Genomic DNA, 57,498 nt, shown 5'->3' with positions numbered 1-57,498 from the left:
GCCTGCCGCTGATGGCTCAGCAGAACGGCACCCGCCACCAGACCGCCTTCACCGTCTCCATCGAGGCGCGCGAGGGCGTGACGACGGGCATTTCGGCCGCCGACCGCGCACGCACCATCCAGGTCGCCATCGACCCGAAGACCAGCCCGGACGACATCGTCACGCCGGGCCACGTCTTCCCGCTGCTGGCCCGCGACGGCGGCGTTCTGGTCCGCGCCGGCCACACCGAGGCGTCGGTGGACATCGCCCGCATGGCCGGCAAGACCCCGGCCGGCGTGATCTGCGAGATCATGAACGACGACGGCACCATGGCCCGCCTGCCGGATCTGGTGAAGTTCGCGCAGTTCCACGGGCTGAAGGTGGGCACCATCGCCGACCTGATCGCCTACCGCCGCCGCACCGAGACCATCGTCGAGCAGAAGCTGGCCGCCTCGCTGGACAGCCGCTTCGGTGGGCGCTTCCAGATGTACGTGTACGTCAACAAGGTGGCGTACGCCGAGCACATCGCTCTGGTGCGCGGCGACATCTCCGGCGACGAGCCGGTGCTGGTGCGCATGCACGCGCTGTCGGTGCTCGACGACGTGCTGGGCGACAAGGGGGCTGCGCGCGAAGGCGAACTGCAGGCCTCCATGGAACTGATCGCCAAGGAAGGGCGTGGCGTCGTCGTCCTGCTGCGCGAACCGCAGGCGACCGGCCTCTCTGCGACGCTGACGGCGCGGCTGGAGGGCAAGGGCAGTTCGGTCCCGGCTCTACGTGATTACGGTGTCGGCGCGCAAATCCTGCTGGACCTTGGCGTGCGGAACATGGTTCTGCTGTCGAACCGCGTGAAGAACATCATCGGGTTGGAAGGCTACGGTCTGACCGTGGTCGGCCATCGCCCGATTCCGCTTCCCGACGCGCAGTAAGCCCAACGCGCCACGTCAATGAGCGACGCCACATGACCGACAAGCCTCACATCATGATCGTGGAAGCGCGCTTCTACGAGGACATTGCCGAGGAACTGGTCCGTGGCGCCATCGCCGAGATCGAGAAGGACGGCGCCACCTACCATCGCGTGGCGGTGCCGGGCTGTCTGGAAATCCCGGCGGCGATCCTGTACGCCCTGCGTTCCATGGACTTCTTCACGGCGCGCAAGCGCTTTGACGGCTATGTGGCGCTGGGCTGCGTGATCCGTGGCGAGACGACGCATTATGACATCGTCTGCAACGAGAGCGCGCGCGGTCTTCAGGACCTCGCGCTCCGTTACGCGCTGGCCGTGGGCAACGGCATCCTGACCGTGGAAAACCGCGAGCAGGCCTGGGCCCGCGCCTCGACCGGCGCCAGGAACAAGGGTGGGTTCGCGGCGCGCGCCTGCCTTGACATGATTGAACTCAAGCGCCAATTCCGCCTCTATCCGCGGTGATCCCGCGAGCTTTCCCGGACAGTATGAGCAACATGAGCAACGACGACGCGGCTGGCCGCGCGAAACCCAAGCGCGGTTCCCGGAACAAGACCGGTGGTGGTTCGGCCAAGGCCCGGCGCAAGGCGGCACGGCTTGCCGCCGTCCAGGCCCTGTACCAGATCGACCTGACCGGTACCGGTGTCGAGACCGTGGTCGGCGAATTCGTCAAGCATCGCCTGGGCGAGGAAATCGACGGCGCCAAGTTCGTCGCCGCCGACCCGCAGCTGTTTTCCGACATCGTGCGCGGTGCGGCCCATCGGCGCGAGGAGGTGGACGGCATGCTGTCTGCCGCGCTGGAGCCGCGCTTCTCCGTGGACCGGCTGGAGCTTCTGCTGCGCGCCATTCTTCGCGCCGGCGCCTATGAGATGTTCGTCCACAACGACGTTCACCCGCGCATCCTCATCAGCGAGTATGTGGACGTGGCCCATGCCTTCTTCGCCGGGCGCGAGCCGGGCATGGTGAACGGCGTGCTGGACCATGTCGCGCGTGCCCTGCGGCCGGACGAGCTGTCGCAGCCGGACCCGTCGCGTGACCAGCCCCAGGGATAACAAGCCCCTCGGCGAATTCGGCCGCATCGACCGCTATTTCAAACCGCTGGCGGCCGGCTTTCCCGGCGCCCGTGGCTTGGCGGACGACGCGGCCGTGTTCGGCGTTCCGGCGGATAAGGAGTTGGTCGTCACCACCGACGCCATGGTGGCCGGCGTCCATTTCTTCCCCGACGATCCCCCCGGCGACATCGCCGCCAAGCTTCTGCGCGTGAATCTCTCCGACCTCGCCGCCATGGGGGCGGAGCCGCACGCCTACACGCTGGTCACCTCCCTGCCCAAGGACGTGGGGGAGGACTGGCTGGCCGCCTTCGCGGCTGGATTGGGCTCGGATCAGGAACGGTTCGGTTTCGGGCTGGCGGGGGGCGACTCGGTGTCCACCACCGGGCCGATCACGCTGTCCGTAACCGCCTTCGGACTGGTGCCGAAGGGCAGGGCGCTGCCGCGCTGGGGCGGGCAGGTCGGTGACCGCCTGTTCGTGACCGGCAGCGTCGGCGACGCCGCGCTGGGCCTTCAGGTGGCCTTCGGGCGGTTGGAGGTCGCGGATCCGGCTGTTCGCACCGTTCTGCTGGGTCGCCTGCGCCGCCCGGATCCGCGCACGGGCGTGGGGCCTCGGCTGGTCGGGCTGGCGACGGGATGCCTGGATGTGTCGGACGGGCTGGTCGCCGATCTCGGTCATCTGTGCGAGGAATCAGGCTGCGCGGCCATGTTCGAAGCCACAAGAGTGCCCCTGTCCGACGCCGCGCGCGCGGTGGTCGGGAACGACCCTGCGCGACTCGCTTTGGTGCTGACCGGTGGCGACGATTACGAACTACTGTTCAGCGCGCCGGAAGAGGCGCGACCGGCGTTGCGCGCCCTCTCCGAGGATACGGGCGTGCCGATTACCGAAATCGGCCGGCTGGTCGAAGGGAAGGCGGGGGTCGTAAAGGTGCTCGACTCGGACGGCCAGTCAATGGCCCTCCCGGCGCGCGGCTGGGAACACTTCTGAGTCGCGTTCCATTTAACGCAATCGAAAGCAGCACGGGCGCAGGGTCGTCGCGCTGTCACTCTGGGGACGTGGGCGCGTGGTCAAGGCCATCATAGTGCTCGTGCTCGGCATCGCGTTGCTGGGCGGTGCCGGCTACGGCGGGTGGATGCTCTACAACATCTACTTGGTGCCGCACGAGGGCGAGGAACCGAAAAAGGAAGAACCGCCGCCGAAGGTGCCGACCTCCTTCGTGCGCATGCACCCGCTCGTCATTCCGATGATCGGACCCAGGAAGGTCGAGCAGTTCGTCTCCATCGTTGTGACGCTGGAAGTGGTCGCCGAAAAGGCGCCCATGGTGCAAGCGCACCAGCCGAAGATGGTCGATGCCTTCTTTACCACCCTGTACGGCGCTGTTGACGACAAGTCGGTCATGACCGGTAACTTGGTCAATATCCCTGCCGTAAAAGAAAAGCTGGGAGAAGCGGCCGCCAAGGTCGTTGGTGCCGGAGTGGTGCAAAACGTTCTTATTCAAGTGGTTACGCAACGCAATCTGTAACCCTTCTGGAATCTGGACTATCCGAAAGTCAGATCTATGACCGGCCAATTCGCCGCGCCTTCTTGGACGTGGCGGCTGTTGCATTGCGCCTGCCGCTTCGGCATGCTTTTTCCCGAATAATTGGTTCGTCTACCCCCTTCGACTGTACGAGCGGCGGCAAAGGCGGGCTGAGGACATAAGGTTGGGGGAACAGATGGCAGCAGCGTTCATCGTCATCATTGCCAGCGGCCTTCTTGCCCTGGCGTATGGGTACTACGCCGGCAGACAGGTCATGGCCGCCTCGGCCGGCTCCGACCGCATGCAGGAGATCGCCGCGGCCGTGCAGGAAGGCGCGCGCGCCTACCTGAACCGCCAGTACACGACCATCGCCATTGCCGGCGTGGTGCTTCTGATCATCCTCGGAGGGTTTCTCGGTCTACATGTGGCCTTTGGCTTCCTGATCGGCTCGATCCTTTCGGGCGTGGCCGGCTATGTGGGGATGAACGTCTCGGTCCGCGCCAACGTGCGCACCGCGCAGGCGGCGACCCAAGGGCTGGCGCCGGCGCTGGACATCGCCTTCAAGGCGGGCGCCATCACCGGCATGCTGGTGGTCGGGCTGGGGCTGCTGGGTGTGGGGGGCTACTACGCCATCCTGACCATGGTCTACAAGGTGACCGACCCGGTGCAGGTCCGCTGGGTGCTGGAGGCGTTGGTCGCGCTGAGCTTCGGCGCGTCGCTGATCTCCATCTTCGCGCGCCTGGGCGGCGGCATCTTCACCAAGGGTGCCGACGTCGGCGCCGACCTCGTCGGCAAGGTGGAGGCCGGCATCCCGGAGGACGACCCGCGCAACCCCGCCGTGATCGCCGACAATGTGGGCGACAACGTCGGCGACTGCGCCGGCATGGCCGCCGACCTGTTCGAGACCTACGCCGTCACCATCGTCGCGACCATGCTGTTGGCGGCGATTTTCTTTTCGGGCGAAATCGTTCGCCTTCTGCTGGTCTATCCGCTGGTGATCGGCGCGGTGTGCATCGCGGCCTCGGTCGCTGGCACCTTCTTCGTGAAGCTCGGATCCAACAACAACATCATGAACGCCCTCTACAAGGGGTTGGGCGCCACCGCCGGCATTTCGCTGGTGCTGATTCTGATCGTCACCGCCATCATGTTCGGCTTCACGCGGGCCATCCCGATGAATGACGGTGGCTACGTGACGGGCCTGAACCTGTTTGTGTCGTCGTTGGTCGGGCTCGGCGTGACCGGCCTGCTGGTGTGGATCACCGAGTACTACACTTCGACCGTCTTCCGCCCGGTGCGCAGCGTCGCCCGCGCCTCGGAAACCGGCCACGGCACCAACGTCATCCAGGGCCTCGCCGTGTCGATGGAATCGACGGCCTTGCCGGTTCTGGTGATCTGCGTCGGCATCATCATCGCTTATGGGCAGGCGGGCGTGTTCGGCATCGGCATCGCCGCGACGACCATGCTGGCGCTGGCCGGCATGGTGGTGGCGCTGGACGCCTACGGTCCGGTGACCGACAACGCCGGCGGCATCGCCGAAATGTCGGAGATGCCCAAGGACATCCGCGTCACGACCGACGCGCTGGACGCCGTCGGCAACACCACCAAGGCGGTGACCAAGGGCTACGCCATCGGCTCGGCCGGCCTGGCCGCGCTGGTGCTGTTCGCCGCCTACGTCCAGGACCTGAAGCACTACTTCCCGAACGTGAACGTCGAGTTCAAGCTGGACGACCCCTATGTGGTGGTCGGCCTGCTGATCGGCGGTCTGCTGCCCTACCTGTTCGGCGCCATGGGCATGACCGCGGTCGGTCGCGCCGCCGGCTCGGTGGTGGTCGAGGTGCGGCGCCAGTTCCGCGAGATCCAGGGCATCATGGAAGGCACCGCCAAGCCGGACTATGGCCGCGCGGTGGACATGCTGACCCGCGCCGCGATCAAGGAGATGGTGATCCCGTCGCTGCTGCCGGTGCTGGCGCCGGTGGTGCTGTACGTCATCATCGCCGCCATCGCCGGTCAGGCCCAGGCCTTCGCCGCGCTGGGGGCGATGCTGCTGGGTACCATCGTGACCGGCATTTTCGTCGCCATTTCCATGACCTCGGGCGGCGGGGCCTGGGACAACGCCAAGAAGTACATCGAGGAAGGCAACCACGGCGGCAAGGGCTCTGACGCGCACAAGGCGGCGGTGACCGGAGACACCGTTGGCGACCCGTACAAGGACACCGCCGGCCCGGCGGTGAACCCGATGATCAAGATCACCAACATCGTGGCAATCCTGCTGCTGGCGATCCTGGCCCAGCTGAGCTGACGGGAAAAGCCCGCCAAAACGAGAAAGCCCCGCGCGAGCGGGGCTTTTTCTTTGGGAAGCGACGGCGATTACCGTCCGGGACCGCTGCCCTTGGTGTCCTTGGCGGAGAAGCGGCCGACGTTGCCGAGCATCTGTTCGATGAAGCCCAATTCGCGGCCGGCGGTCGGGGTGGTGCGGTCCACCATCTCGATGTCCTGGCCGTTGCTCTCGTCGAGCTGCTTGATCTCCTTCACCACGCCGGCTTCGTCGAAATGGACGATGACCACGCGGCGCTCCACCACGTCCGGCTGGAAGAAGGCGACCTTTTCCGTCTTCTGGCCGATGTAGTACCAGACGTTCGGGTCGAAGGTGCCGGCGGAGGTCGGCGTGCCGAGGATCGCGGCCACGTCCTCGCGCCGGGTCTGGCCGGCCTTCACCTCGGCGAGACGGTCGGGATCCGCCAAATTGCCGCGCGTCGCCACGACGGGCGAGCAGGCGGACACCGCAAGACCCAGAAAGGCGATGGCGCACAGCGTCGAAGGAATCGATCTCGTCATGGTGCTCAGGCTATGATGGCATGGACGGGCAGCGGCAGTGTTGTGTTGCCGCGCTGAGCCCACAATGCCGGGACAATCGCACCCTGCGGTTTGTCCTGTCAACGAAACTCCGAGCGAGAGAGAAACCGTGCTCGACCGCCTGTTCCGGCGCCGCCGCGAAGCGCGCGCCGCCGCCGAATTCTTCGCAAAGATCGTGGATCAGGCCCGCCAGCCGGGCTTCTACCGTGACCTTGGCGTTCCCGACACGTTGGATGGCCGCTTCGACATGGTGGCGCTGCACGTCTTTCTGGTGATGCGACGCCTGAAGGGGCAGGGGGCAGCGGCGGCCGAGCGTTCCCGCGCGCTCTATGAAACGATGATCGACAATTTCGAGAAGTCGCTGATGGAAATGGGTGTTGGCGACACCGGGATCAGCCGCCGCATCAAAACCATCGCGCGCGCCATGGCCGGCCGCATCCAGGTCTACGACGCGGCCCTGGCGGACGACGACGACCGGCCGCTGGAGGTGGCGCTGGACAACAACGTCTACGGCACGGTGACGGAGGTCGATCCGGCCTGGCTCGCCGCCATGGTCGCCTACGTCCGGCGCGAGGCCGCCGCGCTGGAGGCGCAGCCGCTGGAGTCGCTGCTGGCCGGCGAGGTCCACTTCGGTGAGCCGCCTGCAGCGCACGCGGAGTAGCTCTTGCGCGTCGGGACTTGCCTTTCGGCCCAGCCGGTTTCATGTGTCATGCAGGACGCGCCCGCACAAGAACGGGCGCTTTGATAAGGGATTGCCAGACATGCACCACACCGCGGAACCCGCACCGGAGTTCTCGCGCATCGTCCGCGCCGACGCCGTTCATCGCGCCGACGTGGTCGAGACCATCGAGGCGACGGAGGCCGAGCGCAAGGCCCTGGCCGAGCGATTCGAGCTGGAAGCCATCGACCGGCTGGTCGCCACGGTTCGCCTGCGCTCCGTGCGCGGCGGTCAGATGGTCCGCGTCGCCGGGGAACTGGAGGCCGACGTGGTGCAGACCTGCGTCGTGACGCTCGACCCGGTGCCCGCCCACGTGACGGAAAGCTTCGGCGCGCTGTTCGCCCCGGAGTCGATGATTCCCAAGGAGGAGGATGAGATCGAAATCGATCCGAACATCTCCGAGGAGGACATTCCGGAGCCCATGACCAATGGGCGCGTCGACATCGGCGAATTGACCGCCCAGCATTTGTCGCTGGCGCTCGACCCCTATCCGCATGCAGAAGGCGTGGAGTTCGCCGGCTACGGCGACGCCGGCGAGGATGAGGACGACGGCGGCGTGGTCGAGCCGGAGAAGCCGAACCCTTTCGCCGCGCTGGAACGTTTGAAGCGTCCGAATTAGCGCCTGAACGGGCTTGCTCTTCGAGGGCAATTGCCTTAATGAATGCCGCTCGCGTCAGGCGGCCCCCCTTCGGGCCGCCTTTTACAATGAAGAGAGTTCACGGCTATGGCTGTTCCGAAGAAGAAGACCTCCAAGTCGCGTCGCAACATGCGTCGTTCGCACCACGCTCTGCCGACCTCGGCGTTCAACGAGTGCCCGAGCTGCGGCGAGCTGAAGCGCCCGCACCACGTCTGCGGTTCTTGCGGTCAGTACGACCAGCGCGAAGTGGTTCAGAGCGCTCCGGCAGCCTGATGGCGGTCCGGCCGGCCGCCACCCGTTCTAGCCAGGGAGCCTATCCGCGGTGAGCCAGCGCCTGACCATTGCCCTTGATGCCATGGGCGGCGACCATGCACCCGACATGGTGGTAGCCGGGGCGGACATCGCCCGCGAGCGCCACCCCGGTGTGCATTACCTTCTGTATGGGGACGCCGCCCGCATCGAGCCGCTGCTGGCCCAACGGCCGGCCTTGAAGGCGGTGGCCGAGGTGCGTCACACCCCGGACGCGGTGGCCGGCGATGCCAAGCCGTCCGTCGCCCTGCGCGCGGGGCGCCAGTCGAGCATGCGGCTCGCCATCGACGCGGTCGCCGACGGACAGGCCGCGTGCGTGGTGTCCGCCGGCAACACCGGCGCGCTGATGGCCATGGCGAAGTTCGTGCTGAAAACGCTGCCGGGCATTGACCGGCCGGCGATCGCATCGTTCTTCCCGACCCTGCGCGGGGAGAGCGTCATGCTCGACCTCGGCGCGAACACGGAATGTCAGCCCGAGAATCTCGTGCAGTTCGCCGTCATGGGCGCGATCTTCGCGCGCACTGTGCTGGGCCTGCCCGAGCCGACCATCGGCGTGCTGAACATCGGTTCGGAAGAGGTGAAGGGCAATGAGGTGGTGCGCAACGCCGCCGCGCGCCTGCGCGAGATGCCGCTGCCCGGCCGTTTCCACGGCTTCGTCGAGGGCAACGACATCGCCGGCGGCACGGTGGACGTGATTGTTACCGACGGTTTCACCGGCAATGTCGCGCTGAAGACCGCCGAGGGCACGGCCAAGCTCTACACCGAGTTCCTGCGCCGCACCTTCGAGTCGTCCTGGACGGCGCGGCTCGGCTACCTGCTGGCGCGCGGGGCGTTCAAGCGGTTGAAGCAGCGCACCGATCCGCGCCGCTACAACGGCGCGATGTTCCTGGGTTTGCGCGGCGTCTGCGTGAAGAGCCACGGCGGCACCGACGCGGTCGGTTTCGCCAACGCCATCGGCGTGGCCTTCAATCTGGCGGCGAACGGTTTCAACGACCGGATCAAGGAAGAGGTCCAGCGCCTCGGCGACTCCAAACCCCTTCCCGATACCAAGGCGGCGGCGGTCTGATTATGGCGAAGCGTTCCCGGATCCTCGGCTGCGGTTCCTACCTGCCGGCCAACGTCGTGACCAACCGCGACCTGGAACAGCGGGTGGACACCAGCGACGAGTGGATCGTCCAGCGCACAGGCATCAAGTCGCGCCACATCGCGGCCGAGGGGGAAATGACTTCCGACCTCGCCGTCGCGGCGGCGGTCCGCGCGCTGGAGCATGCCGGGGTGGATGCCGGGAGCATCGACTGCATCGTCCTCGCCACCACGACTCCGGACAACACCTTCCCGGCCACCGCCACGAAGGTTCAGGCGGCGCTGGGCACCAAGGGCTTCGCGCTCGACATCCAGGCGGTCTGCGCCGGCTTCGTCTACGCGCTGTCCATTGCCGACAACTTCATCCGCGCCGGGCAGGCGACCCGCGCCCTGGTGATCGGCGCCGAGACCTTCTCGCGCCTGCTGGACTGGAACGACCGCACCACCTGCGTGCTGTTCGGCGACGGGGCCGGCGCGGTGGTTCTGGACGGTTATGAGGGGGCGGGTACCTCCAACGATCGGGGCCTGCTGTCTACGCACCTGCATTCGGACGGCGCCCATTACGATCTGCTCTATGTGGATGGCGGCCCGTCAAGCACCGGCATGACCGGGCATGTGCGGATGCATGGCCAGGACATCTTCCGTCACGCCGTCAGCAAGCTGTCGGCCGTGGTGGAAGAGGCGCTGACCGCCAACGGGTTGGAGCCCTCGGCGGTCGATTGGCTGGTCCCGCACCAGGCCAACCAGCGAATCATCGACGGCATCGCCCGCAAGCTGAAACTGTCGAGCGACAAGGTGGTGCTGACGGTGGACCGTCACGGCAACACTTCGGCCGCCTCGATCCCGCTGGCGCTGTGCGAAGCGGTGCATGACGGGCGAATCAAGCGCGGTGACCTGATCCTGATGGAGGCCATCGGCGGCGGGCTGTCTTGGGGTTCCGCCCTGGTTCGCTGGTGACGGAGCACGGTAGCGGGCAAGTTCTCTGTTAAGCTGCGTTTGTCACGGCCGTCTCAACGACGCGTTCCAAGCTTTTGAATTGACGGGGTTCTTCGGCCGGATTACGGTTTTTCCCCTGTGGTTGCGGGGGAGGCGAACCATGTCCCAGAACACCGTCACGCGTGCACAGCTCAGCGAAGCCGTCTACCAAGAAGTCGGCCTGTCACGCAACGAATCCGCCGATCTGGTCGAAAGCGTGTTGGATGAGATCTCCGACGCGCTGGCGCGCGGCGAGATGGTCAAGATTTCATCCTTCGGCAGTTTTCAGGTCCGCCAGAAGGGCCAGCGCGTCGGCCGCAACCCCAAGACAGGCGAAGAGGTTCCGATTCTGCCGCGCCGGGTCCTGGTGTTCCGCGCCAGCCACGTCCTGAAGAACCGAATCAACGAGGTTCTCAGCGCCGCTGAAACGGCCCGCGTCAAGGCGGTGTCCTGATTTCCGCCCTTAATTTCCGCAAGGCATAAGGTTTCCCAGGTATGAGAACGCACGGCTCCGTGAAATCGGCGACGGCGTTCCGCACCATCAGCGAGGTTTCGACCGAACTGGACGTTCCGCAGCATGTGTTGCGGTTCTGGGAAACCAAGTTCCCGCAGATCCGCCCGCTGAAACGCGGCGGCGGGCGGCGCTATTACCGCCCGGAGGATGTCGAGCTTCTGCGGCGAATCCAAAGCCTGCTCCATCGCGAAGGCTACACCATCAAGGGCGTCCAGCGTCTCCTGAAGGAAGGGCGGGCAGATGCCCCCGATGCCGATGGAAGCCTGGATACCGCCGGGGAGGCGATGGAAGTCGCCGAGCCGGACCCGGACGACGAGTCCCACATGGAGAATGCGATCGCTGAGCCCTCGGTCCTTCCGGAGGCGCTCCGCCGCGAGGTTGTCTTGGTGCTGGACGAACTGAAGGCGTTGCGTCGGCTGCTTGGTGGACCGGGCGGAACCGCGGGAAACCGGGGAAATCCGCCAATTTGATTTTGTTGAAAAAATTCGAACGGGAGCTGTTGCGTCGGCCGCAGGTCGCGGCTATAGTCCCGCTCCCTTCCGGAACAAGGGCGGTCCGCTTGACGGAGCGTAGCGCAGCCTGGTAGCGCATCAGACTGGGGGTCTGGGGGTCGCAGGTTCGAATCCTGTCGCTCCGACCAGTTCCGGAAACGGAAGAGAAGCCTGGAAGTCCTTGGACTTTCAGGCTTTTTTCGTTCCGGGCGAGGCGCGTTCCGGTGGCTCGCCCGGCGCCGCCGGGGATCGGCCCGGAGGCTCAGCAATCACCCAGCAATCAGCCGGCGAGGGAATGATGGGCGGCTCCGGCACGGTGTGCCGGACCGGGCTCTACGGGCCAGAGGCCCGCCGAGCCGCGCCTTCGCGCGTCTCGGCCCTGCGGGTGACGATCCCTGCCGCGGAAAGCGGCGGGCCTGCGGCCCCGGTCGTCCGGAGCGGCGGCGGGCCGGGCGCCCGCGCCGCTCCCTAAATCGGGGAAGAGAGGGCGTTGCCGCTCTCTCCCCCGCGAGGGCCGCCTGTTGCCGGGCAGGGCCGCCGGTTCAGGGCACGGCTCGTGCCCCTCACCCGGACAGCCCGGCCCGGCGCGCCGGCCCTCGCCCCCCACTCACCCACCGCTCGCGCGGCCCCGGGAAGCAGCAGCGGCCTTCGCTGCTGCTTCGCAGCTTCACGAGAGAGGGAGTGACCCATGAGCAACCAGCTTGTTCCCCTGTCCCAGCTTCTCCCGCCCACGGCCAATCCGCGCAAGCGCATCGACCCCGCCGGCATCGAGGGGCTGGCCCGCTCCATCCGGACCGACGGCGTGCTGCAAAACCTCGTCGTCACCTGCCTCAAGGGCGACCGCTTCCGCGTCGTCACCGGCGAGCGCCGCTACCAAGCCTTGAAGCTGCTGGAGAACCGGGGCGACATCGGCGCCGATTACCGCGTGCCCGTCGAGGTGCGCCATGGGCTGAAGCCCGCCGACGCCCGGCGCATCGCCCTGGTGGAGAACGTGCAGCGCGAGGCGTTGGACGCCATCGACGAGGCGGACGGTTTCGCCGCCCTGCTTCAGAAGGGCGCCACGCTGGAGGACGTGGCGGCGCAGACGGGTTTGAGCACCGCCACGGTCAAGCGCCGGCTGGCGCTGGCCGGGCTGTGCGATGAGGCCAAGCAGGCGGTGCGCGACGGCGTTGTCGGGCTCGGCATCGCCGAGGCGCTGACGCTCGGCACCCACGAGCAGCAGCGGGGCATCGTCGCCGGGATCGCGGCGGGCGGCTGGTGCGACGCCGAGGACGTCCGCGCCATGCTGGTCGAGGAAAAGCCCTCCGTCGCCATGGCGGTGTTCCCGCTGGAGCGCTACACGGGCACCGTCACCGCCGACCTGCTCGCCGAGGCCGAGGCGACCTACTTCGACGACGCCGAACAGTTCCAGGCGTTGCAGCGGCAGGCCGTCGAGGCGATGGCGGCGGAACGGGCGCGGACGGCGGCGTTCGTGGACGTGTTCGACACCCACGGCGCGCCCTGGTGGCACTACCGCCCGGCCCCGGAGGGCGGGAGCGGCGGCACGGTGATCCACCTGACCCCGGCAGGCCGGGTCGAGGTGCGCGACGGGCTGGTGCGCCACGAGGTGCGGCCAGCGGTCGCCGCCGAGACGCGGGACAGCCCCATGGCGGCGCGGCGGGAGCGGGCGGAATACCCGGCGTGGCTGGTCCGCCACATGGCGGCGCACAAGACGCTGGCCGTGCAGACGCTGCTGATCGCCGCCCGGCGCAAGGCCAGGGAGGTTGCGGTGGTGACGCTGCTGCGCCGGGCCGACGGCCACCATGGCCGGGTGCCGGTCGAGGCGCACCCCGCCCTGGCGCTGGCTTCGGGGATGGACCGCCGCCCGCGCGGCTATGACGCGGTGGAAGCGGCAGCGGCGTACTTCGAGCGGTTGCTGGGGCAGGAGCCGGTTGAGGACAGCCGGGGGGCGTGGGAGCGGCTGACCGCCGCGCCGAAGGACGGGGCCGATCTCTACGAGCGGGTCAAGCGGCTCGGCGACGAGGACCTGGACGGGCTGCACCTGCTGCTGAACATCCTCGCCTTCGGCCAGGGCGACCTGGAGGTGATCGACGGCGGCGACAGCCTGTTCAACCGGGTGGCCCGCGACCTCGGGGCCGACATGCGCGACTGGTGGCGGCCCGACGAAACCTTCCTGGGCGGGCGCACCCGCGACCAGCTGTGCGCCATCGCCGCCGCGAGCGGGGCCACGGTGACCATGGCGCGGCTGGCGGATTACCGGAAGTCCGGTTTGGTGGAGGCGCTGGTGAGGCACTTCGAGCGCACCGCCAAGGCTCCGGACGACGCGCCGGACTGGCAGATCAAGGGCTGCGACTGGCTGCCCGAGGCCATGCGGTTCGGGGCCGAACCGGAAGACGACGCCGGTGCTGGCGTTTCCATGGCCGCCGAGTGACGGGATCGCCGCCCTCCTTCGGGAGGGCGGCTCTCCAAGGGGCGCGCCTGTGGCGGCGGTGCCGGGTCGTCGAAGGGCCACGGCAGGGGATTGGTCCACAGGCCGCGTCGCAGCCGGACGGCGGTGGCTTGCTGGGACTGGTAATGGCCGCCGCTGCTGGCCGGATGGTCGAGGGCGAGGCCGGACAGAACCTGGAGATCGGCGACGTCGATGGACCCGGACAGGCATTGCGCCACCAAGACGCCTTCCGTCCGGGCGGAGGAGACCTGGCACTCCACGGTGCGGCCACGGGCCCGCCGGTCCAGCGCCAGGGCCGCCAGCCGGCCACAGGGATAAGGGCGGCCATCAGCGTCGGCGCAGCTTTGCTCCAACCCCAGGGCGCGGATGCCCCACAGGCGGATGCGGGTGCCGGCGACGATCACGGTGCCGCCGTCCGGCACCGCCTCCACGGTGCCCCGGATCACATCCCGCGCGGCGGCGGGGGCGGCCAGCGCCAGCAGGAGAATGCAAAGTCCGATCCCCCGCATCAGCCGACATCCTGAATGGCGGCGCGCAGCACGGGCGAAAGCTCCCTCTCCGGAGGCGGGGTGGCGCAGCGGAAATAGGTGACGACGAACACCCGCACGGACGCGGTCAGCCGGGCGGAGCCGCGCCGCTGGTCGATGGCCGTGCACAGCTCGTTCAGGGTCATGCCCTCGCGGGCGCAGATGTCCCGCAGGCCGTCCCAGTAGCCCGGCTCCAGGGCCATGCTGGTGCGCCGGCCGGAGACCGTGAGGTTGCGGCACACCGGGCGGTGCGACGCCCAGCCGGCGGCGTGCTGCGCTCGCAGCAGCGCACACCCCGGTAGGGCCGGCACCGCCCGGCGTTCGCCATGCGCCCGGCGCATACCGCGAATTGTGCACCGTTGTGCAGATTTGGCCGGTTCTCAAATCTGCACAATGGCGAGAAGCCGCCTTTTTCCGTGTCCGTTCAACCCGTTTCGCGGGACCGTTTGTGTGCCGCCGTTGTGTACGGACTGCACAACGATTTGAACACGAACAAAACCGCCCGCCATGCGCATGACGCAGAGCGTGCAACATTGTGCGACATATTTTCCGATATGTCGCATGGGGCGCGGACGCGGTTCGGCTGGTGACGGTCGAAGGATAGGCCGGCGGCTCGAACGAAGCAAGAACGTGAGGGCTGGTTGTCCTTGAAAGCGTGCCGCATTCCTTGATGCCGAGGTGTTCACGCCTTACCATCATCATGGACGCGGACTGGGAGTGACCATGGGCAGCATCACCATCCGGAATCTGGACGAACCGTTGGTGCAACGGCTGTCGGTTCGGGCGGCCCATCATGGCCATTCCGTGGAGGAGGAGGCGCATCGGATCCTGAGCGCCGCCCTGACCGAACAGCCCGAGCCGGCCGGAAATCTGGCCGACGCGATCCGGCGCCGTTTCCAGCCGTTCGGCGGTGTCGAGGTGCCGGACGTGGCGCGCGAGCCGTTGCGCGATCCACCGGGTTTTGAGTGACCGGCGTCCCGGTCATGGTCATCCTGGACACCAACGTGCTGTCGGAGCTGATGCGGCCCGCCCCCTCCGCCGAGGTTCTGCGTTGGGTCGCGGGTCGACCCGCGACGGGCCTGTTCACCACGACGATCACCCAGGCCGAAATCCTGTTCGGCCTCGCCCTCCTGCCCGAGGGGCGGCGGCGCGGCGATCTGTTGGCCGTTGCGGGTCAGATGTTCGCCGAGGATTTCGCCGGACGAATCCTGCCGTTCGACGGCGCGGCGGCGGAAGCCTTCGCGCCCATCGCGGCGGGCCGCCGCCGCGCGGGCCGTCCGACAGGGACCTTCGACGCCCAGATCGCGGCCATCGCCCGGGTGCATGGGGCCACGCTGGCGACCCGAAACGTGGTGGACTTCCTGGATTGCGGGGTGACGGTTGTCAACCCGTGGCAGGTGTGAGCATGCGAATTTTAGCAGTTCGCTTCCGGTCGGTTCATTTCTCCGGCTTCTGCAAATAGCCCTGTTCGATCAGCCAGTTTCTCAGGACACGTTCGACCAGCGACGACACCGAACGATCATCGTCCTTGGCCGCCTTGGTAAGGGCTTCCTTCACGTCCGGCGCCAGCGTGACGCTGGTTGGCTGCGCCTTGACCATCACTATACTCCACTAGGAACTAGTTGACCGAATTGTTCGGTGGAGTATAGTGGTTGTCACTAGCTTTGAATAGCAACCGAACCGGGAGTTCGCACCTCCCGGCCCGGCCTGACCACAACCCGAGCTTATGGGAGCTACGGATCATGGCTGATTCCGAGATTACCACAGCTGTGCCCGAAGAAGGGGACGCGGAACTTCTGCGCCTCGGCAAGCGGCACCTGAACCTGCTGCGCCGGTACGAGGCGCGCGACTTTGGCGAGGACACCCGGGCGAACGACCGTTTCATGGGGCGGCTGATGAAACTGGAAAACCAGATCGCGGCGATCCCCGCGACCACGCTCGCCGGCCTGACCGTGCGCCTGTGGGTGCTGTGGAACTGGGAAGCCACCGAACCCGGCGTCCTGTTCACCGGCCCCACCCCGGAGGCCTCCGAAAAGGAACACCTCGCCTGGGGCCTCATCCAGGACGCAGAGCGCGTCGCCGCGCGAACCTGACGAACGGAGGACCGCCCGGCTCTTCGCCCGAGGCGAGGGGCCGGGCGGGTCGTATGGTGAGGCCCCGGCATTTCGCCGGGGAAGACCCAATCCTCGCGAAGAAGTTCACCGTCGCGTACGGCGCTTCAATGAGGCCCCGGCGTTTCACCGGGGAAGGCTTTAAGTTCAAGCAGCACAACGAAAACCCGCAGCAAGTGCTTCAATGAGGCCCCAGCATTTCACCGGGGAAGACGGCGAACTGTTCGGTGACATGCAGGTCATGGACTTCCTGCTTCAATGAGGCCCAAAGCGTTTCCGCTCGGGAAGACGCCGAAGGCCAAGTTGGACGAGGGCCTGCGCCAGTAGCTTCAATGAGGCCCCGGCATTCACCGGGGAAGATGCCCACCACCCAGCAGGAGGGCGCGCGCCATGGCTGACAAGCTTCAATGAGGCCCCGGCATTTCACCGGGGAAGACGCCGTCCGCGAAAGCGTTCACGCCTACCTGATGAGCCTGCTTCAATGAGGCCCGAGCATTTCTGCCCAGGAAAACCAAGTTCATCGACGTCTACATGGGCTTCGCCCAGATGCTTCAATAAGGCCCCAGCATTTCACCGGGGAAGACGCGAGCCCTCTGGAAACGATCCCGCCGAATGATGAACATGCTTCAATGAGGCCCGAGCGTTTCCACTCGGGAAGACTTTCATCGACCAAGAATTCCCGGAAGACACGTTCGTTCAGCTTCAATGAGGCCCGAGCATTTCGGCTCGGGAAGACGCCCCGTCTGGACCGCCTCCTGCCCTTGCCAACCTTTGCTTCAATGAGGCCCGAGCGTTTCCACTCGGGAAGACGTCTGCTCGAGTACCACCAAGGCGTGCTGTTCCTTACCACGCTTCAATGAGGCCCCGGCATTTCACCGGGGAAGATCTGGACTCGGCGGGGCGGGCAGCCTTCACCCGCGAGGCGCTTCAATGAGGCCCGAGCATCTCGGCTCGGGAAGACGCTGTACTGCTCGTTCTGTGGCAAGTCACAGCACGAAGTGCTTCAATGAAGCCCGAGCGTTTCGGCTCGGGAAGACCATCGTTGCCGAGCAGGTGCAGTACCCAAAAGCCTAGTTTCAATGAGGCCCGAGCGTTTCCACTCGGGAAGACACTTCGGAGAAAACCAGTAGTATCGATCAATCTGCTCAACTTCAATGAGGCCCGAGCGTTTCAGCCCGGGAAGACAACCGACCACACGTTCAAACTCTGGATCGGCTGCACGTTTCAATAAAGCCCGGGCACTTCCGTCCGGGAAGACCTGGAACAAGTTCGTCGCCTGGCTGAAGGCCAAGTGGTTTCAATAAAGCCCGGGCGTTTCCGCCCGGGAAACTGCAAGTCATCAGCGCACAAACGGAAATATTCGCGTGGCGCTTCAATAAAGCCCGAGCGTTTCCACTCGGGAAGATGCCGCGCCTACCTGAACAGCCGTGAGATCCCGTTCGTCACGCTTCAATGAGGCCCGAGCGTTTCCACTCGGGAAGACCTAGTGCTGGGCGCTGCTGTTCAACGACCTCGGCAAGCTGCTTCAATGAGGCCCCGGCATTTCGCCGGGGAAGACAGGGTGAGTTGCACCCCGTTGAACGACAACGACAAACGGCCACGGATTCGAGCGGTCCGTGATTCGGATCGGGTGTGGCGCCTGGCCGATCCGGTTTCGTTCTTCACGCTGTCCAAGAACCCTGGAAAATCAACGGCCTTCGCTGTGCGAGCGGGTCCGGGGTTTTGGCGGGCACCGGACCGCTCGCGCGGCAGCGGCGGCGGGGGAGAGGATAGCATTGGGCGCGCGGGTGGTCATCACGGGATTGCGTCGGGGGCGGGGCCTTCGCATCGGGCGGTTGGCGCGGGTGCCGTGTGGAAAGAACCGTCCGTTGGCGTTCCCGTGACGGCTCCCGGTGGATTCGGTCCGCTTGATGCCGTCAGTGCTGGTCTTTCCGGTGTGAGGGGCGGGACTTCAGGGCGAACAGGTGCTTGGGTGGGGATCCAGAAACTCCCCACACAAGTGCTTGTATGGCCTGGATTCCCGCCTTCGCGGGAATGACGATGGAGGGGTGGTTGGAAACTTGGGTGTGTCCTAAGGGGCCTTGAGTCAGCGCCTATGAGCCTTCGCGGGGATGACGTTTGGGGAAGGCGGTTGCCTCCCGGACATGCCTGGATCTGCTTAAGTCAGCACCTGTGCGCCTTCGCGGGGGATGCTTGGGGACTGTGGTTGGCGGCTCAAGAAACCTTCTGGTCGGGGGCGGGCTGGCGGAGGGGGATCAGGGGAGATCGGGGACGAAGAGGCCGCCGCCGGCGTGGGCGTCGCGGCCGAGAAGGATCGGGCCGCGCACCGCCACCGCGAAGGTCAGGCGCGCCTCCACCGCGAGGCCGCCGCCGGGCGCGGTCAGGAAACGGGTCACCTCGGCCTCCGGGTCGGGCAGGCCCCGGCGGCGGCATTCCAGGCGCAGGTCCTCGGCGATGGCGGACGCGGCGGCGTCCTTGCGCTTGGGGTGGCGGGTCGGGCGGTAGGGCGTGCGGCTGACCCAGACGCGCGCCGCCGGATCGGCCTCGTCTTCGGCGCCGGGGGCGGCGGGCAGGGGCGTGAGGCGCAGCACTCCGGCGGACCCGGCGCGCAGCACCGACAGGGCGCCGGTCACGCGGGCGAAGTCCCGCCGCTCCGCCGCCGTGGGCGTCCAGGAACGGTCCACCCGCCAGGGTGCCCAGGCGGTCAGCCGGTCCAGCCGGCCGTCGCCGTCGCGGTCCTCCGCCAGCAGGAACAGATGGCGGTGCCGCCCCGAACGGGCCGGGCCGGAATCCGTCTCGTGGCCGGAGAACAGGGTCGGAACCGCTCCGCCCCCGGTGTCGCGGGCGAGGCTCATCAGCGCGCGGCGCAGCGCCTCCACCACCACGCCGGCCTGCGCGGCGGCGGGGCGGGTGTCCGGGGCGACGGCGTAGTCCACGCGGTCCGGCGGCTGCTCCGCCACCGGGGCGAACAGGCCGAGGCCCTGGTAACGCCCGTCGCCCACCGCCAGCGGCCCGGCGACGGGAACGGCGAAGCGGATCTCGGCGTGCCACAGGCGGGCGGCGGCGAAGCGCGTGCCCTCGGCGAAGGAGCCGGCGCGCTCGCCATGACGGCTCCAGGGATCGCGCCGGACGCGCAGGGCGCTCACCGGCGCCGCGATGCCGGCGTGGCGCAGGGCCTGGCGCAGCGCCGACGCGGCCTGCGCCTCGGCGGCGGCGCGGGCCGTGCCGGAAATGGGGCCGGCGATGGGGCCGGAGGGGCGGGGGGACGGCAGGGCCACGGGGGTGACCGTGCGCCACAGGCGCGAACCGGTTTCCGACACCAGTCCCGACACCGTAACGCCGTAATGGCGCAGCATGGAGCGGTCGTCGGCGGGGACGAGGTGCGCGGCCACCACGCCATCCCCGTCGATGACCAGGGGCAGGCCGGTGAAGGCCCAGGCGAGGTCGCGCGCATCGAGCGGGCAGCCCGGCGGCGCCTCGACCAGCAGACGGCGGATCGCCGGGTCGGTGTGGGCGTGGCCGAGCGAGGGCAGGGGCAGGATGCGCGGGCGCTGGGCCTTGTCCGCCTCCCCGGCGCCGTGGCCGACCAGAAGGCGCTCGACGCGCGCGGACTCGGCGGGCAGGGCGCGGGTCAGGCGGGCGGCCGCGGCGTCGCGCGCCGTGGCGGTCAGAGCGGCAGCGCGGGCCAGCGGCCAGGGGGCGAAGGCGGCGCTCTCCGCGTCGCGCAGGTCGAACAGCAGGCGCTGCGGCGGGGCGGCGTAGGCCACCGGCGCGCAGTCGGGCTTGGCCGGGCGGCGGAACTCCACGACGCGGTTGCGGCCCCGGCCCTGCGCCTGGAACTGACAGGACCGCGCGGCGTGGCGGGCGTGCAGGCTGTCCAGCGAGCCGGGCACCGGGCACAGCGGGTCGCCGTCACCGCCAAGCTGGCCGGAGGGGCGGAAGACCGCGCCGCCATGGGCGGCAAGGCGGGCCTCGGCGGCGGGCCAGCCGGTCAGCTCGGCCCGCGCGCTGGCGGCGTCGATGCCGTGGCCCAGCGTGTGCAGCCGCTCCGCCAGCGCGGCGATGCGGGCGGCGTGGGGCGAGGGCTCCGCGACGGGCCAGAGGTAGAGGATGGGGTGGTCGTCCTCCAGAATGGAGGGCTGGCGGCGCTTGGGCGCGCGGATCTCCGACGTGCGGCGGGGGTCGCCGGCCTTGGCGTCCAGGTCGTTGTTCGGCACGTAATGCACCACCGCCCGGCCCGGCCGGCGCGCGGGTGCCGCGATCAGCGGCGGCGGCAGGCTCTCCAGCCAGCGGAAGGCGGCGTCCTTGTCGGCCCGGTCCTTGTCCGTGCGGTCCTCGCCGGCCCAGCGGCCGCCGTAGGCCCCGGCCACCAGCGCCTGGAACAGGCGGAAGGGGGACGGCGGCCAGTCCCCGGACCCGTGATAGCGCCCGGTCAGCAGGCGGACCTCGATCAGCAGGGCGCCGGTGGGCATGGCGGGGGGCTCCGTCACGCCTTGGCCTTCAGGTCGGCCTCGGCGCGGTCCTTGGCGAAGACGGCGCGGCGGTCGGGGCCGACGCCGAAGCGCCGCGCGGCGTCGCGGGCGTAGTCCAGCGCCGCCTCGAAGGTCAGGGCGACGAGGGTGCGCTGGCCGTTGCGCTGGACCACGGTCCAGGTGGCGGGCGCGCCGGGGTCGGGGGTCAGCAGGCAGCCCTGGCGCAGGAAGCCGTCCTGGTCCGCCGTCGCCGCCACCAGCGCGAGGCCCAGCGCGTAACGGCGCAACGCCGCCCCGTTCTCGCCGCCGAGCTGGCGCAGCGCCACGAGGTTCACCGTCACGTCGCGGAACACGCCGCCGCGCGCCACCACGCCGCCCGGCGCGCCGGTGGAGGGGACGGGGACGAAGCCGCGCTGGGCCAGCGGGGACTTGTTGTTGTTCTCCGCCTTCCTCTTCTCGTCCTCGCTGAACAGGTCGAGTGCGGCGTAGTCCACCGGCGGGCTGTACTGGGCCGAGCGGGTCAGCACGTTCACGTCCCAGGCCCGGATCACCGACTGCACCACGCGCGGCAGCTTGGCCTGCGTGTCGCGGCTGTCCCAGGCGCCGAAGATCAGCGAGGTCGGGGCGAGCCGGGCGATGGGGCCGGCGTCGCCGTCGTCGTGGTAGATGCGGAAGGCCTTGTGCGCCTCCTCCGCGAGGTCGGAGCTGCGCACCAGCGCGTCGCCCAGCCTGTGGCCGGCGTCCAGGATCGACACGGTGCGCTCGTTGCCGATGGATATCTCCACCTGCGGGACGAGGGACGCCAAGGGGTTTTCCGGCTGGCCGGATGGTGCGCGCTTGAACAGCGGCTCCATGCGGTTGGCCTGCGAGCCGACGCTGTCGATCTGCGCCACCCTGGTGCCGTCGGACAGCGTGTCGATGCAGTAGGGATGCTTGTCGTCGGCGTAGGTCGGCGGGAAGATCACCGCGCCCTCGCCCTCCACCGGGAGAAGCCGCTGCTTGAGGTGCAGCGCCACCGGCCCGCGCAGCAGGTCGTCGGCCCAGCCGTCGAGGAGGTCGGGGGTCGGGGTGATGGCGGCGGCGTCGGTCATGGGGATGACTCCTCCTGGGCGTCGAGAATGCAGCGGGCCTGCCCCTCCTGGCCGGGCCAGCCGAGGCGCATGGAAAAGAGGCGGGCGGGAAAGCCCATGGTTTGGCCGCCCAGCACCGCCCGCGCCAGCAGCGTCGGCAGCCGGGCGGAGGACACGGCGTAGCGGTAGTGCAGCTTCTCCAGGCGCTGCGGGCGGGCGTGTTGCAGGCCGATGGCGGCCAGCAGCTCGACCAGCGGGTAGCCGACCATGCGGATGGCGCCGTGCTCGTTGGGCGAGAAGCCGACGTCGAGCGCGGTGTAGTCGCGCCGCCAGTCGAAGCGGAAGCTGCTGCTCTGCGGGGCGGACAGGGCGAAGGGATCGCGCGCGGCGTCGGCCAGCGCGTTGCCGCCGAGCCGGACGAGGTCCAGCGCGTCGCGCGTCAGCGCCGCCCCGGAATAGCCGCCGGCCCCGGCCCAGAACTTCAGGTTGTCGCGCCCCGAGGCCGGAACGTCCGCCCAGTGGCCGAGCGGGATCGCGGCGCCGTCCGCGTCCACCAGCAGGGCGGGCAGCGCGCTGGGCGTGTCGGGGCGCGGGCAGGGGAAGACGCCGCCCTCCACGGGCAGGGTCGCCACGCCCGGCTCCTTGGCGGCGAGGCCGGACCCGGCGGGGGCGAGCGCCCGCACCTCGGCGCGGGAGAGGAAACGCAGGGCCGCCAGCACGGGGTCGTCCGGGCCGTCCACCGACAGGCGGAAACGGGCGCGCGTCTCCCGCCCGGTCCAGACGCAGCCGCCCTCGGCGGGGCCGCACAGGATCTCCGCCGCTTCCATCAGGCCCAGGCAGGCGAAGACCTGTCCGGGGTTGCGCAGGTCCACGGGGATGGTCGCTTCGGCCATCAGGCGTCCCCCTCGTCCAGGCGGCGGGAGGCGCGCTGGTCGGCGGCGCGCAGCAGCGCCTCCCACCCGGCCAGCGCCCAGGGGCCGAGCCGCCGTTGCAGCCGGGCGAAGCGCAGGGCGGCCTCCGCCGCCAGCGCCGCGTTGGCCGTGGGCGAGCGGTCGGGGTGGGGGTCGATCGGCGGGATCGCCGGGCGGGCGTGGCCGTGGTGCGCGGCGATCAGGTGCAGCACCAGATCGCGCTCGTCCGCCGGCAGGTCGAGCAGCACCGCCGCGTCGCCCAGCGAGCCGAACTCGTGCCGGTAGCCGGCGAGCAGGCGCGGGTTGCCGCCGCCCTCGGTCTTGGCGAAGGGGCGGCCCGCGCGCGGTGCCGCCATGGCGGTCTGCCACAGCGCGCGGTCCTTGCCCAGGTCGTGCAGGCGGGCCGCCGTGGTCAGGATGCGGGTCCAGCGCTCCCGGTTCGCGGGGGCGGCGGTGCTCCACAGGGCGTCGGCGATGCGTTGGGCCTCCACCTCGGTCCAGCCGTGGTGCTCCTTGAGGCTCTGCGCCCGGCGCGCGATGGCCGGGTCGCCCCGGCGGGAGCCGCCGCCCGGACGGCGCAGGGTCCACACGGACAGGGCCGGCGCGTCCGCCTCGTCCTCGTCGGGGTCGCGGCGCAGGGCGAAGCGGTGGGCGGGCTTCCAGTCCCCACCGGGGTCGGCCTCGCCGGGGCCGGTGACGCGGTAGCCGATGTCGGCCAGCACGTCCTCGTCCCAGCCTTCATCCAGCGTGCCGGGCAGGGCGTCGGCGTCCGCCTTCTCGTCCAGATGGCCGGAGGCGGACAGGCCGCCCAGCGCGGCGGAGGCGACGATCAGGTCGCCCTCGGCCATCCGGCCCTTCTTGCGGTCGAGTTCGGCGGCCAGATCGCGCGCGGTGAAGACGCCCTTGACCGCGCGGGCGGCGGACAGCAGCACCAGGGCCAACGACTCGTCCGGCAGGCGGGCGGCCTTCAGCCGGGCGGCGAGCAGGCGGCGGATGCGGTCCAGCGGCGCCTCCACCCCCTCGCGCAGGTGGGGCGGGGCGGCGGCGAAGAAGGCCTCCATCTCCGCCTCGGCGGGCGGCGCGCCGTCGCGCCAGGGCAGGTGCCGGCGCCAGAGCAGGGTCGCCGTGGGCTCCTCCCCCTCCACCCAGCCGCGCAGCCAGGGCGCGGGGGCGGGGCGGCCGGGATGCTCCTCCAGCGCGGTCATCGCCCAGGCCTCCACCGTCGCGCGGTCGAGCGGCGGGTGCAGCGGGGCCGGCGCGGTGGCGGCGCGGACCAAGCCGGGATGCGCGGCGCGCAGGGCCAGCAGGGCGCGCGGGCTGGCGTCCAGGCTGCCGCCCCGATCATCGTCGTCCAGCACGGGCAGGGCGCGCAGGGGCGCCTCCAGCCGGGCGCGGGTGTCGGCGTCCAGGTCGGGCGGGACCAGCACGGTGACGCGGGCGACCCGCCCGTCGCCGCCGGCCCGGTTCACGCGGCCCAGGCGCTGGATCATCCGTTCCACGGTGACCAGATCGCAGACCATGTGGTCGGCGTCCAGGTCGATCCCGACCTCGCCCGCCGCCGTCGCCACCAGCACGGCGGGGCTGGCGGGGGGCTCCGCGTCCTCGCCCTTCAGGAAGCCCAGCGCGGTCAGGGAGGCGGTCAGCGCGTCGCGCTCGAAGACGCGGCGCTCGCCGGTCAGCGTCTCGACGGGCGGCCCGTTCTTGCCGGTCAGCCCGTTTTTTCCGGTCAGATCGTCGGCGATCTTCAGGGCGTCGGCGCGGCTGTGGGCGAAGACCAGCAGGCGCGCGGCGGGGTCCGTGGCGTGGAGACCGCGCGCCGCCTGGGCCAGCGCCGGGGCCAGCACCGGGGCGAGCGCCTTGCCCCCGGGCGCGCCGCCGGCCCCGGCGATGGTCAGCCGCTTGCCGGCGTCCAGCCGCCGGGCGGTCCAGCCGTCGCGGTCGGCCTCCTCCAGCCGGAACACCCGCCCGCCCTCGTTGCGGCCCGTCGCCGACAGGGAGAGGACGCGCACGGGCGGCAGCGCCGCGCCGTCGCCGCTGGCCCCGTCTGCGGCGATGGCCCGCGCGGTCTCGCGCGCGACGGCGGACAGCAGGGCCTCGAAGGGCGGGCAGAGGTGCGCCTCGTCCAGCACGAACAGGCTGTCGGCGCCCAGCAGCCCGGCGTGGAAGGGCCGCATCCCGCGCGACACGCCGTAGCCCTCGAACAGCAGGCGCGAGCCGATCATGTCGATGGTGCCGACGACGATGGCCGGGGCGGCCGGGTCCTCCAGCCAGCGGCGGTTGTCGGCGTGCCGCCCGCGCAGGGTGGAGACGGCGAGCGGGGGCAGGCCGGGGAGGGCGTCCGCCGCGCGTCCGGCCAGCCGGTCGGCGAGCCGGTTCGCGAGCGCCGTCGCCTGATCGACCACGGCGCGGCGGTCCACCACATAGACCAGCCGCCGGGGCAGGGCCGCGCCGTTGGATGTCCGGTTCGCAAGGGCGATCAGCCACAACGCCATGACCGAGGTCTTGCCGAGCCCGGTCGGCAGGTCGAGCGCGTCCGGCACGTCGCCCCGCGCCAGCCAGCCCTCGAACAGCCGCCGCTGCCAGCGGTTGGGCCGATGGCCGGTCAGGGCCTCGAAGGCGGAGTCGAAATCGATCATGCGCAAGCCCTGGCCGTGACGCAGCCGGTGCGCGGGGCGCGTGTCCGTTCACCGGGGGATGAACGGTATGGGCGAGCGCGCGGTTCTGTAAAGCGCCCTTTGGTCGCGGTTAAACAATAGCCTTCCTGCGCAGCCGCACGCCGGGGCCGAGGTCGCCCTCGTCATCGTCGATGAAGAAGACGCCCGCGTCTTCGAGGGCCTTGCGGATGGCGTCCGTGGTCGAATCGCGCGGCTCGCCCTCCGCCGCTTCATAACGTGCGATGGTCCTCACCGTGGCGCCGGATGCGGCGGCCAATTTGGGGCGGCTCCAGTCGAGCAATGCGCGTGCGGCACGAAGTTGCGCGGGATGAATTGCCTTTTTCATGCCATTTCTCTTTATCAATGGCCCGAAACATGCCATTGTGTGTGCGCGCAAGCAAGGCGGCCGAGCGGGAGGGTTAGGAGCCTCCCACCCGGCCTGACCACAACCCAAGCTGCTACGGAGCTACGGATCATGGCTGATTCCGAGACTATCACACCTATGCCTGAAGAAGGGGACGCGGAACTTCTGCGCCTCGGCAAACGGCACCTGAACCTGCTGCGCCGGTACGAGGCGCGCGACTTTGGCGAGGACACCCGGGCGAACGACCGTTTCATGGGGCGGCTGATGAAACTGGAAAACCAGATCGCGGCGATCCCCGCGACCACGCTCGCCGGCCTGACCGTGCGCCTGTGGATGCTGTGGAGTTGGGAAGCCACCGAACCCGGCGTCCTGTTCACCGGCCCCACCCCGGAGGCCTCCGAAAAGGCACACCTCGCCTGGGGCCTCATCAAGGACGCCGAACGCGTCGCCGCGCGCGCCTGACCGACAAAGACCGCCCGGCTCTTCGCCCAAGGCGAGGGGCCGGGCGGGTCGTATGGTGAGGCCCCGGCATCTCACCGGGGCTGTCGCATTGGCCGATAAAGCGGTTTCTCCTTCGAAAACCACCGTCCACCGTCATTCCCGCGAAGGCGGAAATCCAGGGCATACCAGTGCTACCGTGCGGAGTTTTTTGGTTCCCCGCCTTCGCGGGGATGACGTATCGCAAGGTGTGTGCCGGCCAAAGCCCAAGCGTTTCGGCTCGGAAAGACCTCACGATCTTATCAACCGTGCGATCTGGCTCGCGATGCTTCAATGAGGCCCGAGCATTTCGGCTCGGGAAGACGGTCTGCTCAGCATGTTCGAGCACGATTTCACCCATTTCGGACTTCAATGAGGCCCCGGCATTTCGCCGGGGAAGACGACGGCGAAGCGGAGTCCCTGATCGCCCGCCAGTTTGCGCTTCAATTAGGCCCGAGCGTTTCCGCCCGGGAAGACTGAGATCGCCCAGAAGGAGTCGATCCGCATCGCCATCAAGTTTCAATAAAGCCCGAGCGCTTCCGCTCGGGAGGACCCAATACGCCCTCTCCGCCCAGGTGGACGCGCTGACGCTTCAATGAGGCCCCGGCATTCACCGGGGAAGATCTGATCTGGAGCTTCAGCCGCGCTACCCGCTGATCGTGCTTCAATGAGGCCCCAGCGTTTCACCGGGGAAGACGCGCTCAAACTCCGCCATGGCCGCCAGCATGTGGAAGACGCTTCAATGAGGCCCCGGCATTTCACCGGGGAAGGCGGAAGCGGAAGCTGAGCAGTCATGCCCTGAATGTGCTGCTTCAATAAGGCCCGAGCATTTCGGCTCGGGAAGACAAGCCATCAAGTTCACGATTAACAACAACCTACGGGAGCTTCAATGAGGCCCGGGCGTTTCTGCCCGGGAAGAATCGACCATCGACATCTCGACCGAGATCGAGAAGGTGTTTCAATAAAGCCCTGGTGTTTCGGCTGGAGAAGACAAGGTTACTACATTCTTGTGCTTCCCATCCAGCACCGCGAGTTTCAATAAAGCCCGAGCGTTTCCACTTGGGAAGACACCGACGTGAGGGCCGCAGCATGACGACCGACTACGCTTCAATGAGGCCCTAGTATTTCACCGGGGATGACGGCCTACGAGAGCAACGCCGACACCAACGCCTTCACGCTTCAATGAGGCCCCGGCATTTCACCGGGGAAGACCGAGGCCATCATAGAGGCCGCGATGGGGCGGCCGGAGCTTCAATGAGGCCCCGGCATTTCACCGGGGAAGACGGGGCGCCAGTGGTTCGGATCGAGCGCGATCAGATCCGCACTTCAATGAGGCCCGAGCATTTCGGCTCGGGAAGACCGCGAACGACGTTCGCCTCGTCCCTCCGGAGATGACGTTGCTTCAATGAGGCCCGAGCATTTCGGCTCAGGAAGACCGTTCACGCCGCTCGCGTCGCCACTCTTCCGGCAACTGGCTTCAATGAGGCCCGAGCATTTCGGCTCGGGAAGACGCCTGACCATGCCGCTGAACCTCCTGCAAATCTGCGCTTCAATGAGGCCCGAGTGTTTCCACTCGGGAAGACCCCGACCAGATCAGGACCGACATGATGTCGGGCAGCACCACGCTTCAATGAGGCCCGAGCGTTTCCACTCGGGAAGGCGACGACGCCTACACCCTCCTGTTCGTCCAGGTCGGGCTTCAATAAGGCCCGAGCATTTCGGCTCGGGAAGACGTCAAGCTGTCCGACCCCGACCTGCTGAACGCCGCGACGCTTCAATGAGGCCCGAGCATTTTTGCCCGGGAGGAACTGCCGGTCATCCGCCGCGTGATGCCAACGGTGATCGCGCTTCAATGAGGCCCGAGTATTTCGGCTCGGGAAGACCCGACATGATGCAGCTGGTCGGTCGCTACGCCTACGCGCTTCAATGAGGCCCCGGCATTTCACCGGGGAAGACTGCGTGACGCCGCGCGACGCTCTGGTGCAGCTGCGCTTCATGCTTCAATGAGGCCCCGGCATTTCACCGGGGAAGACGGTCGGGACACCGGAGGGCGAGGTGCTGACGCCCCTCCAGGCTTCAATGAGGCCCCGGCATTTCACCGGGGAAGACAGGGTGGGTTGCACCCCGTTGAACGACAACGACAAACGGCCACGGATTCGAGCGGTCCGTGATTCGGATCGGGTGTGGCGCTTGGCCGATCCGGTTTCGTTCTTCACGCTGTCCAAGAACCCTGGAAAATCAACGGCCTTCGCTGTGCGAGCGGGTCCGGGGTTTTGGCGGGTACCGGACCGCTCGCGCGGCAGCGGCGGCGGGGGAGAGGATAGCACCGGGCGCGCGGGTGGTCATCACGGGATTGCGCGGGGCGGATTCCGGATGAGGTCCTCTGGGGGGCGCGGTGTCCGTATCCCCCGGACCAGGGCCGTCCGCGAGCCTTGCGGACGCGCGCCGCGACGGGTCCTCCGCGGGTGGGGCGGGGCGCGCCGCCGGGTGAATGGCCGGCCGCCCGGCGCTGTTCCGGATCGGGCGGGCCGGGACGCGGGCCGTCGCCGGGCCGGCGGGCGCAGCAGGGCGCCGTGGCCGGTGCGGCCCGCCGGGGCCGGCGTCCGCGATGCGATCCGCGAGGGACGGGCGGCGGGCGGTTCTACGTCGTGAAGACGCGGACCTGAAAGGGGGCGAGGGACAGCCCGGCCCAGCCGTCGTGGGAACGGACGCGGATCGGCGCGCCGTTGGCGGGGCCGCCGCGCTCCCGGACGCGCCCGGCGTCCGGCCAGGGCCAGGGCAGGTCGTACACCGGAAAATCCTGCGCGCCCGCGTTGGCGATGACGACGACCTGCCCGTCGTGCCCCAGGGGGCGGCCCGCCGTGCGGGCATAGGCGAACACGCGGGGGCCGTCGTCCTCGTCGAGCCGGGGGTGGGCGTGAAAGAACGCGGTCTCGTTGCGCCGCAGGGCCTCGTGCCCGGTGCGCAGCCGGATCAGGTCGCGCACCGCCGCACGGAAGGCCGCGTGGGCCGGCAGGCGGGCGCGGTTCCAGTCAACGGGATCGGACATCTTGAGCCGCCAGTCCCCGTGCTCCAGATCGTGGACGTCGGCGAACTCCTCGCCGGCCAGAAGCATCGGGATGCCCACCGAGGTCATGAGCAGGGCGAAGCCGCCGCGCGCCCGGTCGAACGCCTCGGCGACGGCGGCCCGCACCTCCGGCGAGGGCTGCGGATCGGCCAGCACCCGGCGCACGTGGGCCACCGAGCCGGGGGCGACCGAGCCGTCGCCGAGGCCGCGGATGCGCAGCAGGCCGCCCAGCGCCTCGTTCATGAAGCGCTGTTCGCCCTCGTTCTCCACGTCGTGCGAGGTGATGTAGTTCACCGCCTGCGCCAGATCGGAAAAGCCGTCGCGGAAGGCGCGCCCGAGGTCGTCCCACAGGGCGTCGCCGCGCACCATCGCCTCGATGCGCCGCCGCCGCGACGGCTCGCCCCAGCGGGTGCCGATGCCGCCGCGCAGCAGCCGCCGCGCCTCGTCGCGCCACGCGAAGTTCCAGATGGCGTCGGTCACGCCGTCGTGCACGGCCTTGGCCCGGCGCCAGGAATCCTCGGCGATGACGATGAAGGGCCGGTCCGGGAACGCCGCGCGGAACGACGCCCAGGCCCGGTTGCGGAAGTCGCGGATGAAGTCCCAGTTGTCGATGCCCTTGAACTCGTCGATGCGGAAGCCGTCGATGCGGTACTCGCGGATCCAGAAGTCCGCCATGCGGTAATGGAACTCGCGCGCGGCGAAGCTGCCGTCGGGTGCCGGCGTCCGGTAGCGGAAGCAGCGCCCGCCCCAGTCGTGCTCTCGCCCCGGCTCGTCCTGCGGCCGGTTCAGGAAGTACCAGTCGAAGGCCAGCCGCTCCAGCGGGCAGCCGGTCGCGTGGTTCATCACCACGTCGAGAATGACGCGGATGCCCCGCTGGTGGCAGCGCTTGACGAACAGCTTCAGGTCAACGGGGCCGCCCATGTCGATGTCGGGGGCGAAGAAGAAGCGCGTGCCGTACCCCCAATTGAGCGTGTCGGGCGAATCCTGCACCGGCAGCAGCTCGATGGCGTTGACGCCGAGGTCGGCCAGCTCGTCCAGCCGTTCGAAGATGGCCCGCTCGAAGGTGCCCAGCCCGATCTGCCGGACGTCGTCCGCCGACGCCATCCAGCGCATCGGCATCTCGTAGATCACGATCCGGTTGTTGCCGGGCAGGCGCAGGCCGTCCGGCAGTTCATCGTCCCACGAGAACGGAACGCTCCAGCGCCGCCCGCCGCGGATGCGGAACAGGCCGCGATACCCGCCGAAGCGCACGATCTCCTCGGCGAAGGGATCGGGCACCGGATGATCGGCGTCGCCGTCGAGCACGAATTCATACTCGTACTCGCCATCGGCGAGGCCGAGCGCGCCGATGTCGATCTCCCACCATCCGGGTCGCGCCGCGGCCTTGTGGAACGGCGCTCTCGGCCAGGAGGCGGGGGCGAAGCGGTCCCGGTGGAGCAGCGGCGCGTAGCGAAGCTCGACCGAAGCGGCGTCCGGCGCGGGTATCAGCATGCTGTCCCTCCTGTGTTCCGAGAGCGGGGGCTTTCGATCCGTCGAAGAAGAACCGGCCCGCCTCCATTCTTCTTTTCTGGAAGCTTCGTCAGCGATCTTATCCTTGCTCCTTTGGGTATTTAACCGGTCAAATCGGTGTATGAGCATCGGCGTGTCGTCCTGGATCGCATACTTGTGCATTCGGTGTCATTCTTTTTGTACGCCAATGGCCTTGCCTTTCCCTTGAATGAAGATTGCTGCGTGAGGATGGTTGGGGCCGCAACCCATTCGCGGGGCCATGGGTGCCGCAACCCGTTCAAAGACCAAACTCCGCACAGCGCGCGGTGATTGCGCTCGCCGACTCTTGCGTTTTCCGGCGACTGACACGAGCATGCTTGGCCCCCACTGGATTTTCCCTTCCATGCCCGACCTTGCCGCCACCCTTGAGCCGCTGCAGGACTTCCTGACCAACCTCGGAGCAACCGGAGAGACGGGTTTTGAGGGATTGCTGCGCGACGCCGTCGCGAAGCTCGTCCGTCGGCGCCTCAGCCTGGTGAAGCCGGGGCCGCAGGGTGGAATCGACATGGGAACCGGTCCATCCGATGCCGGGCCTTCCATCGCCGTGGAAGCGAAACGGTACGGCGCGAAGACCGCGTTGAGCGTCGATCAGCTGAAGGCGAAGCTGGTGGATGAAGGCGAAGCTGGTGGACGCCGTGGACCAGCGGCCGGACCTCGACCTGATCGTCTTCGGGGCGACGCGGGAGATCAGCCTCGACGACGAAAGGGAACTGGTTCGGCTTGGAGTGGAGCAGGGGATTGGCGTCGTGGTCATCGACTGGCCGAAGTCGGCGACCATGCTGCCGCCGCTGGCCGTGTTGTGCGCGCTGGCGCCGGAGGCCGTGCTCACGCGCATCGATGCGGAGAAGGCAGCCGCCGTAAAGTCCTGCCTGGATTGGCTGGGGGAACACCCCGGGTTTCCGGCGGCCGCGAAGGACCTGCTCGACCGTCTGACCGCGCCCGACATGGGATGGGGCTCCGCGCGGCGGTGCATGGCCGACTGGCTGCGCGAGACCTTCAGCCGCCGGAACTATGCGCTCTCCCGCCTGCATGGGCTGGTCAACCTTCTCGATGACGAGGCACGCCGGGGCGCCCGACCGCGCCTCATGGAGGTTCTGGACCGATGGTGGGCGTCACATGCATCGCCGCTTGCGCTTCTCGGTGACGAGGGCGTCGGGAAGTCCTGGGCGCCGCTGGGGTGGTGGCACGAGCGCGCCGGTCCGGACGGGAGCAACCTGCCGCTGTGTCTGGTGATTCCGGCGCGCGATGTGACCAATACCGACGTGGAAGGTCTGGTGGCGCGCCTGCTCGCACGGCGGACCAGATTGCGCGACGAGGAATTCTGGCGCCGGCGGGTGCGGCTCTGGCTGAAGACTCCGGCGGCGGAGCCCCGCTTCCTGCTGGTGTTCGACGGTCTGAACGAGCACTGGACCTTTCGGGACTGGGGCAACATCCTGGCCCAACTGGCGGAAGACCCTTGGCGCGGCAGAGCCGCCGTGATCATGACCTGCCGCCCCGATCACTGGCGTCGCGGGTTGAATAGGTTGGCCAGCGTCAAGCCGGCGCCGCTCATCCAGGCTGTCGATCCCTTCGACGACGCGGAACTCGACTCCGTCCTTCAGCAGCACGGTCTGTCGCGCGCCGACTTCGTGCCGGGGCTGCTGCCCTTGCTGAAGGTGCCGCGCCTTTGCAACCTCGCCATCCGCCACCGTGCGGCGCTGTCCGAGAGCGGCGACATCACGCGCGAGCGGCTCGCCTACGAGGACTGGAAGGACCGGCTGAGCCAGCGTGAGGGACACCTGAGGGTGAACGACGCGGCCTTTCACGAGTTCATCGCCGCCCTGGGACGGCGCCTGCACGGCCGGCTTGGCGACACGGCCGAAATCACCCTGCCTTTGACCCGCCGGGAGCTGACCGAGGAGTTGGGGGCGAGCAGTGGTGATGGACCGGAGGCGCTGTACAGCACGGTCAGCGAGATCGTCGATGGCCGCTGGATGGTGCCGGTAGAAGGTCGCGCCGACCGCTTTCGCCTGAACACGGCTCTGGCGCCCTACGCTCTTGGCATGGCCTTGGTCGAACGGCTGAGAGAGATGCCGGAAGGGGGCATCGCCGACGAACTCGCCGCATTCCTCGACCCGTTGCGCGAACAGGATTTGGCGGTCGATCTGCTGCGCGCCGCCGTCACCATCGCGCTCATCGACGGCGAAAGCTCGGCAGCACTCGGCGCCACGCTTCTCCGCGCGTGGCTGGACCGGCAGAACTTCCGTGGGGTCGACTTCGATGCTTTCTGGCGGCTGATCCCTCAGGACCTTGCCCTGTTTACCGCCTTGGCCGAGGAAACGTGGCTGCACCGGCACACGGGGCACCATACGGACGAGGTCCTGATCAAGGGATTCGCGAACGCGGCCGATCGTTGGCCCGACAACATCGGAGCCCGAATCCTGGCGTGGTGCGCCGTGTGGCTCGGCACCCACTGGGGCGACCCGGTCGAGGGAATGGTCATCAATTACGACCCCGAGATGGAGGGGGCCGCGGAACGGATCGTCCGGACGCGGGAGCGGCGCGCCTCTTGGGACAGCGTTGCCGGGGCGCTCAATCCCGAGATCCCTATCCGCGCGGAGATCGGCGGGGACACCCCCTGGCTTGCCTGCCGTGTGCTCGGCATCCTGTCCTACATGCCGCGAGCGCGGGTTGTGCCGGCACTGACAGCCTGGGCCGTGAGCCGGGCGATCATGGGCGGGGATGTTCAGGGAGAGCAGGTTGCCTGGATATTGCGCTATCCGCATCGCGACGAGAACGAACCGGAGGACGGCCGGGCACTGCAAGAGTGTGTTCGACAACAGGCGGAGCGGCTGCTTGCCTTGTCCAACAACGTAGCGGACGACGCTGCCCGCCGGTTGCTAGCGGCGTTCGCCGCACCAGACGCCGCCCGCCAAGCGGAATCCCTGGCGCGGGAGAGGGTTCGAACATGGAGGGGCGCTGAACCGGCTGTCGTGAGGGGTGCCGACGGTTTGCTGACTTGGACCCGGCCAACCACCCAAAACATGCTGCAGGGTGAGGAAGCGCCCCTTTCGAAAGCTGGTGACCTGAATGGGTACGCGGTCGATCCCGTGTGTCGTTTGTCGGAGGAAGACGCGAAATTCCTGGGCGGCTTGGCCGACGCAACCGACGCTGGCCGTCTCTGGCGCGTCATGGGCAACACCAGCGACGACGCGGCCCTTGGACGTGCCGAGGCTGCCTTGGCGCGGTGGGCGCCCAATGCGTTGGGAAACCTATATCGCAGGATCTTTGCGGGAGCAGCCGAGCGTCCGGCCGAATCCTTGGACCGGCTGGCGTTCCGGACACCGTCGCATGTGTTCCTGCTGGGAGAGGATGAACGCGCGGTTGTGTCGTCCCTTCCGGTTCGGTCGGTTGATGAACTGCGCGGCGGTGATGGCACGCTCATCGAGTTCCACTTGGCGGCGTTGGCGGGGCGGACCGCGGCCGAACAGATCGCCTTTTTCTCGCAACAGCCGGACGGGCCGGATTTCGACGCCAAGCACGCAGCCATCCTTGCGGAGCCGACGTCCGAGGATTTTGCCACCGTTGCCGAGGAGTTGCAGCCCGACGCGCCGCCGGCCCGATTGTGCGGATGGTTGTGGTATCTGCTCCACATCCGCCTCGACGCGCTGCCCCCCGGCTATCCTGCGCTAGTGCCGCTGCTGGAGCATGAGGACCAGGGGGTGCGCAAGCTCGCCTTGGAGGTTGTGCACAATGCGCGGGATCCTGAACTGAGCCGGGCACTCGCGGGTACATCATGGCGCTGCACGGAGGGTATGGACCGGGAAGAAGTCATCAACGGATCGCTGGCGCTCATCGAAGCGGCGGCGATCATGCCGGCCGCGGACATCCGCTCGCGTGTTGATCCCGAAGCTTGGGGCTTCCTCGCCATTCGAGAAGGCGCGACGGAGGAGGATCTCGACGCGTTCGCCGGCTATGTGGAAAAACGCATACATGTTGACCTCTTCCAGCCGCCCGCATCGCGGACGATCCCTCGGCATTACTTCATTCTGAATTGTGCCATAGACCGCTTGGTGGAGCGCCGGGGCGATCAGGTGGTGGCTTGGGTCCAGCCCCTGCTCACTGGAAGCGGAGCGTCGCGGCGATCCCTGTTCTTTGACGAATTTCCCTACAACGACATCTGCCGGGCGCTGCTTCGCCACCGGCCGGCCGAAGGCATGGCCATGTGGAAGGTCATGCGGCGGCTTTATGAACGCTCATCGTTTCGGAGCGATGAGTTCTCGCAGATGCCTTTCGAGGCACCGGATTCGGAGCCCGTGGATCAACTGCGCCACCTTGCGTGCGATCTGGCTCGCACCGATCAGGATCTCGGCCGGATAGCAACCGCCGTCATCGACCACGGCCGGCAGGCATGGTTGATCGACCGGATTCGCCGCGATTTGGCAGCGCCCTTGGCTGGGGAGATCGCGCGGGGGCTCTGGTTTGCCGGCTTGCTGGACGTCACCGACGCGGCCGAGAGCTTGTGGCGAACCACGCTGGCCGAGCCGCCGGCACTTGGCTGGCTGGCCGAGGTCCACGCGCGCGCCAAAGGCAACTACCGGCGGAACCTCCAAGCCCGTCACTGGCTCGACGAGTTCCTGGACGAGCGCGACGTTGACCGGGCGTTCGGCCGGCACCGGCTCTTCCTGTGCTGTGCTGACCGGCGCGTCTACGCTTGGGCACCCCGGCGGCTCGACGAGGTTTGGGAGGGGTTGCCCAAAGCGTGGCGGACGCATCTGTCTCTGTGCGGGCAAGCGCTGAACGAGGCGGTTGAGAAGCGCGACAAGGAATGGAAGGAGACGCTGTTCGGCACCAGGATCACCACCCACATCCAGTGGCCGTGGCGATGAAGCCGCCGCCGCGTCATCACCACGGCGCACGTTCCACCGCCGGCATCGCATGGCCGCTTGGCTTGGCCGTCACGGCAGTCGGGCGTCCAGTTCCTGGAACACCCCGGCGACTTTCCAAAGACGGCGGTTGCCGACCACGTAGACCACTTCCTTGGCGCGCGTCACCGCGACGTTGAGCAAGTTCGGGCGCCCTCCGGCCCACCTGCGGGCGCCATCCTGCTGAGGACCCGGAGCCCCGAGCACGAAGATGACCGCCTCGGCCTCGCGCCCCTGCACCGTGTGCACGTCCCCGCGCTCCCGAGCCCACGCGGCCGGATCGTCGCCCCAGCGCCGGGGCCACGCGCCCCTGTCGGTGAGCATCCGCCGCAGGTTGTCGGCGACGATCACGAACGGCGTCACAATGTAGAGGTCGGGTGTTTCCATGCCGGCGGCGTCGAGCCGGTGCAGGAGCGAGAGAACCGTGGCGCCCTCCTGCGGGCACCATTTGTCCTCGGCAGCGCCGGAGACTTCCGCTCGGGAAGACGTCAAGGCCATGGGGGACGGCGTCACCGACGCGCTGCGGCTTCAATGAGGCCCGAGCATTTCGGCTCGGGAAGACAGGGTAGGTCGCACCCCGTTGAACGACAACGACAATCAGGCCGGCTGCCCGGTGTTCAGCCACGTGGCGTAGGCGCGGACGTCGATCATCGGCACAGTGGCGCATTGCTGCAACCGGGCTATCAGTTCGAACAGGAAAGCCGTCGCCGGTTTGCCGCCCGGCGCGAGATCGGTCCATCCCGCAGCATCGCGGCCATACAGCCCATGCGCGGCCACACAGCAGAGGTCCAGGCGCTCGTCGTCACTCTTCGCGCCGCCGAGCGCCTTCGAGAAGGCGCCTCCGAAGGGTGGAGACCAATCGGACTCCAGCGTCAGCAGGCCGCCGAGGATATGATGCAGGGGCTTGGGTGGCTGAAGGCCGCTGGCGGACGGGATCGGCAGGCTGGTGCGGTGCAGCCGCCGGACGCTCGCCAGCTTGCCGTGCGCGTAGGCGATCTCGGCGGCGTTCATCGACTGCTTGGCCTCGAACACCGCGTACACGGCCTCCGCAGGAATGATCGGCTGGCCCTCGAAATTGAAGACGAAGGGGGTGTATTGCCGGTCGAAGACAACGATGTCGATCTGGTCGCTGAAGGAGCCCCGGCTGTCCACCACGAAGGCGTTGGCCGCCTGATAGCGGTGCGGCAGGTGGTCCTTCAGCAGCGTAAGCCAGACGTTCTCGCTGGCCGCGCCCTTCGTGCCCGGATGGCCGAGCGTGAGCCGGGCGGAGGTCAAGCGGTGCTCGACATGATTGTGCAAGGCCGTCAGCACCTTTGGAAGCGACCATTCGGTCATCACGGACTCCGGTTCTGGAAGGGAGGGTCAGGTCACTTGATCCGGGCCGACCGTCTCGATGTCGCCCGTCTCCAGGAAGCGGACCACAAGCAGGCCGCCTTCGCGGCGCAGGATCTCCACGGGCTCGCCATCGACCATGCCGCGCCGAGGGGGTGGGGGAGGCTGAGACGCGCCGCGTCCGCGTGGCGCGGCGGACGGGATGCCGAAGGGGGAAACGGGGTCCTCGGGCAAGGCGGCGTCGCGCGGTTGGAAGCGCCCGAAGCCGGTGGCGGTCTTGGCCCCGGCGCCCAGCCACTCCAGCGCTTCGCTCACCCAGCGGGCGGCGTCGTCCAGCGGCGCCAAGAGGCGGCGCGGGAGAACGGCGAACTGGAAGACGGCACCGGCTTCCAACGCCAGGAAGGGAATGGGCTTCGGGGAGTGCCAGTCCGCCGGCGGCTCCAGGGAGGACGGGACGGCGGGGTCGGCGAGGTTCCAGCGGCCGGTGTGCGGCGTGACCACGTCCGCCACCAGGGAAACCGGCTCCACCGGCAGGGCGTCCAGCAGGATGATGTCGCCCACCTCCAGCGCGCCATCGCCGGGGCGCGGCCCGAAGATGGTCTTCACCGATTCCGGGGCGGCGATTTCGGCCCAGGCTCTGGTCAGGCCCTTGACGCCGCTCCCGGCCAGAAACGGCACGCCCAGGCTGTGGTGAAACGCGAACCCGTTTTCGACCGGGTGGCGGCGGCCGAGGCCGGAGGCGAAGCGCGCCGTCAGGCGCATCTCCAGCACGCGGCCGCCGCGCGCCTCCACCAGGGAGCGGCGGCGGCGCGCGTGCTCGGCCAGCAGCGCCGGATCGCCGGCCTTCACCGGAGGCTTGTTCGCGTCGGGAAGGCCGTCGCGGCCGCGCGGGCGGATGAGGCTTTCGATCCACTGGCGCTTGGCGTCGTCGCCGTCCAGCCCGCCGAAATCCGCCTGCCAGCGGTCGCAGAACTTGTCGAACCAAAGCCCGGCGTTGCCGCCCCAAACGGGGCCGGACGGGCTTGGCTTCGGCTGGAAGGCGCGCGCGGCCTCCTCCATCGCACCGCGATAGAGCGGGGCCGTCATGCGCCGTTCCCTTCCGTGAGAAAGGCGTTGGCGAACTTCTTCAGCCACTGGATGTAGGCCATGGCTTCGGCCTGGGCGAGCAGGAACCCGTGCTGGTCGGCGTCGCACAGCGCCAGCATCAGCACGGGCTCGTCCTTCGGCCGGCCCTCGCGCCGGCCCCGGAAGGGGGCGTCGGCGTCGGGGCCGCACAGCCAGTCCTCCAGGTGCAGGTACAACTGCCGGTGGGCGTTGGGGGCCTTGCCGCCCTGGCCCTTGGCGCTGTCCTTGCCGCCCTGCGCCAATTCGGTCGCCAGCGCTTGGCCCAGGCCGTTCATGACGATGGCCGCCGGCAGCGACTTGACGTAGCCGGCGTAGGCCAGCCGTTCCGGTTCCGGCGCCTTCTCGGCATAGTCGCGAATGGCGGCAAGCGCGGCCTTGGCGCGGCGCTGGGGAAGGGTGGACATGGCTCAGCCCTCCTCTTCGCCGGCGATGAGTGGGCGGACCAGGAACCAGCCCTGGCCGACCGTCTCGTTCCCGCCGAGTTGCAGGTAGGGATGCCGCCGGAGGAGTTCCGCCACCGCCGCGCTGCCGCCGGCCTCGCCGCCGTCGGCCTTGTGGCGGTCGTTCAGCACCACGTACATGACGGTGTCGGGCGGCAGGGTCTCCTCGTACCAGAGATTGGTGGAGGTCTTCTGCTCATTGAGGCAGTTGCGGGCCTGCACCGACAGGGCGTAGCGGGCGAACCAGCCGAACTCCTCATCGCTGACGACCGCGAGCTGGCCGGCAAGCCGGGCGCGGGCCTGCTCGTCACCGATCAACCCGCCGAGCAGTTCCGCCAGTCCGGGGGGGAGCGGGCCGGCGGGGGTGAAGCTGCGCTCCTCCAGGAACAGGCGGCCGGCGCCGGCGGACAGGACCCGGGACTCGCCCTGGCCGTCCAGGGCGGTGAAGTCGAACGGCGCCTCGGGCACGGTCAGCCCGGCCCGGCGGCGGTCGCGGACCAGCCGCTCCACGATGTGCGGGCAGGTCAGCCAGCGGTAGGCCCCCGTCAGGCTGCGCACCGGCAGAAGCAGCAGCCGCGCGTCCGACACCATCACCTGCCCGGCGTTGTCCTGCTTGCCGAACCAGCGCTCGGCATCGGCGGGGAGGCGCTGTTCCACCACCTCGCGCAGGGCGCCCTTGCAGGAGCTTCCCGGCACGAAGGGATAGCTGGTGGTGCGTTCGCGCGCGACCGGCAGATCGACCGTTTCGTTGCTCTGGCCGACGCCGGGGTGGACATGGGATTCGGCAAGCAGGCCGAGAAGGGCGGCTTTCATCAAACGACTCCTTGGGGATCGGCGCCGGTATCGGTGTGAATGTCGGTGAAGGTGCCCAGCGCGAAACGGCCGAAGCCGTGCCGGGCGTCCGTCGGATCGCCAAGCCAGGGCCGGGGCGGGGACCAGCCCTCGGGCGCATGCAGGAACCACGTGCTGCTGGCCGGCAGGAAGGCGCGCAAGGGCCGCGGCCCCCGCACTCCCCGCGTTTCACCGGGCCGGCTGTCCCAACCGCCGATGGGCACCGGGTCGCCCAGGCAGGCGGAGACGATTTCGGCGCCCGCCCAGCCGTCGTCCCGCAGCGCTCCGGGGCGCAGCCAGCCTTCGCCGACGCGGGCGGGCGACAGGAGGACCAGCATCACGCACCGGCGGGTTCCGTCACCGGCCGGCTTGAAAGCCGTGGCGCGGGGCGGAACGGGCGGCTCCGCCAGAAGGTCCACCATGGCGGTGCGGTGCTCGCCGCCCAAGGGAACCAGCCGGGTCGGTTTCCATCCCTCCGGCAATCCCTCGACCGGCTGCGCCAAGGCCACGCGATCGGCGAGGCGGACGTGGACGGGGGCGTAGAGCTGGCCGTGCCGGGCGGTGCGGCTCGCCTTGTCCAGCGCCAGCCCGACGCGCGGCTCCGCCGTCCACAGCGCGTCGCTCCGCACCATGTGGCTCGCGTCCAGTTCCGCCGCCCGGTCGTCGAGCGCGAGCGCCAGACCGGCCGAGGTCAGCCACAGATCCTCCACCGGTTTGCGGCGCAGGCCGGCGGGGTCTTCGGGCAGGCGCACCCCGTCGCCGAGGTCGCAGTCCAGTGGACGGCCGGGGCGCAGCAGGGCGAAGGCGTCCGTTCCAACCAGAGCCCGCGGCGCGGGGTACAGCGGCTCCCAACCGCCGTTCCCCATGCGCAGCAGCAGCGGCGCGCCGAAGCGCAGCGTTCCGCCGGTCATGTCCGGCCCGTCGCCCAGATCGGCGGTCAGATCGCCGCTCCAGGGGCTGCCGCCATTCCATCCACGGCCCAGCGCCAAGGCGGCGCGCAACGCGCCGGTGAGGGTGGACGGGTGCGGTGGGAACAGGCTGCGGGCGTGCGCCAATCCCTCGTCACCTTGGTTGTAGGGACGGCCGTCGCGGAAGAACAGCGTGTCCGTCGGGGACAGGACGAAGAGGCGCGTTGCGGTCACGACCGTTCTCCCGCGAACCAGCCGCCGTTGTCGGCGAGGAATTTCACGACCAGCGTCCCGTCGAGGTCGAAATGGCGCTCGTCCGCCCCGCCACGGCGCGGGCGGCAGACGGCCGCCAGTTCCTCCATCTCCCGTCGCGCGTCGCCGCGGACCCGGTCGCGTTCCTTGTCATCGGCGATGGAGGCCAAGTCCCGTCCCTTCAAGCGCTCCGCCAGCAGGAGATTGACGAGATCGGCATCCAGCTCGTCCGGGGTGAACTGGTTCAGCAGATCGCCGTAACGTTCAGCAATGCTGTACAGGAACGCGGAGGAGCGCTCGTCCTCCCCGGCAAAGGCGACGGTCAGGCTTTGGAGGGCCGAGACGGCTGCGGAACCGGCTTCGCCGCCGGGTACGAAATCCCACGCGGAAACCCATTCCGCCACGGGGCCACCCCGCTTCATCACCACGATGGCGAGGCTGTCGCGCCTGTTCTCCTCCTTCGCGGTCCGTTCCAGAGCCTTGTGGGCCTTGTCCAGAACCGCGCCCAGTGGGCTGGAGTAATGGGCGAACACGAGACTGGCGGACAAGGTAGCGGTGCCGGCAAAGGAATCGCGGAAGGCGCGCGACAGGCTGTCCGCCGTGGCGAGCGCCGTGTGAATCGGCAGCAGGGCCAGCACGTCGTCGCCGCCCGCGTAAATCAGCAGGCCGTCCTTCTCGCGGACGATGGTCTCCGCCTGCCTGGTGAAATCGCTCAGCGCGGCGCTGACGCCTTCGGGATCCTCCCTGACGCGCTCGCCCATCCGGTCGCCGTCCATGAGGAGCAGCGCGTAGAAGGGGGATGCCTCGCGCATTTTCTCCTGCCGCCGTCCGCCGGTGGGAGCGGTGGCGGCCTGAAGCGCGCGCAGGGACGCGACCAACGGTTCGACGGCCCTGCGGTCGGCCTCGACGGTCTCCCTGCGCTGCGCGGCGTCGGCGCCGAGCAGGTCGAGGCGCATCTCGGAGCGCCGGCGGGCGATGGTGTCGGCGAAGAACAGCGTGCCGTCCAACTCGCCGAAGGTCCCGGACGCGGCAAGCCCCGCGATGCGGGTCCGGTGTTCGGCGCGGGTGACGCTCTTCTCTCCCGGCAGGTCGCGTTCGATGGGCGTGTCATGCCAGTGCCGGCGCACCGATCCCAGGTAGGCCCGGCAGGCATCGGGATCGCTCGTCCAGGCGTTGGCGAGCCACGGGACCGCCGCCAGATAGGCCGTGGACGGGTACTTGCGCAGCCGCCGCCGGACTTCCCGTTCGTCCTCCGGGGCCTCGCAGGAGGCGCCCGGCACCCAGCCTATGGCCTGTTCGAGTTCTTTCAGCGGCAACAAGGGGAACAGCCGCTTCACCAGGGCGACGGCGCACAGCCGCTCGCTGCGCCGCAGTTCGAGCGCACCGGCCACCTTGTCCTCTTTGCCGTAGACCACCTCGTTCACCCGCTTGCGCACCCGGTCCCAGAAATCGTCCTGCGCCTTTGCCTCTCCCCTGGCGCGGACGAAGCCGGACAGTTCCTGCCAGTCGCCCATGATGGTGCAGTGGTCTCCGCCCTCGTCGTCGGGAAGGGCGCCGGTGCGCCACAGTTTCCGGCGGGCGAGGACGTCGCTCTCCGCCGTCCCGTCCTCGAAGGCCCAGGCGATCTGCCAGAAGCCGTTGATCTGGCGTTGCCAGATCTCGGCGGTGCCGGGGGCGGCGATGTCCCGCAGGAAGACGTCCCACACCGCGCCGGCCAGCTTGCCCCAGGCGCCGCGAACGTCCTCCATGGCCTCGCGGGCGGAGGCGCTTTCGGGCAACGTCGCCTTGAACCGGTTGGGCAGCGAGCCAACCACCGGCCAGACGCCTTGCCCGGCGACATCCTGCTTGCGCAACGCGTTGTAAAGCGGGTCCTGGTCCACCAGCGGAAAGACGATGCTTCCGCGCCGGTTGGTGACGGCCCTCATGGCGACGCCGGACAGCCAGGACAGAAGGAACGACCCAGCCCACAGGTCGCGGGTGCGGCGCGCTTGGCGGATGAAGTCCTGTACAGGGCCGATGGTGACGTGAAGAGTGCGGTCCATCGCGGCACCTCAGCGGCGGTCGGGCAGCACGGGGGCGCGCTGCGGGAAATACGCTCCACCCTCCCGGCGGCGGGCGGGGTCCGCCGGGCCGTCGAGGAAGCGGTCCAGGACGCTCCAGTCGATCCGGGCACGCCGGGTGTCGGAACGGCCGCGATGGGTGACGGTCACCTCGTCGTGCTCGCCCGGAAGGAATTGCGCGGGAAGCAGCAGCGAGACGGCAATGTGGTGATCCGCACCCAGGGGATGGACGTGCAGGATGAGCGGACTGGCGCGGCGGTCCATGCCCGGCACCGCCGGTGCCACGCCGGAACCCTTGCCGTAGTTCTGCGGGAGCCCGAACACGGCCCGCTGCGGGACGAAGCTGCGGTAGCGGGGACCGAAGGGCTCTTTCGACCAGTCGTGATCGTCCACGAAGTTCTTCTCGCTGGGCACGCCGTTGACCATGCCCTTGTGCCCCCAGGCGCGGTAGCGCTGCATCGCCTCGCCCATGCGGTTGAGAGCGGTCAGCCCGTCGGGAGCGGACACCAGAAGGTCGATGCGCACCTTCGGCCCGAAGGCGGTGAAGGGCGGTTCGGCCTCCCCGCCGGACAGGTCGCCCAGCAAAGCAAGCAGTTGCGACCGGTACTCCTCCTCGGTGCGCGGCGGCTGCCAGGGCGTCCCGCCGCCGGTCAGTTCCACCAGCGCCAGACTGCCCCAGCCACGCCGCGCCCGGCTGCCGAGCCCGCCCACCAGCCCGAACAGCCGCAGGGCGCGGAGGAACGACGCGGTGTCGGCGTCCGGCGCGCCCGGCTTGAACGCGATGTGCACCCGGACGCACGGCCCCGGCAGCAGACAGGAGCGGGAGAGCTTGCCCATGGTCTCGCCGAAGGCCCCCATCAGCCCGTAGCCGAGATACCGCGCCCCTGGCCCCGCCACGCGGTTGTCGGCACCGCGCAACACCGCATCGCGCTCCAGCCGGGGCAGGGGGGTGCGCCGTGGCTCCAGACGCATCAGCGCGCTCCCCTGGGCGCCGGTGCTGCCGAACAGGGATATCTCCCGGCGGCGCAACGCCGCCAGCGCAGCGTTTCGCGATCGCGTTTCGGCGAACAGCTTCGGATACTCCAGCGCCCGCCACCAGAAGCGCAGGGCTCCTTTGAGGCTGGCGAGGCGAAAGCCTTCGGCCTCCTGCCGTGCGCCGCCGAGAAACAAGGGCGTGGCGATGAGGAAAGTGGCCGAGACCGTCTGGAAGCCGGGCATTGGCGAACGGTGTCCCTGATTGGAATATACGCGAAATACGAGTGTTGGTTGCGAGGGCTTGATCAAATGAGGTGATAAAGTTCGGCCAATCACAACTCTTCGTCAAGGCAAAAACGGCTCGGGTCGGCGCTTTGGTTTTGCTGTCCGCTGTGGCGGAGCGTGCAACACTCCATCGGTATCGAGGGAACGGCGAACGGGCACGGCCGGAGTTCCAGCTCGGCCTTCCGGGCCTTTGGGCAAACCACGACGGCAACCAGCCCACCGTTCGCGCATGCGGCAAAGTTGCGCCGCAATCCGCATCGCGACGACGTGGACGCGGATCAAGGAAGCGGTGGCGGCCCGGCCTGGCAACGATGGGCGCCTCCGCCGCTGGTCGCGGCGGACCGGGCTCTATGGCTGCGCCACCGAGCCGCGGCGGGCCGCGTCTCGGCGCATGCGCGTGACGATCCCTGGCGCGGGATCATGGATCGGCGCCTCCGGCGCCGCCGGAGCGGGGAGGCGAGGGGCACCTGCCCCTACGCCCCGCCGGACCCGCCGCCTACGGCGGAGCAGGGCCGCCCGGCCTCACGGGCCGCGCAGCCCGGCTCCGCCCGCCGGCAGGCCCTCCCCCGTACCCCGGTCTCGCCGACGGGCAACCGTGCAGCAGCGAAACGCGCTGCACGGCAGCCTGAAAGGAGACACCGTCATGGACACCACCGCACCGGCCCGCGCCGACGTCTACACCCGCGTCACCAACCGCATTCTGGCCGACCTGGAAAAGGGCGTGCGCCCCTGGATGCGCCCGTGGAGCGCCGGGAACGCCGCCGGCCGCATCGTCCGGCCGCTGCGGGCCTGCGGGCAGCCGTACCGGGGCATCAACACCGTCCTGCTGTGGCTGACGGCGGTGGAGCGCGGCCACGCCTCGCCGTTCTGGCTCACCTACCGGCAGGCCCAGGCTCTGGGCGGGCAGGTGCGGCGGGGCGAGCACGGCGCGCTGGTCGTCTACGCCGGAACCATCACCAAGCCGGAGGAGGGGGACGGCGAGGAGGAGCGCGAGGTTCACTTTCTCAAGGGCTACACGGTGTTCAACGCCGAGCAGGTGGACGGCCTGCCCGGTCGCTTCCAGGCTACAGCCCCGGAGCCCAGCGATCCCATGCCGCGCCTCGCGGCGGCGGAGCGCTTCTTCGCCGCGACCGGGGCGGACATCCGCAGCGGCGGCTCACGGGCCTTCTACGCGCTGGGCGGCGACTACGTCCAGATGCCGCCCTTTGAGACGTTCCGCGACGCCGAAAGCCACGCCGCCACGCTGGCCCACGAGTTGGTGCACTGGACCCGCCACCCGGCGCGCCTCGACCGCGACCTCGGGCGGCAGCGATGGGGCGACGCCGGCTACGCCCTGGAGGAACTGGTGGCGGAACTCGGCAGCGCCTTCCTGTGCGCCGGCCTCGGCATCACCCCGGAGGTGCGCGAGGACCACGCCGCCTACATCGCCTCCTGGCTGGAGGTGCTGCGCCACGACACGCGCATGATCGTCCGCGCCGCCGCCCACGCCCAGCGCGCCGCCGACTTCCTGCACGCGCTGCAGCCGGAAGCCCCGGCGGCGGACTGAGGGCCTTGCGGAAGCCAGCGCGCCGAGGCGCCGGCTTCCGCCACCCCGCGCCCGGATAGCCCGAAAGTTCGAAGCGCCCTTGCCGTCCGCGCGGTTGGCAGCGCCGCCGTTTGGGACATTTATGGGATATCATCAGGGCCTCGGCGGGCGTGCGCGGCCGGTGGGATTTCGTCTGCATACTCTGGTAGTCTGGCCGCCGCCGGCCGGTCGGCCGTCCAAGCCGAAGGGGAGAACGGGAACCGATGACGATGCCTCTGCTCGAACCGCCGGTGGACGACGCGCCGCCCCTGTCGGACACGCTGACCGACTACGACCGGATGCATCTCGTCACCTACCTGCGGCTGCTTGACGCCGAGGCCGACGGCGCCGATCCGGACGAGGTGGCGCGCCTCGTGCTGCGCATCGACCCCGCCCAGGAGCCCGGGCGCGCCCGCCGCGCGCACGCCGCGCATCTGGCGCGGGCGCACTGGATGATGCGCGCGGGCTACGCCCACCTGATCCGCCAGGGCGCCCACTGAGCGCGCCGCCGCCGCGCGGCCTTTCCCATGGGCACTCTGTTCATGCGCATGCGCGACGAGCTGGGGACCATCCACCAGGATGACCAGTTCGCCGCTCTGTATCCCCGACGCAGGCAGCCGGCCGAAGCCCCCTGGCGTTTGGCCTTGGTCTCGGTCATGCAGTTCGTCGAGGGGATGGTGGACCGCCAAGCCGCCGATGCGGTGCGCAGCCGCATCGATTGGAAGTATGCCTTGGACCTGGAGCTGGGCGATCCCGGCTTCGACTTCTCGGTCCTGATTGAGTTCCGTGCTTGACTGATCGCCGGCGGTTTGGAGCACCAGCTGCTCGAGACCATGCTGGAGCGCTTCAGCGCGCTCGATCTGATCAAAGCGCGCGGGCAGCGGCGCACGGACTCCACCCACGTGCTTGCGGCTATCCGCAACCTGCGCTACTTGGACAACATTGGCAAAACATTGCGCGCCGCCCTGAACAGTGTGGTTCGTGTCGCTCCGGACTGGCTGGCCGGGCTGATCGATGCCACTTGGTTCGAGCGCTATGGACGGCGCGTCGACGATGACCGGCTGCCGCACAGCGCGACCCAGGTCCGCGCCTTCGCGCAGGTCATCGGCGCTGATGGCCACCAGCTGCTGGCGGCGATCTACGCCCCGACTGCTCCGACCGGGCTGCGCGATCTCGCGCCGATCGAGATCCTGCGCATCGCTTTGGTCCCGCAATTTTACTGCCAGGACGACACCGTGACGTAGCGCAAGGCCGGCAATTTGCCGCCGCCCAGTGTGCGTTTGGACAGCCCCTACGATCGCGACGCCCATCGCGGCAACAAGCGCAACGCTACTTGGACTGGCTACAAGGTGCACCTGACCGAGACCTGCGATGAGACGGACTGCCGCACCTCATCATCAACGTCGCGACCTCGCCAGCGCCGTTACCGTCCGCCGATGACCGCCTTGCGGGGAGTTGACGAAGCGGGCTGAGTGGTGACGCCGCGGGTTTTCGCGGCTTGGCCCTATGTCCAGCCCCATGGCTATGCTTATGACTTACCAGCGCGTCGAGGTGATCACCGGGTCGGAGAAGCGCCGCGCCTACAGTGTCGAGGACAAGGCGCGGCTGGTGGCGGAAGCGTTCCTACCCGGTGTGGTGGCCTCCGAGGTGGCCCGTCGGCACGGCCTCAACGTCAGCCTGCTGTATCGCTGGCGCCGGCAGTTCGAGGAGCAGGACGCAGCTCGCTCACCCGAAGCACCGGTGAGCTTCGTGCCCGTACGGATCGCCGCCGATCTGTCGTCCGCCCCGCAAGAGACGTCGCCATCGCGCCCTTTGGCCGGCTGACCCGGAGCCGACCGGGCGCGACACGGTGACTCAGCCGCCCTCGGGCCGGTCGTCGGGATCCCCGGTATCCTGGTAAGATCGCGCCATGGCTCCCGATCCCGCCCAGCTTCTAGCCGACAACGCGGCGCTGCGTCAGCTCGCCGCCGAGCAGGCGGCCCGGCTGCACGCCTGGGAGGCGGCGTTGCGCGCCAAGGACGCGGCGCTCGGGGCGGCGCTGGAGAGCATCAAGAGCAAGGCGCTGGAAATCGAGACGCTGAAGCGTCAGCTCGCCCGGCTGCGCCGCATGCAGTTCGGCCAGTCCTCGGAAAAGCTGGGCCGGACCATCGCCCAGCCGGAACTGGCGCTGGAGGACTTGGCAGCCGCCGAAGGCGAGCAGGCCGCCACCGTCGCGGAGGCCGCCGCGCCGCCGGCGGACGCCGACACCAAGCGCCGGCCCAAGCGCACGCTGCCGCCCGACCATCTGCCGCGCGAGGAACGGGTGCATGAGCCCGCCGGCGGCACCTGCACCTGCGCGCAGTGCGGCGGAACGCTGCGCCGGCTGGGCGAGGACCGCGCCCGGCAGCTGGAGTACGTGCCGGCGCACTTCAAGGTGGTCGAGCATGTCCGCCCGAAGTTCTCGTGCCGACGCTGCGAGGCGATCACCCAGGCGCCGGCGGCGCTGCCGATCGAACGCGGCCTGTTCGGGCCGGGGCTGTTGGCCCACCTGCTGGTGAGCAGGTTCGACGATCATCTGCCGCTGTACCGTCAGGCGGAGATCTGCGCCCGCCTGGGCCTGGAGTTGAGCCGCTCCACCCTGGCCGATCAGGTCGGCCACGCGGTCCGGCTGCTGCGCCCCCTGATCCAGGCGATCGCGACCAGCGTCACCGGCTCCGCCAAGTTGCACGCCGACGACACGCCGGTCCCGGTGTTGAGCCCAGGGGCCGGGCGGACCAAGACCGGCTACCTGTGGGTCCATCTGCGCGATGATCGCCCCTGGAACGGGCCGTCGCCTCCGGCGGCGCTGTACCGCTACAGCCCCGGGCGCGGCGGCGAGCATCCGTGCGGCCATCTGAAGGATTTCCAGGGGGCGCTGCAGGCCGACGGCTACGCCGGGTTCAACGGCCTGTACGAACCGGGACCCGACGGGCGGGCTCGGATCATTGAGGTGGCCTGCATGGCCCATGGCCGCCGCAAGTTCCACGACGTGGAGGTCTCGGCCAAGGGCAAAGCACCGATCGCGGCCGAGGCGCTGCGGCGGATCGGCGAGCTGTATGCGGTGGAGGCCAGGATCGTCGGCTGGGATGCCGACGAGCGCCGGCGCGTGCGTCAGGCCGAGGCCGCCCCGAAAATGGCCGCGTTGAAGGCGTGGCTGGAGGAAACACTGGGGCGGATCGACGGCAAGTCGGACACCGCCAAGGCGATGCGCTACCTGCTCAACCGCTGGACAGCGCTGACCCGTTACCTGGAGGATGGCCGCCTGGAGATCGACAACAACGCCGCCGAACGGGCGCTGCGGGCTGTCGCGCTGGGGCGGAAGAACTGGCTGTTCGCCGGCGCCGACGTCGGGGGTGAACGAGTTGCGGCGATGTACACGCTCATCGAGACGGCCAAGCTCAATGGGCTCGATCCCGAGGCGTACCTGCGCGATGTGATCGCCCGGATCGCCGATCACAAGATCAGTCGCATTGACAAACTGCGGCCCTGGAACTGGGTCAAGGCCGCTGACGGCATCGGAAACGCCGACGCCGCGTAGCTCGGCGGACGCTTACCCAGCGCCGGTGCAGGACTTGCAAGTGACTGCGTCGATCCACCGTGCGCTCGCGGTCAACGGGCTGCTCCCGGCCACCCACATCGTGGATTCCGGCTATGTCGATGCCGGCCTGATGATCGCCAGCCAAGCCGAGCTTGGGATTGAGCTGCTTGGGCCGATGCGGCCCGACACCAGATGGCAGGCCAAGGCCGCGCGGGGCTATGACACCGCCGCTTTCCGGCTCGACTGGGAGACGCGCACGGCGACCTGCCCGCAGGGGCAGACGAGCGTGAGCTGGACGGTGGGCCGGGATGCATGGGGCAATGCCCGCTTCAATATCTCCTTTGCCCGCGAGGACTGCGGAGCCTGCCCCAGCAAAGCCCTGTGCAAGCGCTCGGCTGTGGTCGGCCGGCGCATGATAACGGTGCGCCCGCGCGAGTAGCATGAGGTTCTGCAGGAGGTGCGCCGCCAGCAGAGCACGGAGGCGTGGAAGCGGCGCTATGACCGGCGTGCCGGGGTGGAAAACACGCTGACACAGGGACTACGGCTTACCGGCCTGCGGGTCTGCCGCTGCATCGGCGTCTCCAAGACGCGCCTCCAGCACATCCTCACCGTGGCCGCCCTCAACCTTGTGCGGCTCGACGCCTGGATCACCGAGCGTCCGCTGGCCAAGACGAGGATCTCGGCCTTCGCCGCTCTCCAACCCCGCTTCGCCTGACCCGCAATTCGCCAACAGTGTCTGCGCCGGAACCTGGCTGAACTATCCGGGGGGCAGTGGACTGCAGGGCTGCCGGTCCCATCACTCTTGGCCGTGGATGCCTGCGCCTGCGTAACCGCCTCAGCGATGGCGCGGGCAAGCCCGTCCTTGTTGTAAGGCTTGGACAGTGTAGCGGCCCCCGGATGAAAGAAGCTCGCGTATCCCATCGCCATCACCACCGCGATTCCAGGCGCACGACGATCGGCTTCCGTGGCCAAAGCGTGGACAAAGCGCTTCCCGACATTCCCGGCAGTCCGACGTCAGTGACCAGCACGGTGATCTTTTCCGCCTCCAGGATGGCGAGGGCTCCGGCTGCGTCATCGGCTTTCATCACCTCGTGACCAAGCTCCTTAAGCATTTCAACCGTCGTAAGCCGAACCAAGGCATCGTCCTCGACCAGCAGGACCGTGTGCCGGGCGGCCGGCCGAGGCATCAGCCCGTCGGGGATGTGCAGCCCCGGGCAGAAGTCCTGATCCTGGCGGGCGACGTCGCGGGTGTTGATCGTACCTGGCATCACCACGTCGGTGAAGAGCAGGTCCACCTTGGCCCCGCTGTCCAGCAGCGCAAGGGCCGCCTCGGCGTTTGCCCGCGTCGATGGTCCCGTAGCCGAGCGACCGCACAAGCGCAATGGTGGCAGCCCGCACTTCGGGGTCATCCTTCACCAGGACCAGCTCCGTGCCACCCCGCACGTCCGACGAGCTGAGCCGGGAAGTGCCCTAATTACCGAGGGGGGCCTCCCCCATTGCTCTTCAAATTTCGGCCTGTTCGGCCAGTGCCAGAGCATCCGCGAGCTCAATCCCCAGATAGCGGACCGTGCTCTCCAGCTTGGTGTGACCGAGCAGGAGCTGGATAGCGCGCAGATTGCCGGTTCGCCGGTAGATCAGGGTCGCCTTCGTTCGGCGCATGGAATGCGTCCCGTAGGTCGCTGGGTCGAGATCGATCTCACCGACCCAGCGATCGACCAGCCGGGCATATTGACGCGTCGAGATCGGTCGATCCGGCCGCACACGGCTCGGGAACAGGTAATCGGTGCTGCGGCCGCTCCTCAGCCGAACCCATCGGCCGACCGACTCCCGGGTCTGCTCGGTGATCTCGAACTGGACCGGATGACCCGTCTTCTGCTGCACCACGGTCGCGCGGGAGCGCACCGAGCCGTTCAGGGCGACATCGCCGATCTTGAGACGGGCGAGATCGCACCCACGCAGCTTGCTGTCGATGGCCAGATCGAACATCGCGAGGTCGCGTGTCGCGTCCGCCAGTTGAAGGCGAATGCGGATTCCCCAGACATGCTTCGGCTTGAGTGGAGGTTTCGGTCCGATCAGACGGCCTTTGTTCCACGGGACCCGACCAACCGGAGTATGTTGGCTCATCCTTGGTCTCCTGGTGAACATGTGCCTCTCCGGATTGGCGAGGCAGAGTCCACTACCATCAGATGGAACCATTGAGGATCGGTGGAGGTGCCGGCCCACAGGCAGAGGTGCGCCAGAACCGGTCATTCAAATGGCGACAAGCACGCGCACCCAGAATTCGGATGTGCATTGCAACGCATGCGTTGACTCGCCCAGCCATGCCGGCCTGACTTTCACCGGCCTCAAACCCGAGCATACCACCGCGTCGGATGTCGCAATTCGACAAAGTGGATGCTCGGATCACCCTTCCGATTCTGAGGTGATGCCATGTTTGCGCAATTTCGCATAAAGGTTGGTACGCGACAGGCCAAGGCTGCGTGCGGCTTCGAGCTTGTTGCCCTTCGCCTCCTCGAGCGCGGCCAGGATGAGTGATCGCTCCAGCTCATCCATGGCTTCGGCAAGCGGACGCTTTCTGGTCGGCGAAGCGGGGCGATCGACGGCGGCCCTCGGAAGGACGTCCGCGAAGTCCTCAGCCAGAATGCGCTCCCCTTCGGTGCGAACATAGACCTGCTCGATGACGTTGGCCAGTTCACGAACGTTGCCAGGCCAATCGTACCCGCGCAGCACATCCTGCGCGGAGGGTGTGAGATCGCGCATCGGCTGATCGAGGCTTACGGCCATCCGTTCCGAAAACCGGGAAGCGAGGATCTCCAGATCCTCCTTACGCTCGCGGAGCGCCGGCAGTTGAATCGGGAAGACGTTGAGGCGGTAGTAAAGGTCCGATCGAAACGCGCCGCTCCGCACCATGTCCGGCAGAGGCCGGCTGGTCGCCGCGATGACGCGGACGTCGACCTTGATGACCTGATTGGACCCGAGCGGCTCGACCTCGCGCTCCTGCAACACGCGCAGCAGTTTGGCCTGAAGCGGCAGCGGCATGTCGCCGATTTCGTCAAGGAACAGCGTGCCGCCGTGTGCGAGCTGAAACTTTCCGGGGCGCGGCTGGCGGCTGGCGCCGGTGTATGCGCCCGGCGCGACGCCAAAGAACTCTGCCTCCAGTAGATTTTCGGGAATGGCCGCAACGTTGAGGCCAACAAAGGGGCGATCGACCCGATCCGAGGCCGCGTGAATCGCGTGCGCCACCAGTTCCTTGCCGGTCCCTGTCTCCCCCAACAGCAGCACCGCCGAATTGATCTGGCCCGCCTTGTGCACCAGCCGTTTCACCTGGAGCATCGCCGGGCTGAAGCCGATCAGGTTCTCGACCGTGTATTTCGACGCCCGGCTAGCGGCGAGCTCTTGCTCCATGCGTGCGAGACGCGACTGCAATTTATTGAAACGGTCAGCGATGGGCCGGAGATACGTGAGGCTGTTTTTCAGGGCGAAGGCGATGGCGCCAATGATCTCTCCCCGCTCATCCCGCAGGGGCAGGCGACTGACCAGCAACGTGTGCTCCCCATAGCGCATGATGTCCAGCGGCATAGAGCGGCCGGTTTCCACCACTTCGCGCATCTGGCTGTGCGGGATGAGACGTTCGACGGGCTCCCCCACCACGTCGGCCAACGACCGGATTCCCAGCAACGCCATCCGCTTGTCATCGAACCAGACGTGCTTATCATTGGACCAAACGATGCGCGCATCCTTGTCAACCAAAATGGCGCCATCGATCATTTCGTCGATCATCACCATCAGCGCGCGCGCCGCGGCAAAGTGCTCGTCCCGTCCCGTGGGCATAGCCCGCCTCCTATCGCCTCGTGCCTTGTCAATATTCTGAACACTGTGTGTCAAAAATTGGCACACGGTAAAGCGCTGATTCGCTGGGCGGTGCGCCATACGTCGTGATGCGATGTCCGGAATCGCAAACCATCCTCTCGCCGCCCATCTGCCCAATCAGATTAAGCCTTTGTAATATCTATATCTTTGCTACTGGCACGCTCTTTGCTTTTTAACGCTCAAAAACGCGGGCGCCGCGAACAATCGGCGGGACGGCCTTCGGTGCGGTGGCGCGGCAACGACGGCTCCTCGTGGCGGCATCCGTTCAGGCAAAGGGGGAAAACACAAGGCATGACACACCAGCATATCGGAATCGTTGGTGCCGGGCTTATGGGGCACGGAATCGCGCAGGCCTTCGCCGTCGCTGGTCACCGCGTCGACATCCAGGAGCCCGATCCCGACCGCCGGGCCAAAATCGTCGATCTTGTTCGCCGCAATCTCCAAGAGCTGGGACTGGATGGCACCGCTGCGGATCGGATTCGGCCCTGCGACACCCTCGAGGACGCCGTCGGGCACGCGGACGTCGTCATCGAAGCGGTCCCTGAGGACCTGGGCCTCAAGCAGCGGATTTTAGTGGCGATCGAGGCCGCGGCGCCGCCCCATGCGCTTCTGGCGAGCAACACGTCGGTGATCCCGATCACCCGGATCATGGAGCCGCTTCGGGACAAAAGCCGCGCCATGGGCACCCACTGGTGGAACCCACCCTATCAGATCCCGCTCGTCGAGGTCATCCAGACCGCCGACACCGACGATGCGGCGATCACCGCGATGATCGATCTGCTGACCTCGATTGGCAAGATGCCGGTGCATGTCCGCAAGGACGTCCCCGGCTTCATCGGCAATCGTCTGCAGCATGCGCTCTGGCGCGAAGCGATCGCCCTCGTCCAGAACGGCGTGTGCGACGCCGAAACGGTCGACGCCGTGGTCAAGGCCAGCTTCGGCCGGCGCCTTGCCGTTTTGGGGCCGCTGGAAAACGCCGACCTTGTCGGTACCGACTTGACCCTCGCGGTGCACGAGCACGTCCTGCAGGACCTCGATCGCACGCCCGGACCGTTGCCCTTGCTGCGCGAACTCGTTGCGTCCGGGCGGCTCGGCATGAAATCCGGAGCCGGCTTCCGAACCTGGACGGAGGCGCAGCAGGCCGAGGTCCACACCCGCTTGGCGACCCACCTCCAACGGTTGGATAGCCATGAGCGCGAGTGATGGCGCGAACGCCACGACGGCGCTGGATTTTCACTCTTTCGCGGCCCTTCGGCCGGACACACATAGGAAAGCTTCCCATGGCCGCATCACAGAAGAAGGTCATCATCAGCTGCGCGCTGACGGGTTCGATCCACACCCCGACTATGTCGGACGCGTTGCCGGTGACGCCGGATGAGATCGTCGAGCAGGGGGTCGGCGCCGCCGACGCCGGAGCGGCTATTCTGCATCTGCACGCCCGCGATCCCCAAACCGGGCAACCGACGCCGGATCCGGCGGTGTTCATGCAGTTCCTGCCGCGCCTCAAGCAGTCCACCGACGCGGTGCTCAACATCACCACCGGCGGTTCGCTCAACATGACGGTGCAGGAACGCCTTGCCGCGCCTCTTCAGGCCCAGCCGGAGATGTGCTCCCTCAACATGGGCTCGATGAACTTCGGCATTTTCCCTCTGGCCGAGCGTTACAAGAACTGGAAGCACGATTGGGAAGAGCCTTATCTGCGCAGCACGGACGACTTCATCTTCCGCAACACCTTCCGTGACATCGCGTACATTCTCGAGCATCTGGGCGAGGGCTGCGGCACACGCTTCGAATTCGAGTGCTACGACGTCGGACACCTGTACAACCTTGCGCACTTCGTCGATCGGGGGCTGGTGAAGCCACCCTTCTTCGTCCAGACGATCTTCGGCATCCTCGGAGGCATCGGCGCGGAGCAGCGGAACCTCGTCTTCATGCGCGAGACCGCCGACCGTCTGTTCGGGAACGATTACGAATGGTCGGTGCTGGCGGCCGGCCGTCACCAGATACCGTTCACGACCATGGCCGCCGTCATGGGGGGCAACGTCCGGGTCGGGCTTGAGGACAGCCTGTATCTCAGCAAGGGCCGGCTGGCGCAGAACAGCGCGGAGCAGGTCGCGAAGATCCGCCGGATCCTTGAGGAGTTGTCGCTTGAGGTCGCCACCCCCGCCGAGGCGCGCGCCAGGCTCGGCCTCAAGGGCGCCGACCAGGTGGCGTTCTGAGCCGCACGCCGCCCGACATGACAAGAGTTTTGAAGGGAAGAGAGATGCGAAACAGAAACGCCGTCGTCACCGGTTCCACCACCGGCATCGGTCTGGCGACCGCCCGCGAACTCGCCAGCCGTGGCTGTCATGTGATGCTCAACGGCTTCGGCGACCGCGCGGAAATCGACCGGCTGTGCGCCGAGATCGCGGCGCAGAGCGGCACGACGATCGTCTATTCGGGGGCCGACCTGAGCCGGCCGGACGAAGCTCGCGCCATGATGGCGGAGGCGGCCGACGTGTTGGGCCCGATCGACATCGTGGTGAACAACGCCGGGGTGCAGCACGTGGCGGCGTTGCACGAGTTCCCCGAGGACAAGTGGGACCTGGTGCTCGCGGTCAACCTCAGCGCCGCCTTTCATACCATCAAGGCGGCGCTCCCCGCGATGCGGGAGCGGCGCTGGGGGCGCATCGTCAACACGGCGTCGGTCCTCGGAATGGTGGGAGCCCCGCACAAGCCGGCCTACGTCGCCGCCAAGCACGGCGTCATCGGTCTGACCAAGGCCGTGGCGATCGAGGTCGCCGAGCACGGCATCACTTGCAACGCGGTGTGCCCCGGCACGGTGTTGACCCCCATCATCGAGAAGCAGATCGCTCAGCAGGCGCAGGTTACCGGCTTGCCGGAGGAGCGGGTGCTCAAGGCGGTGTTCCTCGACAAGATGCCGACCGGTCGGCTGGTGCCTCCTGACGAGGTAGCGGCCACCATCGCCTTCCTATGCTCCGATGCCGCCGCATCGATCACCGGCGCCGCTATCCCCGTGGACGGTGGATACACAACTCATTGATCCTGCAATCGGCGTCAGGCCGAGGCGCCTCGCTGGCTGCAGCGGCGCTGGAAGCGGCGTTCCCAACCATCAAAAATAGCCACTGTAGGGAGTGAAACATGCGCAACATCCTTCTCGCCAGCGCCGCCTACGCCGCCCTGGCATCCGGCACGGCCCAGGCGCAGATGTCGGACAACGTCATCAAGATCGGCATGCTGTCTGACCGGTCCGGCATCTACGCCGACATCAACGGCGAGGGCTCCGCGGTCGCCGCGCGGATGGCCGCCGAGGAGTTCGGCAACGCCATCAACGGCACCAAGGTCGAGATCATCGTCGGCGACCACCAGAACAAGGCGGACATCGCGGCCAACCTGGCGCGCCAGTGGATCGACACCGAAAAGGTCGACGTCGTCGCCGACGTGCCGAACTCGGCGGCCGCGCTGGCCGTCCAGGGCATCACGCGGGACAAGAAGCGCATCTTCCTGATGTCCGGTCCAGGTTCGACCGATCTGACGGGCAAGGAGTGCAGCCCGTACGGCTTCCACTGGACCTGGGACAATCACGCTGTGGCCGCCGCCACCGCGCGCGCGCTGGTTGAGCAGGGCAAGAAGAGCTGGTATTTCATCACCGCCGACTATGCCTTCGGCCATTCGTTGGAAGCCGAAGCCGCCAACACCGTCAAGCAGCTCGGCGGCACCATCAAGGGCAGCGTGCGCCATCCGTTGGGCGCCTCCGACTTTTCATCCTTCCTGCTGCAGGCGCAGGCGTCGGGCGCGGAGGTGGTGGCTTTCGCCAACGCGGGTGGTGACACCATCAACGCTGTCAAGCAGGCCGCCGAGTTCGGCCTTCCTCAGGGTGGGCAGACCATGGCGGGCCTGCTCCTGAACATCAACGACATCCACGCGCTGGGTCTCGATATCGCGCGGGGTCTGATGCTGGCGAACTCCTTCTACTGGGACATGAATGACGAAACCCGCGCCTGGTCGAAGAAGTTCGAAGAACGAACCGGGCGCAAGCCGTCAATGAACCAAGCGGGCGTGTACTCGGCTGTCAAACATTATTTGAAAGCCGTGCAAGATGTCGGCACTGACGATGCCGACAAGGTGGCAGTCAAGATGCGCGGCATACCCGTCGTTGACATGATGATGAAAAACGCGAAAATCGCCGAGAATGGTCGCGTCTTCGACGATATGTATCTAGCGCAGGTGAAAGCGCCTGGCGATTCGAAGGCGGCTTGGGATTATTTCAAGATCCTCAAGACCATTCCGGGCGACCAAGCGTACATCGATCCGAAGGACAGCGGCTGCCCTCTCGTGAAGTGATGGCTGGGGAGCGGACGCGCTCCCCTTCCACCCTCCCTCTGCGCGGGCGCCGGCAACGCACGAGCCCGGTGCATGGCGATCGGGCAACCGGATGCTGCCTCCCGAGGCGGCTGCCCCTTCGGCGCGCGACGATCAGCGCCTCCAACACGCCATCGTCGGCGCCGGATCGGCCCGCCCGGGAGTATTAAAATAGGATCACGACCATGGACCACACGATCCTGGAAGCGCGTGGACTCTCGAAGGAGTTCAAGGGCTTCATCGCGGTGAAGGAGGTGAACCTCCAGGTCCGCCGCGGCACCATCCACGCGCTGATCGG

The 57,498-nt window shown here is 68.4% G+C and carries 48 protein-coding genes, 1 tRNA gene and 3 pseudogenes (1 of these 52 only partly in view); 32 read left to right on the top strand and 20 right to left on the bottom strand.

Annotated features, from left to right (window positions below):
* From ribB to J2852_RS00240, 6 genes and pseudogenes are all read left to right on the top strand, one after another.
* Positions 1–905, top strand: the 3' portion of a protein-coding gene (gene ribB, locus J2852_RS00265) for a 3,4-dihydroxy-2-butanone-4-phosphate synthase (protein ID WP_209869187.1). 223 nt of this gene lie to the left of the window's left edge; the window shows 905 of its 1,128 coding nt (coding positions 224–1,128); the start codon falls outside the window, past its left edge; its stop codon occupies positions 903–905.
* A 23-nt stretch (positions 906–928) separates the two neighbouring features.
* Positions 929–1,402: pseudogene (locus tag J2852_RS00260) on the top strand (6,7-dimethyl-8-ribityllumazine synthase); the annotation flags it as partial.
* 32 nt (positions 1,403–1,434) lie between these two features.
* Positions 1,435–1,989, top strand: coding sequence for a transcription antitermination factor NusB (gene nusB / locus J2852_RS00255; RefSeq protein WP_209869181.1), 555 nt, complete (start codon positions 1,435–1,437; stop codon positions 1,987–1,989).
* Positions 1,970–2,974, top strand: a complete 1,005-nt coding sequence (gene thiL, locus J2852_RS00250; protein ID WP_343206638.1) for a thiamine-phosphate kinase — start codon at positions 1,970–1,972, stop codon at positions 2,972–2,974. The genes nusB and thiL overlap by 20 nt, the downstream gene beginning before the upstream one ends.
* 76 nt (positions 2,975–3,050) lie before the next feature.
* Positions 3,051–3,509: a hypothetical protein gene (locus tag J2852_RS00245; RefSeq protein ID WP_209869175.1), complete on the top strand. Its 459-nt coding sequence runs from the start codon at positions 3,051–3,053 to the stop codon at positions 3,507–3,509.
* Between the two features lie 193 nt (positions 3,510–3,702).
* On the top strand, positions 3,703–5,805 hold the full coding sequence (locus tag J2852_RS00240) for a sodium-translocating pyrophosphatase (protein ID WP_209869173.1): 2,103 nt from the start codon (positions 3,703–3,705) through the stop codon (positions 5,803–5,805).
* 68 nt (positions 5,806–5,873) lie between these two features.
* Here the strand turns inward: J2852_RS00240 and J2852_RS00235 are convergent, their stop codons facing one another.
* Positions 5,874–6,341: an outer membrane protein assembly factor BamE gene (locus tag J2852_RS00235; protein WP_209869170.1), complete on the bottom strand. Its 468-nt coding sequence runs from the start codon at positions 6,339–6,341 to the stop codon at positions 5,874–5,876.
* 127 nt (positions 6,342–6,468) lie between these two features.
* Between J2852_RS00235 and J2852_RS00230 the strand changes: the two genes are divergently transcribed.
* From J2852_RS00230 to J2852_RS00190, 9 genes are all read left to right on the top strand, one after another.
* Positions 6,469–7,020: a ubiquinol-cytochrome C chaperone family protein gene (locus J2852_RS00230; RefSeq protein ID WP_343206637.1), complete on the top strand. Its 552-nt coding sequence runs from the start codon at positions 6,469–6,471 to the stop codon at positions 7,018–7,020.
* A 100-nt stretch (positions 7,021–7,120) separates the two neighbouring features.
* Complete coding sequence (locus J2852_RS00225) at positions 7,121–7,696, top strand: YceD family protein (RefSeq protein ID WP_209869165.1); 576 nt, start codon at positions 7,121–7,123, stop codon at positions 7,694–7,696.
* 105 nt (positions 7,697–7,801) lie between these two features.
* Positions 7,802–7,987 (top strand): 50S ribosomal protein L32, encoded by a 186-nt coding sequence (gene rpmF, locus J2852_RS00220; protein WP_209869163.1) that lies wholly within the window; start codon positions 7,802–7,804, stop codon positions 7,985–7,987.
* Positions 7,988–8,036: 49 nt separating this feature from the next.
* Positions 8,037–9,089, top strand: coding sequence for a phosphate acyltransferase PlsX (plsX, locus tag J2852_RS00215; RefSeq protein WP_209869160.1), 1,053 nt, complete (start codon positions 8,037–8,039; stop codon positions 9,087–9,089).
* 2 nt (positions 9,090–9,091) lie between these two features.
* On the top strand, positions 9,092–10,063 hold the full coding sequence (locus J2852_RS00210; RefSeq protein ID WP_209869158.1) for a beta-ketoacyl-ACP synthase III: 972 nt from the start codon (positions 9,092–9,094) through the stop codon (positions 10,061–10,063).
* 139 nt (positions 10,064–10,202) lie between these two features.
* Positions 10,203–10,535 (top strand): integration host factor subunit alpha, encoded by a 333-nt coding sequence (locus J2852_RS00205; RefSeq protein ID WP_209869156.1) that lies wholly within the window; start codon positions 10,203–10,205, stop codon positions 10,533–10,535.
* A 41-nt stretch (positions 10,536–10,576) separates the two neighbouring features.
* A complete protein-coding gene (locus J2852_RS00200; protein ID WP_209869154.1) occupies positions 10,577–11,065 on the top strand; it encodes a MerR family transcriptional regulator in 489 nt (162 codons plus the stop codon).
* Positions 11,066–11,158: 93 nt separating this feature from the next.
* Positions 11,159–11,235, top strand: a tRNA-Pro gene (locus tag J2852_RS00195).
* Between the two features lie 539 nt (positions 11,236–11,774).
* Positions 11,775–13,517, top strand: coding sequence for a ParB/RepB/Spo0J family partition protein (locus J2852_RS00190; RefSeq protein ID WP_209869152.1), 1,743 nt, complete (start codon positions 11,775–11,777; stop codon positions 13,515–13,517).
* 526 nt (positions 13,518–14,043) lie between these two features.
* Here J2852_RS00190 and J2852_RS00185 read toward each other — a convergent pair.
* Complete coding sequence (locus tag J2852_RS00185) at positions 14,044–14,403, bottom strand: ribbon-helix-helix domain-containing protein (protein WP_209869149.1); 360 nt, start codon at positions 14,401–14,403, stop codon at positions 14,044–14,046.
* 382 nt (positions 14,404–14,785) lie between these two features.
* Here J2852_RS00185 and J2852_RS00180 point away from each other — a divergent pair, with 382 nt between their 5' ends.
* Complete coding sequence (locus tag J2852_RS00180) at positions 14,786–15,031, top strand: FitA-like ribbon-helix-helix domain-containing protein (protein ID WP_209869146.1); 246 nt, start codon at positions 14,786–14,788, stop codon at positions 15,029–15,031.
* A 14-nt stretch (positions 15,032–15,045) separates the two neighbouring features.
* The gene (locus J2852_RS00175) at positions 15,046–15,465 is read left to right on the top strand and encodes a type II toxin-antitoxin system VapC family toxin (protein ID WP_209869143.1); all 420 of its coding nucleotides are present in this window, start codon (positions 15,046–15,048) and stop codon (positions 15,463–15,465) included.
* Between the two features lie 34 nt (positions 15,466–15,499).
* Here the strand turns inward: J2852_RS00175 and J2852_RS00170 are convergent, their stop codons facing one another.
* Entirely contained in the window at positions 15,500–15,661 is a 162-nt protein-coding gene (locus J2852_RS00170) for a ribbon-helix-helix domain-containing protein (protein ID WP_209869140.1), read from the bottom strand.
* 143 nt (positions 15,662–15,804) lie between these two features.
* Between J2852_RS00170 and J2852_RS00165 the strand changes: the two genes are divergently transcribed.
* Entirely contained in the window at positions 15,805–16,155 is a 351-nt protein-coding gene (locus tag J2852_RS00165; RefSeq protein WP_209869137.1) for a hypothetical protein, read from the top strand.
* 2,273 nt (positions 16,156–18,428) lie between these two features.
* On the opposite strand, the gene csb2 is transcribed toward J2852_RS00165, so the two are convergent.
* The 5 genes from csb2 to J2852_RS00135 form a co-directional block, all read right to left on the bottom strand.
* Complete coding sequence (csb2, locus tag J2852_RS00155) at positions 18,429–20,645, bottom strand: type I-G CRISPR-associated protein Csb2 (RefSeq protein ID WP_209869134.1); 2,217 nt, start codon at positions 20,643–20,645, stop codon at positions 18,429–18,431.
* Positions 20,646–20,659: 14 nt separating this feature from the next.
* Positions 20,660–21,736, bottom strand: coding sequence for a type I-G CRISPR-associated RAMP protein Csb1/Cas7g (gene cas7g, locus J2852_RS00150; RefSeq protein ID WP_209869133.1), 1,077 nt, complete (start codon positions 21,734–21,736; stop codon positions 20,660–20,662).
* Complete coding sequence (gene cas8g2, locus J2852_RS00145; protein WP_209869130.1) at positions 21,733–22,608, bottom strand: type I-G CRISPR-associated protein Cas8g2; 876 nt, start codon at positions 22,606–22,608, stop codon at positions 21,733–21,735. Before cas8g2 ends, cas7g begins: the two co-directional genes overlap by 4 nt.
* On the bottom strand, positions 22,608–25,262 hold the full coding sequence (gene cas3g / locus J2852_RS00140) for a type I-G CRISPR-associated helicase/endonuclease Cas3g (RefSeq protein ID WP_209869128.1): 2,655 nt from the start codon (positions 25,260–25,262) through the stop codon (positions 22,608–22,610). Before cas3g ends, cas8g2 begins: the two co-directional genes overlap by 1 nt.
* Positions 25,263–25,371: 109 nt before the next feature.
* Complete coding sequence (locus tag J2852_RS00135; protein WP_209869125.1) at positions 25,372–25,626, bottom strand: helix-turn-helix domain-containing protein; 255 nt, start codon at positions 25,624–25,626, stop codon at positions 25,372–25,374.
* Positions 25,627–25,782: 156 nt separating this feature from the next.
* On the opposite strand from J2852_RS00135, the gene J2852_RS00130 reads away from it, so the two are divergent.
* Complete coding sequence (locus tag J2852_RS00130) at positions 25,783–26,106, top strand: hypothetical protein (protein ID WP_209869122.1); 324 nt, start codon at positions 25,783–25,785, stop codon at positions 26,104–26,106.
* 2,656 nt (positions 26,107–28,762) lie between these two features.
* Here J2852_RS00130 and J2852_RS00125 read toward each other — a convergent pair.
* Positions 28,763–30,679 (bottom strand): alpha-amylase family glycosyl hydrolase, encoded by a 1,917-nt coding sequence (locus J2852_RS00125; protein WP_209869119.1) that lies wholly within the window; start codon positions 30,677–30,679, stop codon positions 28,763–28,765.
* A 668-nt stretch (positions 30,680–31,347) separates the two neighbouring features.
* On the opposite strand from J2852_RS00125, the gene J2852_RS00120 reads away from it, so the two are divergent.
* Positions 31,348–35,604, top strand: coding sequence for a hypothetical protein (locus J2852_RS00120; RefSeq protein WP_246499226.1), 4,257 nt, complete (start codon positions 31,348–31,350; stop codon positions 35,602–35,604).
* Between the two features lie 69 nt (positions 35,605–35,673).
* On the opposite strand, the gene J2852_RS00115 is transcribed toward J2852_RS00120, so the two are convergent.
* The 8 genes from J2852_RS00115 to cmr1 all read right to left on the bottom strand — a co-directional run bounded on the left by J2852_RS00115 (position 35,674) and on the right by cmr1 (position 43,806).
* Positions 35,674–36,132: an AAA domain-containing protein gene (locus tag J2852_RS00115; protein WP_209869116.1), complete on the bottom strand. Its 459-nt coding sequence runs from the start codon at positions 36,130–36,132 to the stop codon at positions 35,674–35,676.
* A 105-nt stretch (positions 36,133–36,237) separates the two neighbouring features.
* Positions 36,238–36,975: a DUF6602 domain-containing protein gene (locus J2852_RS00110; RefSeq protein WP_209869113.1), complete on the bottom strand. Its 738-nt coding sequence runs from the start codon at positions 36,973–36,975 to the stop codon at positions 36,238–36,240.
* Between the two features lie 27 nt (positions 36,976–37,002).
* Positions 37,003–38,058, bottom strand: a complete 1,056-nt coding sequence (gene cmr6 / locus J2852_RS00105) for a type III-B CRISPR module RAMP protein Cmr6 (protein WP_209869110.1) — start codon at positions 38,056–38,058, stop codon at positions 37,003–37,005.
* Positions 38,055–38,501, bottom strand: a complete 447-nt coding sequence (gene cmr5, locus J2852_RS00100; RefSeq protein ID WP_209869107.1) for a type III-B CRISPR module-associated protein Cmr5 — start codon at positions 38,499–38,501, stop codon at positions 38,055–38,057. The genes cmr6 and cmr5 overlap by 4 nt, the downstream gene beginning before the upstream one ends.
* 3 nt (positions 38,502–38,504) lie before the next feature.
* Positions 38,505–39,350, bottom strand: coding sequence for a type III-B CRISPR module RAMP protein Cmr4 (gene cmr4, locus J2852_RS00095; protein ID WP_209869104.1), 846 nt, complete (start codon positions 39,348–39,350; stop codon positions 38,505–38,507).
* Positions 39,350–40,510, bottom strand: coding sequence for a type III-B CRISPR module-associated Cmr3 family protein (locus J2852_RS00090; protein ID WP_209869102.1), 1,161 nt, complete (start codon positions 40,508–40,510; stop codon positions 39,350–39,352). Before J2852_RS00090 ends, cmr4 begins: the two co-directional genes overlap by 1 nt.
* Positions 40,507–42,570 (bottom strand): type III-B CRISPR-associated protein Cas10/Cmr2, encoded by a 2,064-nt coding sequence (gene cas10 / locus J2852_RS00085; protein ID WP_209869099.1) that lies wholly within the window; start codon positions 42,568–42,570, stop codon positions 40,507–40,509. Before cas10 ends, J2852_RS00090 begins: the two co-directional genes overlap by 4 nt.
* Before the next feature lie 9 nt (positions 42,571–42,579).
* Positions 42,580–43,806: a type III-B CRISPR module RAMP protein Cmr1 gene (gene cmr1, locus J2852_RS00080; protein WP_209869096.1), complete on the bottom strand. Its 1,227-nt coding sequence runs from the start codon at positions 43,804–43,806 to the stop codon at positions 42,580–42,582.
* Between the two features lie 685 nt (positions 43,807–44,491).
* Here cmr1 and J2852_RS00075 point away from each other — a divergent pair.
* The 7 genes and pseudogenes from J2852_RS00075 to J2852_RS31340 all read left to right on the top strand — a co-directional run bounded on the left by J2852_RS00075 (position 44,492) and on the right by J2852_RS31340 (position 49,683).
* Positions 44,492–45,394: an ArdC family protein gene (locus J2852_RS00075; RefSeq protein WP_209869094.1), complete on the top strand. Its 903-nt coding sequence runs from the start codon at positions 44,492–44,494 to the stop codon at positions 45,392–45,394.
* Positions 45,395–45,636: 242 nt separating this feature from the next.
* Complete coding sequence (locus J2852_RS00070; RefSeq protein ID WP_209869091.1) at positions 45,637–45,912, top strand: DNA -binding domain-containing protein; 276 nt, start codon at positions 45,637–45,639, stop codon at positions 45,910–45,912.
* A gap of 27 nt (positions 45,913–45,939) precedes the next feature.
* Positions 45,940–46,206 (top strand): transposase, encoded by a 267-nt coding sequence (locus tag J2852_RS00065; RefSeq protein WP_209869089.1) that lies wholly within the window; start codon positions 45,940–45,942, stop codon positions 46,204–46,206.
* Between the two features lie 15 nt (positions 46,207–46,221).
* Complete coding sequence (locus J2852_RS00060; RefSeq protein WP_209869087.1) at positions 46,222–46,656, top strand: hypothetical protein; 435 nt, start codon at positions 46,222–46,224, stop codon at positions 46,654–46,656.
* 274 nt (positions 46,657–46,930) lie between these two features.
* Positions 46,931–47,236 carry an IS66-like element accessory protein TnpA gene (gene tnpA / locus J2852_RS00055; RefSeq protein WP_209869084.1) on the top strand — a complete coding sequence of 102 codons (306 nt, stop codon included), beginning with the start codon at positions 46,931–46,933 and terminating at the stop codon, positions 47,234–47,236.
* A gap of 85 nt (positions 47,237–47,321) precedes the next feature.
* Positions 47,322–48,968 carry an IS66 family transposase gene (tnpC, locus tag J2852_RS00050; protein WP_209869082.1) on the top strand — a complete coding sequence of 549 codons (1,647 nt, stop codon included), beginning with the start codon at positions 47,322–47,324 and terminating at the stop codon, positions 48,966–48,968.
* Between the two features lie 130 nt (positions 48,969–49,098).
* Positions 49,099–49,683, top strand: a pseudogene (locus tag J2852_RS31340) (transposase).
* Positions 49,684–49,894: 211 nt separating this feature from the next.
* Here the strand turns inward: J2852_RS31340 and J2852_RS00035 are convergent.
* The 3 genes from J2852_RS00035 to J2852_RS00025 all read right to left on the bottom strand — a co-directional run bounded on the left by J2852_RS00035 (position 49,895) and on the right by J2852_RS00025 (position 52,799).
* Positions 49,895–50,263, bottom strand: coding sequence for a response regulator (locus J2852_RS00035; RefSeq protein ID WP_209869074.1), 369 nt, complete (start codon positions 50,261–50,263; stop codon positions 49,895–49,897).
* A gap of 208 nt (positions 50,264–50,471) precedes the next feature.
* Entirely contained in the window at positions 50,472–51,092 is a 621-nt protein-coding gene (locus tag J2852_RS00030) for a tyrosine-type recombinase/integrase (protein WP_209869071.1), read from the bottom strand.
* 279 nt (positions 51,093–51,371) lie between these two features.
* The gene (locus J2852_RS00025) at positions 51,372–52,799 is read right to left on the bottom strand and encodes a sigma-54 interaction domain-containing protein (protein ID WP_209869068.1); all 1,428 of its coding nucleotides are present in this window, start codon (positions 52,797–52,799) and stop codon (positions 51,372–51,374) included.
* A gap of 330 nt (positions 52,800–53,129) precedes the next feature.
* Between J2852_RS00025 and J2852_RS00020 the strand changes: the two genes are divergently transcribed.
* The 5 genes and pseudogenes from J2852_RS00020 to J2852_RS31335 form a co-directional block, all read left to right on the top strand.
* Positions 53,130–54,041 (top strand): 3-hydroxyacyl-CoA dehydrogenase family protein, encoded by a 912-nt coding sequence (locus J2852_RS00020; RefSeq protein ID WP_209869065.1) that lies wholly within the window; start codon positions 53,130–53,132, stop codon positions 54,039–54,041.
* A gap of 77 nt (positions 54,042–54,118) precedes the next feature.
* A complete protein-coding gene (gene kce, locus J2852_RS00015; protein ID WP_209869063.1) occupies positions 54,119–55,057 on the top strand; it encodes a 3,5-dioxohexanoate:acetyl-CoA acetone transferase in 939 nt (312 codons plus the stop codon).
* A gap of 44 nt (positions 55,058–55,101) precedes the next feature.
* Positions 55,102–55,881, top strand: coding sequence for a 3-hydroxybutyrate dehydrogenase (locus J2852_RS00010; protein WP_209869060.1), 780 nt, complete (start codon positions 55,102–55,104; stop codon positions 55,879–55,881).
* A gap of 98 nt (positions 55,882–55,979) precedes the next feature.
* On the top strand, positions 55,980–57,182 hold the full coding sequence (locus J2852_RS00005) for an ABC transporter substrate-binding protein (RefSeq protein ID WP_209869057.1): 1,203 nt from the start codon (positions 55,980–55,982) through the stop codon (positions 57,180–57,182).
* Positions 57,183–57,385: 203 nt separating this feature from the next.
* A pseudogene (locus tag J2852_RS31335) lies at positions 57,386–57,498 on the top strand (ABC transporter ATP-binding protein); the annotation flags it as partial.

This window comes from Azospirillum soli, from assembly GCF_017876165.1.
GTDB classification, from domain to species: Bacteria; Pseudomonadota; Alphaproteobacteria; order Azospirillales; family Azospirillaceae; genus Azospirillum; species Azospirillum soli.
Note: the sequence above shows the minus strand (reverse complement) of the source record. Positions and strands in the feature narration are given on the sequence as shown.

Bases quoted from the DNA above. Each gene is read 5' to 3' on its own strand.
- nusB (WP_209869181.1), top strand. From the start codon at position 1,435: ATGAGCAACGACGACGCGGCTGGCCGCGCGAAACCCAAGCGCGGTTCC.
- J2852_RS00240 (WP_209869173.1), top strand. From the start codon at position 3,703: ATGGCAGCAGCGTTCATCGTCATCATTGCCAGCGGCCTTCTTGCCCTG.
- J2852_RS00235 (WP_209869170.1), bottom strand. From the start codon at position 6,341: ATGACGAGATCGATTCCTTCGACGCTGTGCGCCATCGCCTTTCTGGGT.
- J2852_RS00225 (WP_209869165.1), top strand. From the start codon at position 7,121: ATGCACCACACCGCGGAACCCGCACCGGAGTTCTCGCGCATCGTCCGC.
- rpmF (WP_209869163.1), top strand. From the start codon at position 7,802: ATGGCTGTTCCGAAGAAGAAGACCTCCAAGTCGCGTCGCAACATGCGT.
- J2852_RS00210 (WP_209869158.1), top strand. From the start codon at position 9,092: ATGGCGAAGCGTTCCCGGATCCTCGGCTGCGGTTCCTACCTGCCGGCC.
- J2852_RS00205 (WP_209869156.1), top strand. From the start codon at position 10,203: ATGTCCCAGAACACCGTCACGCGTGCACAGCTCAGCGAAGCCGTCTAC.
- J2852_RS00200 (WP_209869154.1), top strand. From the start codon at position 10,577: ATGAGAACGCACGGCTCCGTGAAATCGGCGACGGCGTTCCGCACCATC.
- J2852_RS00190 (WP_209869152.1), top strand. From the start codon at position 11,775: ATGAGCAACCAGCTTGTTCCCCTGTCCCAGCTTCTCCCGCCCACGGCC.
- J2852_RS00185 (WP_209869149.1), bottom strand. From the start codon at position 14,403: ATGCGCCGGGCGCATGGCGAACGCCGGGCGGTGCCGGCCCTACCGGGG.
- J2852_RS00180 (WP_209869146.1), top strand. From the start codon at position 14,786: ATGGGCAGCATCACCATCCGGAATCTGGACGAACCGTTGGTGCAACGG.
- J2852_RS00175 (WP_209869143.1), top strand. From the start codon at position 15,046: ATGGTCATCCTGGACACCAACGTGCTGTCGGAGCTGATGCGGCCCGCC.
- J2852_RS00170 (WP_209869140.1), bottom strand. From the start codon at position 15,661: ATGGTCAAGGCGCAGCCAACCAGCGTCACGCTGGCGCCGGACGTGAAG.
- J2852_RS00165 (WP_209869137.1), top strand. From the start codon at position 15,805: ATGGCTGATTCCGAGATTACCACAGCTGTGCCCGAAGAAGGGGACGCG.
- csb2 (WP_209869134.1), bottom strand. From the start codon at position 20,645: ATGCCCACCGGCGCCCTGCTGATCGAGGTCCGCCTGCTGACCGGGCGC.
- cas7g (WP_209869133.1), bottom strand. From the start codon at position 21,736: ATGACCGACGCCGCCGCCATCACCCCGACCCCCGACCTCCTCGACGGC.
- cas8g2 (WP_209869130.1), bottom strand. From the start codon at position 22,608: ATGGCCGAAGCGACCATCCCCGTGGACCTGCGCAACCCCGGACAGGTC.
- cas3g (WP_209869128.1), bottom strand. From the start codon at position 25,262: ATGATCGATTTCGACTCCGCCTTCGAGGCCCTGACCGGCCATCGGCCC.
- J2852_RS00135 (WP_209869125.1), bottom strand. From the start codon at position 25,626: ATGAAAAAGGCAATTCATCCCGCGCAACTTCGTGCCGCACGCGCATTG.
- J2852_RS00130 (WP_209869122.1), top strand. From the start codon at position 25,783: ATGCCTGAAGAAGGGGACGCGGAACTTCTGCGCCTCGGCAAACGGCAC.
- J2852_RS00125 (WP_209869119.1), bottom strand. From the start codon at position 30,679: ATGCTGATACCCGCGCCGGACGCCGCTTCGGTCGAGCTTCGCTACGCG.
- J2852_RS00120 (WP_246499226.1), top strand. From the start codon at position 31,348: ATGAAGGCGAAGCTGGTGGACGCCGTGGACCAGCGGCCGGACCTCGAC.
- J2852_RS00110 (WP_209869113.1), bottom strand. From the start codon at position 36,975: ATGACCGAATGGTCGCTTCCAAAGGTGCTGACGGCCTTGCACAATCAT.
- cmr6 (WP_209869110.1), bottom strand. From the start codon at position 38,058: ATGACGGCCCCGCTCTATCGCGGTGCGATGGAGGAGGCCGCGCGCGCC.
- cmr5 (WP_209869107.1), bottom strand. From the start codon at position 38,501: ATGTCCACCCTTCCCCAGCGCCGCGCCAAGGCCGCGCTTGCCGCCATT.
- cmr4 (WP_209869104.1), bottom strand. From the start codon at position 39,350: ATGAAAGCCGCCCTTCTCGGCCTGCTTGCCGAATCCCATGTCCACCCC.
- cas10 (WP_209869099.1), bottom strand. From the start codon at position 42,570: ATGGACCGCACTCTTCACGTCACCATCGGCCCTGTACAGGACTTCATC.
- cmr1 (WP_209869096.1), bottom strand. From the start codon at position 43,806: ATGCCCGGCTTCCAGACGGTCTCGGCCACTTTCCTCATCGCCACGCCC.
- J2852_RS00075 (WP_209869094.1), top strand. From the start codon at position 44,492: ATGGACACCACCGCACCGGCCCGCGCCGACGTCTACACCCGCGTCACC.
- J2852_RS00070 (WP_209869091.1), top strand. From the start codon at position 45,637: ATGACGATGCCTCTGCTCGAACCGCCGGTGGACGACGCGCCGCCCCTG.
- J2852_RS00065 (WP_209869089.1), top strand. From the start codon at position 45,940: ATGGGCACTCTGTTCATGCGCATGCGCGACGAGCTGGGGACCATCCAC.
- tnpA (WP_209869084.1), top strand. From the start codon at position 46,931: ATGGCTATGCTTATGACTTACCAGCGCGTCGAGGTGATCACCGGGTCG.
- tnpC (WP_209869082.1), top strand. From the start codon at position 47,322: ATGGCTCCCGATCCCGCCCAGCTTCTAGCCGACAACGCGGCGCTGCGT.
- J2852_RS00030 (WP_209869071.1), bottom strand. From the start codon at position 51,092: ATGAGCCAACATACTCCGGTTGGTCGGGTCCCGTGGAACAAAGGCCGT.
- J2852_RS00025 (WP_209869068.1), bottom strand. From the start codon at position 52,799: ATGCCCACGGGACGGGACGAGCACTTTGCCGCGGCGCGCGCGCTGATG.
- J2852_RS00020 (WP_209869065.1), top strand. From the start codon at position 53,130: ATGACACACCAGCATATCGGAATCGTTGGTGCCGGGCTTATGGGGCAC.
- kce (WP_209869063.1), top strand. From the start codon at position 54,119: ATGGCCGCATCACAGAAGAAGGTCATCATCAGCTGCGCGCTGACGGGT.
- J2852_RS00010 (WP_209869060.1), top strand. From the start codon at position 55,102: ATGCGAAACAGAAACGCCGTCGTCACCGGTTCCACCACCGGCATCGGT.
- J2852_RS00005 (WP_209869057.1), top strand. From the start codon at position 55,980: ATGCGCAACATCCTTCTCGCCAGCGCCGCCTACGCCGCCCTGGCATCC.